Raw genomic sequence first — 57,671 nt, forward strand, 5'->3', positions numbered from 1 at the left:
ACTCAACAAGCTCTAAAGGAGTTACACCATGACTTCAAGATTTAAAGACAAAACAATTATTATCACGGGTGCATCTGCTGGTGTAGGCGCCGCTTGTGCTCGAGCTTTTGCGGCTCAAAAAGCTAATCTGGCATTAGTGGCTAGAGGTCAACAAGGCCTGGACATAATTAAAGAGGAACTGTCGACTCAGACTAAAGTCCTCACTGTGGCTATGGATGTAGCCAATACCGAGCAATGTTTGGCCCTGTTTGCCAAGGTCGAGCTGGAATTTGGAACTGTTGACGTGCTGGTCAACAATGCTGGCATGCACAGCCGAGGCAACCTAGAGACTGTCTCTCCAGCAGACGTAGGGGCTATGGTTGATATCAATATTCGCGCTCCTTTGATGATGTCGTGTGCAGCTATTCCTTATCTGCGTAAAGCGGGTGGCGGTGGTATTGTGATGGTCGGCTCACTTGCAGGCATGGCTCCATTGCAAGGCGCTGCAACATACTCTGGCACAAAAGCGGGGTTACGCGCATTTGCCTATGCCCTAGCTGATGAGATGAGAGGCACAGGCATACATGTTGGAGTGGTCTCTCCCGGGCCAGTTGATACTGGCTTTATTATGGATGAGATTGATAACGTTGAAGACATCGTTTTCTCGCAGCCTATGAGCAGTGCTGGCGAAGTAGCAGGTGCGGTTTTGAGCATCGCAGCAGGTGAAAAATTAGAAATTCCCTTGCCAGCGGCCAGCGGCAAAATGGTTAATCTAGGTTACCTGTTTCCTTGGCTGCGTCGCTATCTTCGTCCAAAATTGTACGCTAAAGGCCGAAAAAATAAAAATAAGTATCGTAATCGACAAATTAAAGAGTGACTCTAATTCAGTTAATAATATTCATCTTTCAATGAATCTAAACAACAAGGTTGTGATGGGTTTTTGCTTAAATACCTTGGGTGAAATACCCTTGGGTGAAATACCCTTGGTTAAATAACCTGGGTTAAATACCAAAGCATAAACATGAGCTTTGCCCTTCGCAGGTCAACATATGAAGAATTATTGATCATCGATAAAAAATTAATACGCTCGAAGTTTTCATTGATTCTGGTGATGATATTTTAAATGAGAACAACAAAAATATGTTTAAAAAAAAGCAAGATGCAAAGCCCAAGGAGATAACATACGAACGAGTGAAAAGTTATTTTTTGTGGTTGATTGGCAAATATGGAGATTACGCATCAAAAACCTTAATGCAAAAGGCAAACATATTATTTAAAGAAGATACCTCCTTTAATGAGGAAGCGATTAACCATCTTATCGAACGTGGAATTGTTGATGATCTTCGGTATGCAAAACGCTTGACCCTGAGTTATTCTGAGAAGAATATTGGTCCCAACAAAATAAAGCAAAAACTTTACACCAAAGGCTTCACATCCCAAATAATCAATGAATGCTTAGGAGCATTAGATAACACTGAAGAAGACTATTTAGGTAAAGCACTCGCACTTAAATTTAAAAAATTCGGTGAAGACCCAATTGTAGATGAAAAGCTTAAACAAAAAGCATTGAGACATTTGATTGGGCAAGGATTCTCGTATTCCGTTGCCAATAAAGCGATTAGCCGCTCAGGCAATGAGGATTAACACAATTCAGTATTTTCCAGAAAAATTGCAAACCAATATTTAAAAGCTTGGGGCCAAGTTGTTTGATTAATAAGCATTTAAGAATTAGAGATATACACATGCTAATTCTAAATTACAAACATACCCATTTTAAATATTGTCAAATAGCTCTACATATTTGGCTTAATGACAATAGTGGCAAGTAGTTAGGCTATAAATAACAAATATGAAAGAGGGACTCTGTAAACACAGAGGAGTGGAGCGATTAAACAAAGATTTGAATAGGAAGAAACATTCGTTAGTCGTTATGACAGAATTCAAACCTGCGACCTATTCACTCCCAGCCAATAAAGGGTGCTACCAAGTTGTTGTAGTTTGACGTTGACTAGATTAAAGATAGGGGGTAATAAAATTTAATTGGTCGGTGAATTAGAGTTCAAAACTGCAACCCCTTCCAGCCTAGCCAATGAGGCTGCTACCAAGCTGTTGTAGTTTGAAGTTGACTAGATTAAAGATAGGAGGTCATAAATTTTAATTGGTCGGTGTGATAGGATTCGAACCTACGACCCCTTCACCCCCAGCGAAGTGCGCTACCAAGCTGCGCTACACACCGACCGAGCTGCGCATTTTACGGAATTTAATTTTGTTTGCAACGCTAAATCAAGCCAATTTGAGTTAGTTGCGCATTCCTTAGCCAAGATTTGCTTTTTAATCTGAAATTTAAGGCTTTATCCCTGCTTTGGCCGGAACAACTGAAATTTTTGTAGTTCACTCACAGAGAAATAATCACCTGGACCGCCACCTCGCATAACAGGTTGCATTGCCGCGGTATCGTAGACCCCGTCTTTTAGTGCCATTTGAGAAATATGAACACCTACTACCTCTCCAAGGACTAACCAACTTTGACAATTTTCACCGAAAGAAGATTGTAATTGGATCACTTGCGATGTTTTACATTCCATCACCACAGGGCTCAGTGCCACATGAGGCACATCGATGACTTTTGATTGACCTTTAGCAATGTTAGCCAGCTCAAATTCGTCAACGTCAGAGCCAACAGCTACGCTAGTTTGATTCATCATGTCAGCAAGGGAGCGGGTAACAAGGTTCCAACAAAATTCCCCCGAATCGGCAGCATTTTTCACACTGTCTTTGTAGCCAATACTAGAAAAACCAATAATGGGAGGATGGTAATTGAATGCGTTAAAAAAGCTATAGGGCGCTAAGTTCACTTGACCATTAGGACTCTTGCTGGATATCCAGCCAATTGGCCGCGGGGCAATAATTGAATTAAAGGGGTCATGCTCTAATTGATGACCGTCTTTGGGTTGATAAAAATGAGTATTATCTGGCACAAGTTATCCTTCTGACATATGAAAAGTGAGAGGTTTCTATTCGACACATTTTACGCTTAATTTAGTGTGAATTGCCCGCTCATAGATGTTATGGGCGATGTCAAATAAGCACAATATTGGTTAGGTTATCTAAGTCACTTATTCTAGGTGAATTAATAAGTAACTTAAGATTTATCATCTGCGCTAATACGGCTAGCGGTGGCACCTGATTGATCTTTATACTTTGCGTCAGCTCTGGAGTTGTATGGTTTTTCAGCAAAATCTGATAACAATTCAAAACTGATTGCACCGATTTTCATGCCAGGTTTGAGGGCTAATGGTAACTTACCGCTGTTAAAAAATTCTAATACAATATTACCTGACCAGCCGGGATCAATTCTATGAGCCGTAACGTGCACCATTAAGCCCAATCTAGCTAACGAAGAACGTCCGTCCAGCCAGCCTACAATATTAGCCGGCAGGGTTATCGACTCTTGGGTCACAGCAAGCGCTAGCTCACCCGGGTGTAAAAAAAAGGCTTTGTCATCGGCAATGATAATTTCATCACTCATCACATTGTTCAATGCTTCTTGCACTTGGGCTTTTGGGCCGCTTAAGTCTATATAGGGTGCATGATGATCTTCAAACACGCGGAACTTATTGCCAAGCCTAATATCAACAGTGACACCGCTGATTTCTTCATAATCTGGCTGTGGGGATATTTTTATTTTGCCATCTAGCAGGTGTTGGTAGATGTCTTTGTCACACAATCGCATAGAAATGAGCTCATTTATTGCTGGTTTTATTTCGGCCGGTTGACCGTGTTTCTTTCATGCACTGAGCTTACGCTATTTGCACACTTTTTAAGTAACAATATTTTGCGGTTTGTCGGGCTAATTGTCGATAGGTCTCACATAATGGATGCTGTGGTTTTGAGATTTGTATGGGTTTACCGCTGTCAGCATGTTGGCGAATATCGATATTGAGAGGCAATTTTCCGAGTAAGGGTAAATTATACTTTTCTGAGAGTTTGTCACCTCCTAGTTCAGAAAATATCGCTTCTTTGTGCCCACATTGACTACATAGGTGATAACTCATGTTTTCCACTAATCCCAAAACAGGAATATTGACCTTATTAAACATAGCAATGCCTTTAACCGCATCGGCTAATGCTAAGTCTTGTGGAGTGGACACTACCAAAGCTCCGCTCAAAGGGACTTGTTGCGCCATGGTTAATTGAATATCACCCGTACCGGGTGGCATATCTACAATCAGATAATCAAGTTCAGGCCAAGCTGTTTCATTAATTAATTGATGCAATGCCTTACTTGCCATTGGCCCGCGCCATACAGTGGCATCTTCAGCGGGAACGAAATAACCGATAGAACTAGCAACTATTCCGTGGGCAGATACTGGATCAACTTTTTTATTGTCCTGACTACTGGGTTTAGCCGTTGGATTACCCAACATAATGGGAATTAGAGGGGCCATAAATATCCGCGTCTAACAAGCCCACTTTTGCACCTTCTGCCATAAGTGCAAAAGCCAAGTTAATACTGGTGGTTGACTTACCCACTCCCCCTTTACCAGATGCCACAGCTATAACATTTTTGATAAGAGGAATGTGAGCTACTTTGGTTGGGACCGATGTTATCTGAGTATCGATAGAAATGGGTAGTGCTGAGTCTTGTACTGACAAACCAATTTGTTTGATAAGTTCACCATGCAAACTTTTAGCCGCAAAGGGCATGGTTACTTTCACAGTACCTTTATGCACATGGACCCAACTTTTAACGGATGTAATAGGTAGGTCAAAAAAGCGGCTAATACATTCTGCTATTTTCAACTCATCTATATTTTTACTGCTTTTACTACCAAATAACATGTCTTGCCTTAACTTTTATAACTCAAACGGAATTTCGTAATGCAATGATGGCGTATTTTCGCTACTATTTGCGACAATTTTTTACAATTCAGTTAAACATAATTCACCATGCCAGAGAAAATTCGCAAAATCCTTGTTACCAGTGCCCTCCCCTATGCCAATGGCTCAATTCATTTAGGCCATCTTTTAGAGCATATTCAAACCGATATATGGACAAGATTTCAGCGAATGCGCGGCCATAGCTGTTATAGCGTGTGTGCAGACGACGCACATGGCACCCCTGTTATGCTAAGGGCACAACAGCTTGGCATTACACCAGAACAGATGGTGGCCCAAACTCGTGACGAACATCATCAAGATCTCATTGATTTTGGTGTCAACTATGACAACTACCATATTACTCACTCAGACGAAAACAAAGAACTATGCGAGTTGGTGTACAACCGTTTAGACGATGCAGGTTTTATCAGTAAACGCGTGATCAGTCAGTTGTACGACCCTGAAAAACAAATGTTCCTGCCTGATCGTTTTGTACAAGGTACCTGTCCAAAGTGTGACGCACAAGACCAAAATGGCGACAGCTGTGATGTATGCAGCGCCACTTATGACCCGACTGAATTAAAAAATCCTCGCTCAGTAGTATCTGGTGCAGAGCCTGTATTGCGTGACTCTGAGCATTACTTTTTCGACTTGCCGCAGTTCCAAGACATGTTACAAGACTGGTTACAAAGCGGCGCTGTGCAACCAGAGATTGCTAACAAACTTAAAGAATGGTTTGAAGAAGGCATGCAGCAATGGGATATCAGCCGTGATGCCCCTTATTTTGGCTTTGAAATCCCTAATGCCCCAGGCAAATTCTTTTACGTGTGGGTAGACGCCCCTGTTGGCTATATGGCCAGCTTTAAAAACCTATGCGATAAGACCAACGGCTTAAACTTTGACGATTACTGGAACAAAGACTCGCACGCCGAACTCTACCATTTTATTGGTAAAGACATTACCTATTTTCACTGTTTATTCTGGCCAGCCATGCTTGAAGGCGCTGGATTCAGAAAACCCACGGCGGTGAATGTCCATGGCTTTGTGACGGTTAATGGTGCCAAAATGTCTAAATCAAAAGGTACCTTCATTAAAGGTCGCACTTATTTAGATCACCTTAACCCTGAATATTTACGTTATTACTTTGCCTCAAAGCTAAGCGATGCGGTATCAGATATTGATCTTAATTTCGAAGATTTCGCTCAAAAAGTCAATTCAGATTTAGTGGGTAAAGTAGTGAACATCGCGAGTCGCTGTGCTAGCTTTATCACCAAGCGTTTTGACGGCAAGTTATCCAGTAATGTGCTTGAACCAGCACTCGTCGCAGAATTTCATCAAGCAGCAGCGAGCATCGCCCAGGCATTTGAGAAACGTCAATATCACAAAGCGGTACGTGAAATCATGGCATTGGCAGATAAAGCCAATCAGTTTATTGATACCAACGCCCCTTGGGTAACCATTAAAGACGAAACCAAACAACAGTTTACTCATGATGTTTGTTCGTTGGGTATTAACTTGTTCCGTATTTTAGTGGTGTATTTAAAACCTGTGGTACCTAGTTTAGCAGCACAATCCGAGTCATTTTTAAATGATCAGCTGACGTGGGAAAGTTCACAAAGCGTATTAACCGATCATCCTATCAACAAGTTTAAAGCCTTAATGCAGAGGGTTGATATGGATAAAGTAAGCGCCATGATTGAAGACTCAAAAGAAAACTTAGAAGCCCTTAACCTACAAAACAACAATCAACAACAAGCGCAACTTGCTCCAAAAAGTCCATTGACATCAGATCCCATTGCAGACACGATCAGCTTTGAAGAATTTGCCAAAATTGATTTACGTATCGCACGTATTGTCAAGGCAGAACATGTAGAAAAAGCAGATAAGTTATTGCGTTTAGAGTTGGACTTAGGTGGCGAATCTCGTCAAGTGTTTGCAGGGATTAAATCTGCCTACAGGCCAGAAGACTTAGAAGGCAAGTTGACGGTCATGGTCGCTAATTTGGCACCACGTAAAATGCGTTTTGGCATGTCCGAAGGCATGGTACTCGCAGCGGGTCCAGGTGGTGAAGACATTTGGATATTGGAGCCACACGAGGGCGCGCAACCCGGCATGAAGGTGAAGTAAAATAACACAAGAAAACCGCATCATTTTAATGTAAGAGCGCACGCTATGATGCGAGATAAAACCAATTAAAAATTAAAGCAATCAGCTCTTCTGATTTCTAAAAGAATGTATCTACGTTTTCTCCTAATGTGAAACCAGAAACTGATACACATTAATGTAAAAGGCAAACCATAGAGAATGTCTTTCTATTTTGTCTTGCCATAAGGTCCTAGATTTGTATGTGTTCCTTGACTTATTTATCTGATTAAAGTCTTGCGCATAAGTCTAAGGGTGAAACCGAAATGAATACCGTATTTTCTCATCGGAAGTTTTTGTTGTCCCAAATCCCTGGATAAAAATAGCGTCTGCATCCATAAAGGATGCAGACGCTTACATTATATAAACATACTCTAGATTATTAGGCTAGAAATACCCTTTTACGCCAAGGCTGAGGTTCCTGCCAGGTCTAGGCGCTAAGTCTTTCAGATAGGAAGTATGCACACGCGCTTCTGTATCGGTTAGATTATTGCCTTTAAAGTAGACAGCTAGGTTATAGGTTGGTATGTCGTAAGAGACGCTCAAATCAAGCATGGTGTAACCATCGGTAGACGTTTCATATTCCGCAGTATGCTGTTGCGAATGATATCGCGTCACATCCAAGTGCGCGCTAAACTGCTCGTTTTGATAGCTCAGCTTAGTACCAAAACGCATTGGAGACGTTTTTGGCAGGTTACCACCGTCTTTGAGTCTGGCTCGGACAAAATCAGCAAATATTTCGGTTTTAAATTCGCTATTCACTTGCCATGCGACTTGCGCTTCAAAGCCATTTAACACCACATCTTGTTGATTAAACAAAAACAGGGGTAATTCACTTCCTTCCTCATGTGAATCTTCCTCATCCGAATGTTCCTCTTCAGAATGCTCACCATGGTCATGGGCTTCAACATGCACCACTAAACCACTGTCTTGCTGATACAAGTAGTTATCGATACTGTTATAGAAAACGTTGAAAATGAAGCCAACATCACCTTCTGTTTTACGGAAAGTCAGATCAATATTATTCGAGGTTTCAAGTTCGATTGTCATATCCGACAACTCGATGTGGGTTTCGTCATCCTCTTCATGCAGTTCAAACAAAGCACCTACTTCGTAAGTACCGGTACCGATGTGCGTTCCAAACGAAAACAGCTCTGCCGCAGAGGGCGCGCGCTCAGACCGGGAGACAGAAATACCAACATTGTACTCGGGAGCAAAACTCCAGACTGCACCAGCGGATAATGATATAGGCGTATAATTTTCATTAAACGCAAACGATCCACCGCCATGTTCATCATGGTCGCCTTCATGTTCGTCATGATCGCCTTCGTGTTCGTCATCGTGTTCGTCATCGTGTTCGTCATCGTGTTCATCATGATCGTCTTCATGCTCTCCTTCAGCGTGCAACTCAATACTGGATAACAGCACATCATTGGCTTTCAAGGTTACCCGCTCAATACGTCCGCCTAATTGCAATAAAACGTCACCAAAGTGTCTCTCTTCCATTAAAGCCAACGCCAGCATGCTTGTTTCTGATGGAGGGGTGAAAGCTTCTTCGCCTTCGGCTGATGATTCACTATTTTTGTAATGCAGGCTTAATCCGCCGCGCCATTCTTTAAAAGGTTGATGAAGGGCGTCTATTCGAAATTCTTGTGTTTGGTTTTCGAATACAGTCCCCACTTGTCCTTCTTCAATTTCGGCGTGTTCGTAGTCAGTTAAACCGGCACGTAATTTAATTTGATTAATAAAGCTATTTTGCAGATCGAATTCACTTGAAATCTGAATCCGTGTTTGTTTAAGATCGGCAAAAACATTCTCCTCTGAATGCTCTTCGTCATGGTCATCATCGTCATGCTCGTCTTCTTCGTGTCCTTCTTCACCATGTGAATGACCAGGAATACCGTATTGCCGATCAAGTTTTTCAACTGACAAACCAACAAACCCATTCTCGAATAAGTAACTGCTTCCAAAAGTGAAGCCGTATGATTCCTCGGCACTGTTTTCGACGGTATAGTCACCGTTATGATCATCGTGGTCGTCATGTTCGTCATGTTCGTCATGTTCGTCATGTTCGTCTTCATGAGATTCGGCTTCGACAGGTATTTCATAGTCATCTGAGTCACGTACAAAACCATCTGCATAAAATGCAAAGTTATCGGTGCCTGTAGTCACATTGAATGATGCTAATTTTTGATCATCGACTGTGCTGGTTTCAACTAACCATTCGCCTCGTGTTTCGCTGTCGGTTGGTACACGGTTATCCACCACATTAACCACACCGCCAATGGCACCACTGCCATAAAATAATGTGGCAGGGCCGCGTAAAACCTCAATCTGTGTGGCAGTGGATGCTTCGCTAGCGACAGCATGGTCGGGACCAATACGTGATGCGTCGCTCACATCCAAACCATTTTGAGTAATCAACACTCTTGGTCCACTTAGCCCGCGAATAATTGGGGTACTGGCTACTTTTGCATGAAAGCTAGAGTGCACGCCCACCAGACTATTCAAGGTTTCACCAATAGTCGCACTTTGTTCACGTCGCAATGCTTCTCCAGACAATACACTTACCGGTAAAGCCGATTCCATCGAAGATAAATGCAGTGGCGTAGAAACAATGTCTACCACTTCAATAGGAGAACTCTTTAACATGAATGAGATATTTTTCGTGCCAGCACTGGGGACATCAATATCTTGATGTAAGTGGGCAAAACCGGCTGCGGTAATATGCAGTTCATTAATACCCGTACTCAATCCTTCAAATACAAAACGGCCATTTGTATCAACAATGGCCTCTATGCTGGAGCCTTCTAACTTTACTTTGGCGCCTGCAATAGGCTTTCCAAAACTATTTTTGACTACTCCTTCTATAGATTGCGCAAACGCACTGGCCGGCAGAAGCACAGCAACTATGACGGCTATTTGTGAGACCTTAAACATTTTCTTTCCTCATATTGTTATGATATAACATTTTAAAACATATCAATGTTATGTTATATTATATCAATAAGGTAAACAACCTTAGGATGAGAAAGGATTGAAAATGACAAAACTGCAATTACTCAGTGATAAATTGGCGATAGGTTTATCTATGGTATGTGCTGTCCATTGCTTGGTATTGCCAATGCTGCTTATCTTAGTACCACCTTTTTCTGGATTATTTGCTTTAGATGACGAAATGTTTCATCAGTGGATGTTATACGCAGTTCTGCCTATCAGCATTGCGGCATTAATGATGGGTCACTTTCACCACCGCAGTTATGAGGTTTTTCTAGTGGGCTCAATCGGGCTTTCGTTGATTATTCTATCGGCCACTTTAAGTCATGATGTATTAGGCGAGACAGGCGAAGTTGTTTTATCAATACTGGGCTCTATGATTATCGCTTATGGGCACTTTCGAAACTATCAATTAAGCAGCGCTAGACATGAAACGCAGTAAAATGTTAGCAAATAAAATATTAATCAATGCTGACCTAAACACAATAAATTATCGTTTAAAAGGAGTGATAACGTGACAACAACACTAACGAGTGTCGGTGTTTTTTTAAGCATCGTTGCGGTATCTAGTCTATCTCTAGCTCATGCTCAACAAGCAAATTTGGGTGCACATGTTCATGGTATATCTGAGCTAAACATTATCATTGAGGGAAACAAACTCGAAATACAATTACGATCGCCGGCAATGAATATCCTTGGCTTTGAGCATAAAGCGGATACTGTGCAACAAATTATTAAGGTGAAGCAATCAGAATTGAAGTTGCATGATCACGAGGCACTTTTTTCATTTTATTCAGGAGGTTGCAGCCTTAATAAAGCTCAGATAGACCTGTCATATTTAATCAAAAATAATGCAACTGAAAAAAACACCTACACACCCGACAACCACAATCATCACAAACATGATATTGCTCAACATCAAGATCGCGAGGCTGAGCATGGCGACCACAGTGAAATCGTCGCGCATTATTATTACGACTGTGAACACATGGATGAGTTGTCGTCCCTCTCCCTTGGTTTTTTTGATGTATTTCCTACTGTACAGCAGATTAATGGTATTTGGATTACAACATCTGGGCAAAGTGCTTTACCCCTTACCCGCCAAAATAAAACGATAGTTTTTTAGGTAACGTCATGGATAAATTAGATGTAGCCATTAGCCAAGCAGAGCAACAATGTAGAGTTCATGGCACACGTTTGACCGATAAGCGAAAGCAAGTTTTGACTGGCCTTTTGAAGTATGGCAAAGCACTTTCTGCCTATGAACTGGTAGATTTATGTAAAAAAGAATTTGGCGAAACGATACCTGCAATGACTGTCTACCGAATATTAGACTTTCTTGAGGAAGAAAATCTGGCGCACAAGTTAAAAATAGCTAACAAGTATGTGGCCTGTTCGCACATACCTTGTGACCACAATCATCAACCGCAATTTCTAATTTGTACTCAATGTCTAAAAGTCGAAGAGATCAGCATTGACTATACCATTATTCAGGCACTTGAAAAAAATGTAAAACAAGCTGGATTTCAAGTGGTTAATTCAAAACTTGAGATGGACGGTGTGTGTAATGAATGCAAAGTGGTAGCAATCAGACCTGCCAATATAGGGTGCAAGCTAGACGTATAAACATCCAAAGATGACCAACTTCAATATGACCAACAGCCACAACACATAAACAAAGGAACAATAATGCTTACCAGAGGTACCCATTTATGAACTCAATGAAATTTTTTTCCGATAAGCTGGCTATAGGCTTGTCATTAACTTGTGCTATCCATTGTATAGCATTGCCATTTTTATTGATTGGATTACCGAGCTTTGCTGCGTTAAATTTAGATAATGAGGCGTTTCATGTATGGATGGTTGTTGCCGTTATCCCTACCAGTATCTATGCGCTTTTTATGGGCTGCAAGCAGCACAAAAGATATGAATTGCTTAAATACGGAGTGATTGGGTTAACTTTATTGATACTAGCGGTAACACAAGGGGAAGAGATAATTGGTGAACTATGGGAGAAGCTACTCACAGTATCTGGAGCCATGTTTGTTGCATACGGACATTACCGTAATTTTCAGTTGTGCCAAAATCAACAAGACTGCCAGTGTGATAGTAAAGCGCATGATGAGTCTCCTGTCTAGCGCCAAAGGTTCACTCAAATAACAACGTATTTGAGTGAATGAAAAGTGCCTGCAAACACAGTCGATCGTATTTGCAGGCCTTTGAGCTTACATTGTGTTAATCATAGAAAGTAACCCAGGTTGCAAGGAAACAAGTTCATGAAAAACCTTTTAAGAATGGTGCTAGTCGTTTTGACTTGTTCGGCTTGTTCGGCAAAAAACAATACCCATCTAGGGGCAACATCACTCCCGTCGGTTAAATCGATTACTGTTGACGGTATGACCTTAGCTACTTGGAATATTGAGCACCTTAGCTTTCCTGCCGAACTGGGTTGTAAACCTCGCAGCCAAGCCCAAATAAATGCAATGAAAGCCTACGTAGACAGATTAGATGTTGATATCTTTGCTTTACAGGAGGTCGCTTCAAAACAAGCAATACAACAAATTTTTGCCGCTGATAAATGGCAAATTATTGTGTCTGAAAGAGCGCCCAGCAGGACGTACACCTGCCGTGGCAGTGATAACCTGTCCACTCAACAAAAAGTGGCTTTTGCAGTTCGCCAGCATATACCTGTCTCAGCTAGCAAAAACTACGCTGATTTGGCGATAGACAGAGAAGGGTTACGTTATGGTTTATCTGTGACCTTACCCACACCTAAGGGCGAGACAGAAATCCTTAATCTGCATCTTAAGAGCGGCTGCTTTGTGGATAACTATAGCCGTGCAAATTCAGAAGCCTGTCAAGTATTTGCCAAACAGGCACTGATTTTGGACGAATGGGTTGAAGCAAAAGAACGCGACCAACAGCCTTACATAATTCTTGGCGACTTTAACCATCGCTTAAGTGCACCTTACAATCAGCTTACCCGAGAGCTACTTGTTAATACCAATGGCAGTGCTTCTAAGCTGTTTAACACCACGGCTGATTTGATAGGTTGTCATCCTTACTATCCGGCGCCTATCGACCATATCTTGGCGGGTGGCTTCCAGTCATCTTCTCTTACACTTCAATCACAAACGCACAAATTCGACAATATGGAAGTTGACGGCATGTTAAGTGATCATTGTGCGGTCACTCTGTCGATTAGTTCACAGCCTTTGCCTCTTTCGCCAGCAGTGAAATGGTTAACCACCAGTAAAGAATATCAATTCCTTACTCGGGAGATTTATCAACAAGCTACCCGCACACTAGAACAACTATCTCCACAAAAAGGTAACTGGGTGGTGGTAATGGATGTAGACGAAACCATTCTGGATAATAGCCCTTATCAGGTGTCGCTGGATAAAACGGGTGCTAGCTATATCTCCAAGACCTGGGAATATTGGGTAAAACAAGCCTCGGCGGGTTTGGTTCCGGGCGCTACTACCTTCATTCAAGCGGTATTGGATAAAGGTGGCAAGTTAGCACTTATCACCAACCGAGAAAAAAATACTGAGTTATACACTTGGCAGAATTTACGTACCTTGGGTTTACCACTTACCCAAGTCAATACCTGCTTGTTAGGCAGAGCCGAAGCAGATGTGCGTGCTATTGACGACGAAACTATGATCAATGACAAAGACTTGCGCCGTCAACAAATTGAGATGGGTAATGCACCTTGTTACAGTCACCAACCACAGTCACCAAGAACACAAGAATGGTCGCAAACACAGCAAATATTGATGCACGTGGGCGATAATATTGAGGACTTTCCAGGTATGACTCAAAAAAATGCCGATATCGCAATTTTGTTGTTGCAGCAACCACGTACATTCATTTTATTGCCTAACCCCACATATGGGTCGTGGTAACTACGCATCTGGACTAGGAGAAGGTGATGATTAATAGACGACAATTTAATCAAGGTTTAGTGGCCATGGCGTTTGGAGGCTTAGCATCACATCTGCAGGCCTCACAGTCTCGCTTACAAACTACTGCTATGGATCAAAATGGCGCATACGGCAAACTGATATCTGATCCTAATGCGTTATTAGACTTACCCTCTGGTTTTAGTTATGAGGTTATCTCGCGTCTGGGAGACAACATGCAGGATGACCTGAATGTGCCTGATCGTGCTGATGGTATGGGTTGTTTTTATCTTGATGATAAACGAGTGGTTTTAATCAGAAATCACGAAATCACGACCAATAAACTGATCAAAAAACATCATGGTGACAAGCAAGCTATGATGCTTGAGTTAGCCTATGACAACCTTGAGAATACTTATCCGTTGCCCGGCGGGACCAGCTCCATTGTTTACAATCTGCAATCGAAACGTGTTGAACAGCAGTTTATGTCGCTAATTGGCACGATCCGTAACTGTTCTGGTGGTGTTACACCCTGGGAAACATGGATGACCTGCGAAGAATCGGTGGATAAAGCAGACAAGATGATCAGTAAAGATCATGGTTATGTGTTTGAAGTACCTGCCAATGCCACCAAGATGGTCAATGCCATCCCTATTAAAGCGATGGGCAGATTTAACCATGAAGCAGCTTGTGTTGATCCCCGAACGGGCATTGTTTATATGACCGAAGACAGAAACGATAGCCTGATTTATCGTTATATTCCAAACCAAAAAGCTAACTTACAGTCTGGTGGTCGTTTGCAAGCATTAGTGATAACACAACAACCTAAATTCGATACACGCAACTGGCATTCAAAATCTATGCCCTTAAACCAAGAAATGGCCGTTGAATGGATTGAGTTGGAACACCCTGAAAGCCCAAATGATGACCTGCGTTTGCGAGGTTTTAATTTAGGAGCAGCGCTGTTTGCAAGAGGCGAAGGTATGCATTGGGGTGATAACGAATTATATTTTTGTTGCACTAATGACGGTGCAAAAAAATTGGGGCAAATTATGCGCTACGTGCCTTCTTTAGCCGAAGGTAGTCCAGGTGAAAACAAACGTCCTGGCAAACTGAGTTTGTTTGTTGAAAGTGAACATCCACAAACTATGAATTTTGCAGATAATGTTACCGTAGCACCTAACGGTCACTTAATTGTGAGTGAAGACCAATATACTGATCACAAAGAAAATCATATTAAAGGGGTGACGCCAGATGGAAAAACCTATGACTTCGCGCGCGTAAGATTGCAAACCGAACCTGCCGGAGCCTGTTTTTCGCCTGATGGACGTACCTTGTTTGTTAACTTATATTCCCCGACGACTACTGTTGCCATAACAGGCCCATGGGAAAGGTTTATTAGTTGACCTAAGATCGAGTCAGATTAGTGCATGCGGAAGTTATCTGGTTGTTCATAAAACTTTTCTACCGTCAATAAATCTAGGCTGTATGCTGAGGTACCCAATGGGTCCTCATACAAGTCTTGTCTAAGAACGCCTGAAATCGTGTATGGCATTTGAAAATCGGTTGCTGGCATGCCATTAGGGATAGTCACATAAATCAGTTGATTAGGCGGTGGCGGAGGGTAATGAATACATGCCCCAAAATAAGGCACCAAAAAAAAACTGGTCATGGTTCTATTTCCCTGTACATCAATAGGCACTACAAACCCTGAAATTGATATCGCTTTGTTTAGAAAATTTTTAACTATATTAGTTGACTTCAACGTCGCTTGATAGTTTTGATCAGTCGTCGCTTGCAGAGACAATACCACCTGTTCGGTTAAGTCAGTCGGCAAATTTTGCTGATAACGACTTAACATTTGTTTGTCTTTTGTGGGTAACAGCTCGCTCCATTCAATGGTCATGGGCGGTACAGCAGTAAAACCATGGGAAGTGGCAGCGTCATTTGCATCATAAAGTCGAGGTTCATCAATAACAATATGCTCGATATAAAACAAAAGCGTTCTCCAGTGCTGCCCTGCCCACACACCACATAGCAAAAATATAATTAGAATAATAACGGGCTTAATCATGGATCTCAGAACAATAACAATATGATATAATATAACAATACCAAAGAATCTTGTAAGCATATATCAATTAATTGGAACCCCATGGAAAAACTGACCTCACAAACACTGCCCATTCCCACTAACATTATTACGGGCTTTTTGGGTGCAGGAAAAACCACGCTTATCCAACATTTATTAACACTCAAACCTGCCAACGAAAGATGGGCCATTTTAGTCAATGAGTTTGGTGAAATTGGCATTGATGGTGCATTTTTTAAAGGCCGTCCAGAAAATAATATTTACGTACGAGAAGTGCCCGGCGGTTGTATGTGTTGTACATCAGGTTTGCCCATGCAAATCGCGCTAAATCAATTAGTATCCTATGCCAAACCCCATCGACTGATCATCGAGCCGACTGGCTTAGGTCATCCAAAAGAAGTGTTGGCCAGTTTACAGCAAGCTCATTATCAAGATACATTCTCTATCAACAGCACACTGACGCTAGTTGATGCACGCTTGGTCACAAAAGAACGTTATAGCCAACATCAAATTTTTAGGGAACAGTTGGAAATTGCGGATCATATTGTCGCGACTAAAGCGGACCTTTATGAGGGGCATGATCAGGGAAATCTAACCGAATATCTTACTCAATTAGATTTAGCCACAACACCACTGACAGTTTTGGATAACAACAAAATTGCGTTATCCATACTGTCTTCTAAAACAAAGTTTAAGCTGCCTGAGACTAACCATGTTGAGCACGGCGTCAGTGCCAAATTACTAGATATAGAAGAAGAGTTGTCAAACCATGGCAAAGTAAAAGTCAGTAATGATAAGGATAACTTTTATTCCTGTGGCTGGGCATTTCGCCCTGACAAAGTGTTTGATTTTGGGCAAGTAATGAATGAACTAACGACCTTGAATGTATATCGATTAAAGGCCGTGATAATAACCGAAAAAGGTATTTTTACCTTTAATAAGTTCGATGAAGTGCTCAGTTGTAATGAGCTGGATGAAAGTATGGACTCACGACTTGAGGTGATCACCACAGAACAGACAGCACTTAACCAAATCGTAGATATCTTGGAAAATACACTTTTTGCAGAGAAGTAATGGTGCACTTCACCATGGGGGTTTATTCAAAATACGCTATGGGGTATCAACCTGATAGTTAATTAAATTGAGTGCACACTAATATGGCGTTCTTCGTCAACTGAGTTTGCTTCACTCAATGCAGTAATGCGCACTTTAATATGCTGTTCGCCAGTTTCTTGCGAAGCGAAGTGTAACTTGTAAACACCACTGGGTTTCGTCAACACAACTTCTGAACCGTCTAATAAATTGATATTTTTATCGCTACTAAACTGAAGCTTGACATTTATAAATGAGTTGGGGACTTGATATGAGATTGCCAATACTGAGGGCGAACCATTAGGCACAGATAAAAATCGGTCGTGAGTGATACTCAGTATTGCACTGGTATGTTGGTTGCTATCCATATCATCACGATGAAGCATAGAATAACGCGGGCCAAAGGAGCTAAATCCATAGCCACCAGAACCATGTAAATCACAAGCGAATGCGGGTAATAACATGGCCGGAATGCACACACTAGCTATGATAAAAAAGTGTTGTTTAATCGTCATTTAACTTCTCTAATTACGGTTCTTGATATGGAATAACTTGATGCAGTATCATTGCATAGACCGACACGCCAGTTTCGGTTTCGATGGTTTTAAGTGCCAATTGGCCTTCGAACCAAAACGGATCGTATAAATTTTCTAGCTCAATTCCTTCATTTACAACAACATGAATAATTTGGTTAGGTGGCGGGGGTGGCATATGCAAACATGCACCAAAATAAGGGACAACAAAAAATTCCGTCACTATTCTTTCACCCGCGCTTTCAAGCGGTACGATAAAACCGGGAATACGAATAGACTTTCCATCATACTCATTTACCACGTTAGTAGACACGAGTGCTTTTTGGAAACGTTTACCTTTGGCATCTAATTGCGTGTTTTTTTGCAACAAATCCACCGAATCTTGATCCGACCCATCTGCGATATCCTTAAGAAAATCAGGTGGATTAAGCAGCGCGTCCAAATCGTCTTCAGGGATTAAGGCTACCCATTCAATTGTTTGGAAGTTCTCGTCATTTTCTGGCAAAGTGGCATGAACTAATGATACAAACAAAAAAACCAATAAAAAGCTCAGCAGAGCTTTGCCAATGTACGATTGCATAATCAAAGTAAATCACTCAATATTAATTAAACTTTTATAATGTTATAACATATCTATTACGAGTTGGCGAAAAAATGAAAACTAGATGCAGTTAAACGAAAATTCGACGAATGTGACAGGTAAAGCCGCATCTCAACCATTGGCGATTGAAGTTCAAAATCTGCAACATGGTTATGGTAAAGGCAGGATCGATTTGAAAATTAAGAACTGGCAATTACAACATGGCAGTCATGTGTTTTTACATGGTGAATCGGGTTCGGGTAAAACCACTTTCTTGAATTTGATTGCAGGTATTTTGACACCACAAGCAGGGGAAGTGAGACTATTGGGTCAAACTTTTTCTGGCCTGTCTGCCCGTAAACGAGATCAATTTAGAGCCTGTCATATAGGTGTAGTTTTTCAACAGTTTAATTTGATCCCTTATTTAACCGTGTTACAAAACATCATGGTAGCAGGGTATTTTGCAAAAAAGTCCAACGATATTGAACATCGAGCTACGCAATTGCTCACTGAGTTAAAGCTACCCACGAGTATTTTACAGCAGCAGGCCAGTCAACTCAGTGTTGGGCAGCAACAAAGAGTTGCGATAGCCCGGGCTCTAATTAATCAACCTGAACTATTACTTGTGGATGAACCAACGTCTGCACTCGACGCAGCAGCGAGAGATACCTTTATGCGTATCCTGCTAGACATTTGCCATAACAAGCTCACCACCCTTCTTTTTGTTAGCCATGATATGAGCTTAAAGCATTATTTTTCGTCCAGTATTGATATTCACTCACTAAATCAGTCACAGGGGTCAACTGTATGTTGATGTCTTTGGCAGTAAGTAGCCTTAAAAATAGACGTAAATCTATTTTACTGACTTTTTTCAGTCTTCTGATCAGCATCAGTGTGTTGCTTGGTGTGGAGCACATAAGACAACAAGCAAAAGAGAGTTTTAGTCGCACTGTATCCGGTGTTGATTTAATAGTAGGGGCGCCTAGTGGGCAGCTTAATTTGTTGCTTTACTCCGTATTTAGAATGGGCAGTCCCACTAACAATATCAATTATAAAAGCTTTCAAGTTCTGCGAAACAATCAACAGGTAGAGTGGGCTATCCCAATATCATTAGGTGATTCACATCATGGTTTTAGAGTGATTGGCACTACCCAAGATTACTTTACTCACTTTAGATATGGCAAAAAACAACCGCTAGAATTTGTACAGGGACAGGCTTTTTCTAGTCTTTTTGAGGTAGTGATAGGCATTGACGTGGCGAAGGAACACAACTACCAAGTGGGTGACGAAATAGTGGTCGCTCATGGTGTGGGTTCCGTCAGCTTTAAGCATCATGATGAGACGCCTTTTGTAGTCAGTGGCATACTTAAACCTACAGGCACCCCCGTTGATAAATCATTACACATTACCTTAGAAGCGATTGAAGCGATTCATTTATCTCCGGCTAAACTCAGGCAACTCATCAACGATGAAGATGCCGTTGACTTGAGCCCAAACAATGTAACCGCGGTGATGTTAGGTTTAAAATCTAAGTTCGCTACTTTTACCTTGCAGCGAAATATTAACAGTTTTCCAGACGATCGGTTGATGGCTATCTTACCAGGAGTTGCCATGTCAGAACTATGGAGCATGATGGCAAATTTTGAAATCTTACTGCGCGTGATTAGCATTTTGGTGCTATTCGCCTCTTTGTTCGGCTTGTCTACTATGTTGCTGGCGTCCATGGATCAGAGAAAATCAGAAATCGCAGTATTACGAGTTTTGGGTGCAGGACCCAGCCTGATTTTTTCTTTGGTACTGATTGAAGCATTGATGTTGGTGAGTGTCGCTATCATTGCATCGGTGATGACCATTAGCCTAACATTAACCTTACTTGGTGATTGGTTGGCGTCTGAGTATGGCCTTTTTCTCAGTGCTAACTTGTTGTCTATGGAAGCATTGATGGCAATTGGGATCATACTTTTCGCGTCAATTATTACCTCGACCATACCTGCTTTTGAAGCTTATAGAAATGCCCTGCATTCGACTTTATCTGCTAGATAATTAAAATAACGCTGAGCATAGTTAAAATTAACAGGCAAAATAGTTACGTGGTAGTTTTAGAAATTTACAGAGAACGACATCGAAGTTATTACTGTAATTATTGGGACAATTTGCGACGCTCTGAATTGTTTACAATTGCGCCAAAAGCAAACATCATCACCGGGTTGAAATAACAAAAAATATAGCGACTCCACGTTTTTTTTAACATGCTCATCAACAGGCAATCTTCGGATTTAAGGGGTGACTAAATCAACCAATCTGTTAAGTCAGTGCTGAGTAAACTGATTGTAAATAAGGGTGAAAACGTTACATTACTCATCATTACTTCTTTGGAGTTTCAACTTGCATCAGCCCGTTTCTGACGCTGGCCCCCACAGTAGAAAATTTAGTTTTGGCTTTCCATTTAAGTGTGATCATCGACAATTGAATTTCTCTTTTTCTGGCAATTATCACGTACATAGAGGTCAATAAAGGTAAGTATTGGTAACACCATTGACTCCACTTTGAGGATGCTTTAAGTTTTCGTTGTAAAAACAATTCGTTAAATAATAAGTGTTTGACATCAACTATTTCAAACCCTAATAGTTGCAACCAGTCTTTTACCCTAGCGCAGCTAAAAAAACGCGCCTCGTGCAATATGTTGTCTTGATTGAAGGGCAAGTGTTTAAATAACCCACATAGGCTAAGAGGGTTAAAGCCCGTAATAACAAGATAGCCATTAGGCATAATTGCCCTATCCACTTCTCTTAATATCTGATGGGGATCTTTGGAAAAATCTAATTCATGGGCTAACAAAAATGCGTCGACACTGTTTTCACTCAAAGGTAAATCATCAGGGGTTGCGACTAAGCTAGTATAAGCCTGTGAATTGGATGTAATATTAATTTGATGTTTTATTGGGCACGAAGCGAGTTCAATTTGACTGCTTAAATGTCCTAAACGCACTAAGTGATAACCAAAGAACTTGCGACTGACTTCGGCGATTTCTTTTTCAATTAGACACTTAAGCTCTGCACCTAAGGGCAAATCTTGCCAAAGCTGAGGTTTGCTTGGGTGGTTTTTGATTAACGCTGGTCTCATTGATTTATGTTACTCTAAAATTAAGAAACTGTTAATACTATTGTTTATGGAAGGAGACACAATATGTCTGTAAGCGTTTTCCCTATCAAGGCATTTAATGATAATTATATATGGTGTCTTCACAACAAAACCCAGTGTTCTGTTGTTGATCCAGGCGATGCAGCACCTGTCTTAGCCTATTGCCAAGATAATCAACTCACCCTTTCAGCTATTATTATCACTCATCATCATTGGGATCATACCGGTGGCATTGACGCGCTATTAGCAGCCTTTCCAAATATTCCAGTCTACGGTCCTCAAAATAAAAATATTAAACAAATTACAGTTCGTTTATCACAAGGTGATGATATCGAGCTGGCTCTACTGGGCGTGAAATTCTCTATTTTAGAAGTGCCTGGCCATACTTTAGATCATATTGCATATTATGGTGATATCGGTCTGTTTTGTGGGGATACTTTGTTCTCGGCTGGTTGTGGTCGATTATTTGAGGGAACGCCACAGCAAATGTTTGCATCTTTAAGCAAGTTAACAGCGCTTCCTGCTGATACTGCTGTCTACTGTACTCACGAATATACTATGGCAAACATTGCATTTGCTGAGGCCGTGGAGCCCAATAATCAAGCATTGATTGATTACAAACGCTGGGTGAACCAACAACGAGCAGAAAATACTCCAACTCTGCCATCAAATATTCAGCGTGAGCTGGATGTGAATCCGTTTTTACGTTGTCATAGCGCAGAGTTGGTAGCAAATGTAAGCCAAAATATGGGCGCAATGTTAGCATCTGAACAGGAAATTTTTGCTTCATTAAGAAGTTGGAAAGATAATTTTTAATGGGTAAAATAGGTTTTAAGGCAACGTTTATATGTCACCCCTGTTAATAAGATAAAAACGAATTAAAATAGAAATTAATAAAAAAGGAAACACATTGCGTTTACACACTCTCCTACCCTTGGCACTAATTAGCATTTTGTCTGCTTGTAATGCCACAACACAAAGTGATGATCAAGCTAGTCAACTTGAACAAGAGCACCAAATTGCTGTGCAAATTTTAGTCTCCTGTGAACAATCTAAAAAGCAAGCAGAAGACCATTTTGATTGTGAGTCTGCCGAATCAGGCACTATACCTATTACGCATCCCGTTGAGACAGTCGAAGTGACCGTTGAGATACCAGAGGAAATAGCTAAGGCTGGCGCTGAAATCGAAATTAAGGACGTATGGCAAAGGGTCCGCACTCAGTTTAAGTTTGAATTTGAAGATAACAAACGCATCGCAGCACAGCGAAACTGGTACCTTAAACACCCTGATTATATGAAGCGTGTTGCTTTGAGAGCCAAGCCTTTCTTGCACTTAATAGTCGAAAAAATGGAACAGCAAAATATGCCTTTAGAGCTGGTGCTGTTACCCATAGTGGAGAGTGCTTTTGACCCCTTCGCTTATTCTCATGGTCGTGCAGCTGGCATGTGGCAGTTTATTCCGTCCACAGGTAAACGTTTTGGTATGAAACAAACATGGTGGTACGACGGCCGCCGCGACGTAATGGCATCGACCCAAGGCGCCATCGATTATTTAAATTACTTAGTTAACATGTTTGATGGGAATTGGTTACATGCATTAGCCGCATACAACAGCGGTGAAGGGCGGGTGCGAAGATCAATTAGAAAAAACAAAAAAATGGGTAAAGAGACCGATTTTTGGAACTTAGATTTACCCAGAGAAACCCGTGCATATGTACCTAAACTCCTTGCCCTTGCCGATATTTTAAATAACAGTGAACAGTATGATTTTGACTGGCCTGAGATTAACAACATCCCGGTTACGCAAAAAGCCACCATTGGCTCACAAATCGATTTAGCCTTAGCAGCTGAAATGGCCGGGCTCACAGTGAAACAGTTGCACGCACTTAACCCCGGTTATAATCGCTGGGCCACGGATCCTAATGGACCACATACCTTGTTATTACCCATAGATAAGGTCGAAAAATTCTCTACTGAACTGGCAAAAACAGATAGTTCAGAGCGACTAAATTGGGTCAGGCATAAAGTCAAAAGTGGTGATAGCCTATTAAAGCTAGCAGACAAATATCACACCAATACCGATATCATCAGCAAAGTAAATGAGTTAAAAAGTAATATGATTATCGCTGGTAATTATCTGATCATTCCCGTTGCGCTAAAATCCTTAGATTCTTATTCATTGTCTCAAGAACAGCGCTTAGCCAAAACTCAGTCAATCAAAAGGGGTGTCTATAAACTGAATCATATGGTGAAAAGTGGCGATACATTTTGGGATATAAGCCGAGAATATAAAGTCAATTTGCGTCAACTGGCAAAGTGGAATGGCATGGCACCAAAAGATATGCTGCGCCCAGGTAAATCACTCGTCGTGTGGGTCGATAACGTGAGCAATGGACAACGTAAGGATGCAGTGATGCGCACACTGACTTACACAGTCCGCAATGGAGATTCCCTTGCCCGTATTGCTGGAAAATTCAACATCAAAATAAGTGATTTACAAAAATGGAATCAAGCAAAGCTTAAAAAATACTTACAGCCTGGGCAAAAATTGAAAATTTTTGTCGATGTAACACGCACTTAATATACAGGATGGCTGTTTAATTAATGCTTAACTTTAGTTACCCCAGACTTAAATCTAGTCATGAGGGACCTTGGATAATAGTCGACTTATTGATGCTTGCTTTACTCATCATCAACTTAATTTGGCTATTGTTTGACGGACTATTCGCTACCCAAGCATTTAAGTCCATCTTAACATCCATGTCGACAGACCTAGTCACAGGTTATACGCCAATTCATGAAAACTTTGTTCTTTATGACTTAGCCTTTGTGGCTATTTTTCTGACTGAGTTTTGTGTGCGTTGGGTAGCATCAGTAGTTCGTAAGACCTATGTTCGCTGGTACTTTTTCCCCTTTATTCATTGGTACGATTTAATCGGTTGCATTCCTTTGGGCGGCGCAAGAATATTCCGCTTTTTGCGCATTTTTTCTATTTTTTACCGACTCCAAAAATATCAAATTATTGATTTACGCAATACAGCAGTGTATCGATTTATCATTTTTTATTACGATGTGTTGGTTGAAGAGCTCAGTGATCGAATAGTGGTTAAGGTGTTATCTGATGCGCAAAAAGATATCGCTGCAGGTTCTCCTTTAATTGAAGATATCAGCCAACAAGTCCTTGCCAGTCGTTTACCCATTTTAACTCAGTGGTTATCGTCGGTCATGGTGCATATTGGCGAGTCAATTGAACATAATGATCATGGTGAATCTGTTCGCAGCCATGTTCAAAAAAGTGTTGGTAAAGCGGTACGGGGTAACTCACAAGTATCCACCTTAAAATTGGTACCTATATTGGGTAGCACTATAGAAAAAACCTTAGAGCAGTCGGTAACCGACATCGTCACACAATCGATTATTAACTTAATGAAAGACATCACCCCAGAAAAAATTGATGATTTTGTTGAACATGGGATTGGCCGTTTTTCTAGTGAAGATCATATGCTCGACCAAGAAGTGTTATTGATAGTAAACGAGTGTTTAGAGTTGGTTAAACACCATGTGTCGCAGCAGCGTTGGAAATATTCATTTGTCGGCAAATATCCTAAACAGGAAATATCCAGCAATTGAAAGCGCTTGAGCTGAAAATCTACCCTCCCATAGTGTTGTTATTCTGTCTTGGCCTGGCTTATGGGTTGACTCACTTCTTACCAATACTGGCCATACCATCCATATGGTTTGGCCTTCACTGGTATATTGGAGCCTCAGGCGTTTTGGTAGCTTTAGCAGGCATTTGGGAGTTTCGAAAAGCCAAGACCACTATTAGCCCCGCCACACCCGATAAAGCCAGTTATTTGGTGTCGGGCGGTATCTTCCGTGTCACTAGAAACCCCATGTATCTGGGTATGCAACTGATTATAATTGCTGTGATTTTTAAACTTGGTAATTACTATGGCTTTATCGCCGCAGCCTTTTTTAACTTTTACATCACACAATTTCAAATCAAACCTGAAGAACGCATTATCGAGAGAATTTTTGGTGAAGAGTATCTGCACTATAAAAAGAAGGTTAGACGCTGGTTATAGGCTGTCACTCACTAAACAATCTGCTAAGGTGATGAATATTGTCTGTTATAGCCTTTTCTTGATTTTCTGCATGTCTCTTGTTTTTTTATTACTATTTGGTTTCGTAGACTTTACAGCCTAATTTTTTCGCTCTACGATAACGTGAAGACATGAAATGGCAAAACCACACATCAAGTATGCCCCTAAGACCATAGGGGCATAGGGGCATGATTTTAATATTTAACCGCGTCTCCAAGTTGTGCCAGTGGCTGAGTCCTCAAGCACTACATTTAATGCGTTTAGCGCATCTCTTGCAGCATCAGCCGCAGCCCAATTTTTGCTAGCACGTGCATCGTTTCGTGCTTTGATTAATGATTCAATTTCAGAAACGTCACCTTGTTCCCCACTCGCAGAACCTTGCAAAAAATCATTGGGTGATTGCTGTAAAATACCTAAGATATCTGCCAGCTTTATCATCACACCAGCTAAATCAGCAGCTCGTTGTTCATCAGACTTATTGATTTCTTTGGCTAAGTCGAACAATACAGCGAAAGCCTCAGGCGTATTAAAGTCATCATCCATAGCGTGATTAAAGCGGAATTGATAATCACCCATGGCAATATTCACATTCATATTGGGCGTAACATCACGTAAAGCGGTATACAAACGTTCTAATGAAGCGCGAGCTTGCTGGATAAAACTATCTGAATAACTTAATTGGCTACGATACTGCGCAGACATTAAAAAATAACGCACGGTTTCGGCATCATATACTTCCAAGACATCACGTAAGGTAAAAAAGTTACCTAGTGACTTGGACATTTTTTCTTGGTTCACTTGCACCATACCGGTGTGCATCCAATAATTCACATAAGGTGTATCGAACGCACAGCAGGATTGGGCCACTTCGTTTTCATGGTGAGGAAAGATCAAATCAGAACCACCACCATGAATATCAAAATGCTTGCCTAAGTGTTTATGATTCATCGCAGAACACTCAATATGCCAACCTGGACGACCATTTCCCCAAGGTGACGACCAAAAAGGCTCACCTGGTTTTACTGACTTCCAAAGTACAAAGTCTAATGGGTCGCGTTTTTCGGCTGCCACTTCAACACGCGCTCCAGAGTTAAGCTGTTCTAAGTCTTGTCGTCCCAACTTTCCATAGTTGGCATATTGACTAACTTCAAACAACACATCACCACTAGGAGCTTGATAGGCATAATCTTTATCAATAAGGATCTGAATAACATTAATAATTTCAGGGATGTGGGTAGTCACCCGTGGTTCAACATCTGGCTCAAGCAAACCTATCGCCGCGAAATCTTCATGCATTCGCGCGATAGTATTCTCAGTAAACTCTTCAGCAGTCAAACCTTGCTCGTTTGCTCTTGAGATAATTTTATCGTCTACATCTGTAATGTTACGAACATAGTTCACTTCAAGCCCACGAGAGCGCATATAACGCACCATCAAATCAAAACTCAAATAAGTACGGGCGTGTCCAACATGGCATACGTCATATACTGTAATGCCGCATACATACAACCCCACCTTACCTGCTTGCAATGGTTTAAATTGCTCTTTCTGACGGGTTAAAGTGTTGTATATATATAACATTGAATCAAAATCCTCTGGGGTAAATATTAAGATAGTCTATTTAAAATACGCGATTCTATCACTGAGAAACTTGTGCTGCATCTGCCAATCGCTCTTAAAGCCTTAAAAAAACTTAAGTTTTAGGCTAGAATGGACTGGCTACTTTTATATTGCTAAATTAAGGATCTATTTCATGGTTAAAATCCATACGAATTATGGCGTTATCACCCTGACTTTGTTTGCAGACAAAGCCCCTATTACTGTTGCCAACTTTTTGGATTATGTGAAAGAAGGTTTTTACGACAACACCATTTTTCATCGGGTGATTGATGGTTTTATGATACAAGGCGGCGGATTTGAACCAGGTATGGATCAAAAAGAAAGTAAAGCAACGATCCAAAACGAAGCTAATAATGGATTAGTCAATAGCCTAGGCACAGTCGCTATGGCCCGCACTAACGAACCTCATTCAGCTACCGCACAGTTTTTTATCAATGTTGGCGACAACAGTTTTTTAAACTTCCGTAGTGAAAGCACAGATGGATGGGGCTATTGCGTATTTGCAGAGGTATCTGATGGCATGAACGTAGTTGAAAAAATTAGAGCGGTAGCGACCGGTAACTCTGGCTACCATCAAGATGTACCCGTGGAAGATGTTATTATTCAAAAGGCTGAAATAGTCGAATAATATGCTAAAGGCAAGAGAGTTGAATCTATACAAGTTATTTGACTCTCTTGACGCTTCATATAAATAACCAATATTCTGTCCCATTACATGATCCCTTTTACTTACTTTATTTCCGATCTACATTTATCTGCTGACAGAGACGACATTAACCAATGTTTATTTCAATTTTTATCTGAACAAGCACCTCAGGCTGATGCTTTATATGTGCTAGGCGATTTGTTTGAGGTATGGATTGGCGACGACGATCAAAACAGTTTTACTCTGAGCATCGCTAAGGCATTTAACACTTTGCGACAATCAGGGGTACCAATCTATTTTATTCATGGCAATCGAGACTTTTTAATCCGTCAGCGATTTGCTAAACAAGCAGGATTCAAAATATTACCAGAACAAGTGGTCATAGATTTATACGGTGAGCCAACGCTTATTATGCATGGTGATGAACTTTGCACCAAAGACACTGAATACCAAGCTTTTCGTAAAAAAGCACGCAGTTGGTGGTGGCCAAAAATCATGTTGAGCCTTCCATTATCAACACGCCGAAAGCTTGCTAGAAAAGGGCGTGCTACCAGCAAACAGAAGCAATCTAAACTTAGCGCTGAAATTATGGATGTCACATCAAAAGAAGTCATAGCCTGCATGCAAAAATTTGCAGTAAAAACATTGATCCATGGACATACCCATAGACCTGCCATACACCCATTAGAAATTAACAACCAGTCGGCTCAAAGAGTAGTATTAGGTGATTGGTATGATCAGGGCAGTATACTCAAAGTTAGCGCTGCAGCAATTGAGCTTCAACAGCAAAAATTCAACTGAAACCATTTCACAAAAATAGTCACAGATTGGCTATCAAACTGACCTGACATTATTGCAAATATGTCATCACAGTACTTTTCTATTCTTTTTTATTCTATTCTAACCAGCGTCTATACCATACTAGGTATGGATTGTTTATCTTAGCCACATTCACTGTTACTAGAATAGGAAAACCAATAATGAGAAATAGCTAGACCACTTCAATAGGCTTAATTCCTGTGACTTTTTCTCAAGCAATGAGTACGGGAGTATTACAAAGTCACGAAACTATTAACCCAAAGCATACAGATTAATATGATATTACAGATATTCAAAAAGTAAGTTTATAAAAAATATGGAATTTGAAACGTAAAAACAGGATAAGCTTGGAGAAATTTAATGGTTTAAAAAAATTAAGAAATTTTGATAGTAGGGATTAAAAAAAACTATCTAGCAAAGATCTTAACAAACTTCTTGTTAAGATCCGGCTCAAAATACGAGCCTAAATTGCTAGTTTAAAAGTGGTTCTTTTTATAAAGGAACTACTTTATTGGCGCATGGGCCTTTTTGACCTTCGCCAACTTCGAACTCAACAGCTTGGCCGTCAGTCAAAGTAGCGTAACCGCCACCAGCTTGAATTTCTGAATGGTGAACAAATAAATCTTTGCTTCCGTCTTCTGGAGCTATAAAACCGAAACCTTTATCTGCATTGAACCACTTTACTGTACCTTTACTCATTTTGAACTCTCTTCTTGTAGTGAAATAGTTTAATTCCTGTTGCGTTATCACCATTGCGCAGCAGGATATTGAATCCAGAGCATATTCTAACAGCTTAATTACAAAATGTCGGAATAATTTTATCTTTATTGATTAAATATCTGATTCTGCAAGAATTTAGGCATTGTGTATCTTATAAATCCGATAAAACGCAAATAAAAAAGATAATCAGTAGAACAGAATTTGAGGTGCTCGATGCATTATGGGGGCACTATCCTGCCTAAGCCACCGGTATTTCCCGGGGCTTAAACCAAAACAAACCACGTCATAAAAAAACCGTTAAGACCTTGAACAGTCGATTGGTTAAAAACATGACATCAACATTTTGCTCATTCATATATACTTTGCGCATTAGAATGTAATCAGCCAACAGAGAATAGATAAAGCCTGCACCTTTTTATTCTCTGTTCTTACCACAACTTATATGCTCGCAGCTAATTCAGCGCCTTGCCTGATGGCCCTTTTTGCGTCGAGTTCTGATGCAATGTCAGCGCCGCCGATAAGATGAGTTGTGATGCCTCTATTCTTTAACCCTTGTTGTAACTCTCTTAGGGGTTCTTGACCTGCACATAAAATCACATTATCCACTTCCAATATTTGTGGTTTGTTGTTCACTTGAATATGTAAACCTTGTTCGTCAATTTTGACATAATCAACACCTGCCATCATCTGCACCTGTTTCCTTTGTAATGCTGACCTGTGGATCCAACCTGTAGTCTTACCTAGCCCTTTACCGACTTTAGTCGTTTTTCGCTGCAGTAAAAATATATCTCTAGCAGGCTCCCCAATGGTTGCTTCAGTTAATCCACCAGCTTGCTTGTACTCTTTATCGACTCCCCAATTTTTTAGCCATTGTTCAGGCTCAGTCGTTAAAGAGTGTGCTTCTACCAAAAATTCAGCGACATCAAAACCAATACCCCCAGCACCTATAATCGCTACCTTTTTACCTACCGGTTTGTTATCTCTAAGCACATCCAGATAATTCATGACTTTGGAGTGTTGTATACCTTCAATATTAACATTTCTTGGTTTGATACCCGTGGCAAGCACCACCTGTTCAAAATGAGCATCAGCTAAAGACTCAACACTCTGCTGACTTTCGAGATGGAGATGCACACCTGTGACGTCTAATCTCTTTTTGAAGTAACGTATGGTTTCATAAAATTCTTCTTTGCCAGGAATACGTTTAGCATAGTTAAATTGGCCGCCAACCTCGGTACTTTTTTCGAACAAATGTACTTCATGACCACGCTCAGCCGCATAACAACTGAAGGCTAGACCAGCCGGCCCTGCACCCACTACCGCTATTTTTTTCTTGTGAGTGGTAAGGGGGAAATTTAATTCTGTTTCGTAACCGGCTCGCGGATTAACTAAACAACTGGCACGTTTGCGTTCAAAACCATGGTCCAAACACGCTTGGTTACAAGCGATACACGTATTGATTTCGTTGCTTCTACCTTGATGTGCTTTGCGTACAAAATTTTCATCTGCCAGAAAAGGCCTAGCCATAGAGACCATATCAGCTTGACCAGTGGCTAATATCTTTTCAGCAATTTCTGGAGTATTGATCCTATTCGTTGCAATTAAAGGCACCGTTAGCTCAGCTTTCATACGCTCAGTTACCCAAGTAAATGCGCCTCTTGGTACCATAGTGCCAATAGTGGGCACCCTCGTTTCATGCCAACCAATACCGGTATTAATCAGTGTAGCGCCAGACTGCTCAATCAGTTTCCCTAGAGCCACAACTTCATCCCAATTGCTGCCGCCCTCCACTAAGTCCAACATGGATAAACGAAAGATAATAATAAAATCGGTACCAACTTTTTGCCTTACGGCATTGACTATTTCAACCGCAATTCGCGAGCGATTTTCAAAACTACCACCCCATTCATCATCCCGCTGATTAGTTCGAGGACATATAAATTGATTAATAAAATACCCTTCCGAGCCCATGATTTCCACACCATCGTATCCCGCTTGTTTGGCCAAGGCAGCACAATTGGCATAATCGTTAATGGTGCTGACAATGCCTCTTTTTGAAATAGCTTTTGGTTTAAAAGGATTAATGGGCGATTTGATTGCCGAAGGCGCAACCACAAAAGGATGATAGCCATAACGCCCAGCATGTAATATCTGCAGGCAAATTTTACCTTGGTGTTGATGCACCGCTTCTGTAATAACCTGATGTTCTTTGGCATGCTTTTTATTACTCATACGGGCAGCGAAAGGCAATAACCACCCTTGTCGATTAGGACTCACACCACCAGTGACAATGAGTCCTACCCCGCCAGCGGCTCGTTCTGCATAAAACGCAGCTAGTTTCTCGAGGCCATTTTTTTTCTTCTTCTAAACCAAGATGCATTGATCCCATCAGCACACGATTAGGCAACTGGGTAAAACCCAGATCAAGACTTTCGAATAAATATGGATAGTGAGGGTGTATTTTCATATCTAAAATGGCTTAATTTTAATCATATTAGTTAGTCTATCTCAAAAAAATTGTTCATAGATGAGAAAGTTACAAAAAATTACATTTGAAAATGTTCAGCACAGCAGTTTTTAGATAGGATGCAGCATAAATTCTTTATTTGTGTGTTTATCTATTATGTCTTCAGGAAAAAGTTGGACGAAGTCGTTGTTTGTTGGTCTATGGACCACACTAAACTTTAGTCGAAAGTTATTTTTCAACGTCATTTTTATTATTGTATTTTTAGGTCTGATTTCGGTTTTTTTAAAGGATGATAATAAAGTCATAGTACCCGCCAATTCTGCTCTGGTATTAAAGTTAGTCGGTAACTTGGTTATAGAGAAGGAAGCGGTTGATCCATTCAACGAGTTTCTGGAAGAAGCCTTTGAGCAAGAGGATGATAATCCAGAAATATTGCTGCAAGATGTATTGCTGACTATAGAAAATGCAAAACAAGATCGTCGTATAAAAGCCTTAGTTTTAGACTTGCAAGGTCTAGGTACAGCTGGGTTGGATAAGCTAGAACAAATTGCGATGGCATTAGAAAACTTTAAAGAGAGCGAAAAACCCATCTATGCTATTGGCGATTACTACAGCCAAAACCAATATTATATTGCAAGTCGTGCTGATCACCTTTATCTCAACCCTATGGGTTTTATGATGTTTGAAGGTTATGGACGTTTTGGCATGTATTTCAAATCTGCTATTGAAAAACTTAAAGCAGAAACACACGTTTTCAAGGTGGGCACATATAAGTCAGCAGTTGAGCCATTTATTCGTGATGATATGTCTGACGCGGCAAAAGAAGCAAACAAAGCCTGGTTAACAGCGATGTGGACGCAATACAAAGAAAGTGTTGCACAAGCGCGCGGTTTAGATGTTAATGATTTTGATGAAAAATTAGATATATTCTTACAAAAATTTGAACAGGTAGGCGGAGACTTTGCAAAATATGCATTGGATTTTGGTTGGGTTGATGCACTCAAAACACGGGAGCAAGCTCTGCAAGAAATTGTGGCAGTAGTAGGTAAAAATAAAAGTGGCATGGGATTCAACGCCATCAGCTACAAAAGCTACCTGAAAATTATCAACCCGACACTACCAAACATGCCCAACAATATCGATACAGGTCGCCGTATAGTCGTAGCCAAAGGCACTATTTTAAACGGTACCAAAAAACCTGGCCAAATCGGCGGCGACAGTACGGCTGAGCTACTTCGCAAAGCTAGATACGACGATACCGTTAAGTCGGTAGTCGCTATTGTATGTGGACTCACCTGGTGGCAGTGCCTTTGCTTCAGAAATCATTCGTCAAGAAGTGGAAAACTTACAAGCTGTCGGCAAACCTGTGGTGGCTGTTATGAGTACCTATGCGGCTTCTGGCGGTTATTGGATTTCTGCCGGCGCAGACAAAATCACTTGCGGCACCTAGTACTATCACCGGTTCAATTGGTATATTCGGCATGTTCTTGATCCTTTGAAAACACCCTGGATTATTTAGGTGTCCATTCGGACGGCGTCGGTACCACCGAATTTGCTGGCATGGGCATCACTAAAACCCTGGACCCTAAAGTCGCCGCCATCATGCAAAGAGGCATCGAACACGGCTACGACCAATTCATCTCACTGGTGGCTGATAAGCGCGAGATGAGCAAAGACCAAGTCGACCAACATTGCCCAAGGACGTGTGTGGATTGGAGATACGGCCCTAGAGTTAGGCCTAGTAGATGAACTAGGTTACCTAGAGGACGGGGTGAAAGCGGCTGCTGAATTAGCTAGCCTGGAAACCTACGATACCCTTTACATCCAAAGAAGCTTGTCTAAAAGTGAGCTGTTCTGGAAAGAGTTGTTCCAAAGCGTCTGCTGTGTCTTTTGATGGCGCTTTCGAAGTGGAAAAATCCAGTACTATTCTGAAGCCTGTGTTAAAGAATTAACCGCGGACATTGAAGCTGTAGCTAAACTGAATCGACCCTAAAGGTGTGTATGCTTACTGCTTGGCTTGCGAATTCTAGTCATAGATATTTATTCATTGCTAAGAAACGTTGCGCAAGATTAATAAAATACTTTAATTTACTACAAATGAGATTTTGCTAGAAAGCTTAAAAAGGACGTTGGGTTTTCTAGTAAAAATTAAATAATCGAGGAATGTTAATGAAGCATTGGTCTAAACCCGTTATTCTCAGCGTTGCTCTATTGTTAAATAGCTGTACAACATTATTAGGTGTAACTGGAGCTAATGATGGAAGGATAGTAGAGGAAAAATGGGTAGAATATGATGTCACTCACCCAGGTTTGTCTATTACCATTATCGAAGCTTATTCATCAGACTTAATGCATATATCGACAGTCGGTAAAAGCTCACCTTCCCCATTAAGACATACTGTTATTTTTGGTACAAATTCGAATCCGCATAAACTGGAAATCATAGGTAAATACCAAAAAGACTTATACCTAGATGGACAACATTATGGTTCAATTTGGTCTGGAAGTATTACCATTAAAGAGGGTATATTAAGCATAGATAATAAGCTTGTATCGCCAAAGAAACCCTCAGCATAACGGTAGTAAGAAACTACAAATTAACTACTCATCTTCACTCAAAGCCACTAATAACTCCTTATCTAAACTTTGCGCTGACTCCTTAGCCTGAATAGCATATTTTTCTAACGCAAAATCTAACTTTGATTGAGGCAACCAAGTGGGTACTTCGACCGGGTAGCCTGCTTCATCACTGGCCTCAACAGCTGAATAATACAGTGTCCAGTTTCAACCATGTCTACCTTGTTTTGGATCACCCGCCACAATCCGAATATAAATATGCATGCTTGTTTTACCGGTCTACACAATTTGCGCTGTCAAGGTAACCATCTGGCCTACTAAAATCGGTCGAATAAATCGAATACCACCAATAGATACCGTCACGCAATAATGTGCACTCCATTGAGCGGCACAGGCATAACCGGGCCCCTGATCCATCCATTTCATCACAATACCACCATGTACTTTACCGCCAAAATTAACATCGGTAGGCTCGGCTAAAAAACGAAAGTCTAATGATCGGCGTTGCTGTAATGGGTCTTGCATTGAGAGTACTCAAAAGGATTGGCTTTAACTTGAATTATTGGTTAAAATGACTCCCATTGTCAGTTACTCACCCTAGATGCAGACCATTTTTTGTCATTGCATCCCCAACAATTAGTCATTCAAAAAGTTGAACAATGTATTAGTCCATGCCTCTGTTCATCACTTTGAGCAGAACTTCTGGATTGCCCAAAATAAGCTTTAACCAAAGGGGCAAAATTGCGGGTTGTGCTCGGCTACAAATTAACGAGTTACGTTTTAATCCTGTTCTGCTGTCTGACAATCTGGACGCATTCTATGGAGGTGGTTGTGCCCCATGAAGTTTGCCATTTATTGGCTATATACACTTTTTGGAAAAGTTCGCCCCCACGGCAAAGAGTGGCAGGGCCTAATGCTTGAATCTATTTGAGGTAAAAGGGCAAACCTATCATCAGATGGATGTCAGCTAAAGTACAAGGCAAATGCTTCAAGTATCGCTGTGAATGTGGGCCAATAGAATTAAGTATAAGAAGACACAATAAAGTGGTGTAGGGCGAGTACAAGCCTATATTTGCAGAAAATTGTAAAAGCCCCCTAAGAACCGAGCTATGCCTTTGACTTTTGGCTAGTCGCCACTTCCTGAGGAACCTGAGCTTGTTGTGGCTACTATTGTGCTTGACGCTGCAGCTTGTTGAGAAGCGACTTGGTTGGAAATTGCGGCTGCCGAGCTTTGACTTTCACTGGCAATGATACATGCACCAAAACCGTAACCACTTAAACCGTTTTCCCACATGATTTCACCAGTTCCGGCGTTTAAGCAAAACAAGTGCCCGCCAGAATAAGCAAAAACCTGATTTTCTTCATAATAGACATTCGTCACGCTACTAGATGACTTTAACTTAGTCGACCAAAGAATATCGCCTGTTGCTTTGTCTAAACAAACGGCTTTACCTTGTATTCCAATAAAAAGCCTTTGCATACACCTTACTCCCTGTTTATGCGTGTAGGGTTTAAAACCAACGTTTAGTAAACGCCTTGTCTAATTCTTCAAACGCTGTCCTCAATAGTCTCGCCAAGCTCTTTATACTTCTGGCTTGGCTGTTTCGCAGATGCCTAAGCGCACAACCCTGCATTTGCATTTTATGGTGAATGTCTAAATACCAACTTTTTAAGGCTGGTGGCAGGTTTTGATTTGAGCGATGTACCCTAACCACATCAATCCTTGCATAGGTAGAGGATAAAAAGAACGCACCTATGGCTAATGCTTGAGGCAACTCGTTCAACGCCTTGCAAATTAATTAATGCTGCAACGGTTAAAACGGCCAGGGCTGGCATCACTTTTATCGAAAACTTGGTCGCTGATATAACCCGGCACTCAGGAAACATGCCATACAACTGTCGATTGCATAGGCCACGTCTCCATATACTGCTGACCGTCTTTCACCATTGCTGTGATAGTTTGTGCCAACTCGGGTACTCCACCATAAAGCTCAGAGTCTATTCTAGCGGCTAAGTCACGCATTAGCTATCGCCCTAATGTTATATAAAATCAACTATCGATACCCAAAGATTTCTCATAACAATACTAATAATGTTTTGTTGTGGTTGATAAAAAGGATTTTTACTTATGGATCAATACGTTCTCGTTCTTAATTGTGGAAGCTCCTCTATTAAGTTTGCAATTATAGAAGCCAAAACAGGAACAGCTCCCTTACATGGATTGGCAGAAAACCTTTGCACTGCCTCTAGCAGGCTAGTTTTTAGTTACCAACACAAAGAGCATGATGTTAAATTACCAGTCAATACTGACCATCAACAAGCATTAGTGGTAATAGCTAAAAAGCTGAAACAGTTCAAACACTTAAGCCAAAAAATTGTGGCGGTAGGACATAGAGTTGTGCACGGCGGCGAAACGTTCACCCATTCAAGCTTAATTAACGATCAGGTCAAGCAAGCCATACAGCAAACTTCGCTTATGGCACCATTACATAATCCAGCAAACTTGGCTGGTATAAACAGCGCGCAAACTTCATATCCTCATTTACCTCATGTCGCAGTATTTGATACGGCCTTTTTTCAAACCATGCCTAAGCATGCTTACTTGTATGCCCTGCCCTATGAACTTTACCAACAACATAATATTAGGCGCTATGGTTTTCATGGCACAAGCCATTACTTTGTGGCACATGAGGCGGCAAATGCCCTTAAAAAAGAGTTATCAGCTTGTAACTTAATCACGGCACACCTTGGTAATGGATGCAGCATAGCAGCGGTCAGGAAAGGCAAAGCAATTGACACCAGCTTAGGTTTCACTCCTTTAGAGGGTTTAGTGATGGGAACACGCTGCGGTGATATTGACCCCAGTTTGCCTACTTACTTGATAGAGCAACTAGGCTATTCGGTATCTGAAGTAAGCGAGTTATTGAATAAGAAGTCTGGGTTACTGGGTATCTCAGAACTGAGCAATGATTGTAGAATTATTGAACAGCAAGCCAACGATGGTAACCAACAAGCTCAGCTGGCACTCGATATGTTTATTTATCGACTAGTCAAATATATTGGCGCGTATATAGCGGTTGTAGGGCCATTAGATGCTTTAGTTTTTACCGGTGGTATTGGAGAAAACTCTGCCTACGTCAGGGAAAACACCATTAATCAGCTAACACATCTGGGGTTACAGCTTGATCCAGATAAAAATCTACAAATGCGTTTTGGCCAATCTGGCCTTATTAGCCATACTCATTCAAAACCCATCTTTGCCATTGCCACCAATGAAGAATGGGTGATTGCTAAAGACACCATAAAGTACGCTCAATAAGGGATCACTATGCCACGTCGAATAATGTTGATACCGGTAAGTACAAATGTGGGTTTAACCAGCGTTAGCCTTGGGTTGGTGAGAGTGATGCAGCAGCAAGGCCTAAAAGTTAATTTTTTCAAACCTGTCGGCCAACCAAGACAAGGAAACAATGAGCCTGAAAAGTCGACTACCATTGCAACTAAGGTTGGATTATTAAAACCAGCTAAACCTTTTTCAGTCTCATATGTTGAAGAGATGATCAGTCAAGACAAAATTGATATTTTATTAGAAGACATCATTGCACTGTTCGAGGAACACGCTGATAAAGAAGATATCACTATTATAGAAGGTTTAGTTTCCACCCAAAACCATCCTTATGCTGTGCGTTTGAATAGGGAAATTTGCAATGCCTTAGATGCACAGATTGTGTTAGTCAGTGCCCCTAGAAGTTTGCTGTTGAATCAACTTAACGACAAGCTAGAAATTATGGCTAACAGTTATGGTGGTCACAAAAGTAAAAAAGTCATCGGTTGTATTTTTAATAAGGTCAATGCCCCCATTGATGACAAAGGACGTCTAAGCAGCGAATTAATCGAAAATCATGACACTAGTCAAACGACTGGTGTTGTCAATAAGTTATACAACTTACCTATCTTCTCAAAGTCTTTTGCTTTACTGGGCACAATACCTTGGAGCTTTGAGCTTATCGCTCCGCGTGTTCTAGATGTCTGTAAACACCTGAATGCACAGTTATTAAACGAGGGCGATTATCAACACAGACGGCTGCGCAGTGTGCATTTTTGTGCCCGCGAAATCCATAATATGGTATCCATCCTTAAACCCGGCGCGCTGTTAGTATTGTCCGGTGATAGAAGTGACGTATTGGTGTCATCATGCTTGGCCGCGCAAAATGGTACAAAAATAGGAGCATTGTTGTTGACTGGAGGTTATCAACCCGATCCGCGGATTTGGCAGCTTTGTTCTCAAGCGTTAGAAACCGGTTTACCCGTTTTACTGACCAATGAGAACACCTGGCAAACATCGCTCAATTTACATATGTTCAATCAAGAAGTACCCGCCGACGACGAACAACGTATCAACCGCGTAATGGATCACACCGCAGCATGTATTGATTCTGATTGGGTCGCGTCAATCTCAAAGGACTCAAATAGAGCCTTGAGACTCTCTCCTTCAGCATTTCGCTATAAATTAACCCAACTGGCACAACAAGCTAACAAAACCCTAGTGTTACCTGAGGGCGAAGAACCAAGAACAATCAAGGCCGCGGCCATTTGTGCCCAAAGAAATATCGCAAAGTGCATTTTGCTTGGCAACAAAACCGAGATATTAAGAGTCGCCCAACAACAAGGAGTGGTGTTAGCTGATTCGGTTAAAATCATACAGCCTGAAGACATACGCAGTCAGTATGTAAAACCGATGGTGAAATTACGTAAACATAAAGGACTAACGGCTGTAGTAGCCAAAGAACGTTTACTCGATAACGTGGTATTAGGCACTATGATGTTGCAACAAAATCATGTGGATGGATTAGTGTCAGGTACTGTGGATACAACCGCCAATACTATTCGCCCGGCGTTACAACTAATCAAAACTGCACCAGGGGCATCTTTAGTTTCCTCAATATTTTTTATGTTATTGCCAGAACAAGTATTAGTGTATGGCGATTGTGCTATCAACCCCGCCCCAAATGCTGAGCAACTTGCGGATATTGCTATTCAATCAGCTGACTCAGCAGCGGCTTTTGGTATCGAACCAAAAGTGGCTATGATCAGCTACAGCACAGGTAATTCAAGTACCGGCACAGACGTTGAAAAAGTCAAACTGGCCACTAAATTAGCGCAACAAAAGCGCCCTGACTTGTTAATTGATGGACCTTTGCAATATGATGCGGCGGTGATGGAAAGTGTTGCGAAGAACAAAGCCCCAAATAGCAAAGTAGCAGGTCATGCCACAGTGTTTATTTTCCCAGATTTGAATACCGGTAATACAACTTACAAAGCCGTGCAACGCAGCGCTAATTTGGTCAGTATTGGGCCAATGTTGCAAGGCATGGCGAAACCCGTTAACGATTTAAGCCGCGGTGCACTGGTAGATGATATTGTATTCACTATCGCGTTAACTGCAATCCAGGCAACACAGTGAAAAATGAGGTCATGAGTATAATTTAGTTACGCACTTGATATTGAAAGTACACGACTTGCCCACATATTAAGCAGCATAAGTAAATGAAAATTTTGGTCATCTTAGGTGGCTGTTAAAAAATATTTGGAGAGTTAAATGTCTGAAGTGAGACACGTTAAGCTACTAATTTTGGGCTCTGGTCCTGCTGGTTACTCAGCCGCGGTATATGCTGCGCGCGCGAATTTGAACCCTGTTTTAATCACCGGAATTCAGCAAGGTGGGCAATTAACCACCACAACTGAAGTGGAAAACTGGCCAGGCGATCCTGAAGGGTTAACAGGTCCTGATTTAATGGACCGTATGCAAAAGCATGCTGAAAAGTTTGATACTGAGATTATTTTTGATCACATTAACAAAACCGATTTATCCAAGCGACCTTTCACATTAACCGGAGATCAAGGTACTTATACCTGTGATTCATTAATTATCTGTACTGGTGCCTCTGCTAAATACCTTGGAATGGACTCAGAAACGGCTTTTATGGGCAAAGGGGTATCAGCCTGTGCAACCTGTGATGGATTTTTCTACCGTAATCAAAAAGTAGCGGTTGTGGGCGGGGGTAATACAGCTGTTGAAGAAGCGCTTTATCTGTCAAACATCGCCTCTGAAGTGCACGTAATTCATAGACGTGATACGTTTCGCAGTGAAAAAATACTGGCTGACCGTTTAATGGAAAAAGCTAAGAATGGTAATGTTACATTACATCTAGATCGTCAATTAGACGAAGTGTTAGGTGATGAAATGGGTGTGACTGGCATTCGTATCAAAGACACAGACTCTGATGCGACCCAAAACCTAGATCTGATGGGAGTGTTCATTGCAATTGGCCACCAACCCAATACCGGGATCTTTGAAGGTGAGTTAGAGATGAAAGACGGCTATATCACAGTGCTAAGCGGCACAGAGGGTAACGCCACTCAGACCAGTGTTGAAGGTGTATTTGCCGCAGGTGACGTGAGCGATCATATCTATCGCCAAGCCATCACCTCAGCAGGTACGGGCTGCATGGCGGCTTTGGATGCTGAAAAATTCTTAGACGCGCAAGAGTAACCGTTTAATAAAATAAGGCCTCAACTTGAGGCCTTATTTTATTTCCCCTTGGCATAACAGGCAACAACGATATTCCTATGCTAACGCTGACTAAGCTAAACCAACAACTTGTATTTCCACCAGCGGACATGGCTCATACCGACCCAAATGGTTTATTAGCATTTGGTGGGGACTTGAGTGCCAAACGTCTACTTTTAGCCTATTCATCTGGGATATTTCCGTGGTTTAGTCAAGCTGAACCTATTATGTGGTGGTCGCCAGACCCAAGAGGCATATTGCCCTTAGATAATTTTAAGTGCAGCAAAAGTCTCAAAAAGTTCGCTCGTAACTGCGACTATACAATCACCATTAATAACGTCTTTGACCAGGTCATAGACATTTGTGCAACCATTCCTAGAAACGACTCTGGCACTTGGATAACAGATGACATGGTTAATGCTTACAAAAACCTGCACAAGCTTGGTCATGCCCATTCTGTTGAAGTTTGGAGCGAAGATATTTTAGTGGGTGGCCTTTACGGTATCATTGTTGGGAAAGTATTCTGCGGAGAGTCTATGTTTCATAAAGTCACCAATGCCTCTAAAATAGCGATGTTATCTCTGGTCGAATTACTTAAATCCCAAGACGCAGAATTTATTGACTGCCAAATGCAAAATCCCCATCTAGCCAGTCTAGGTTGTATTGAAGTGACTAGGGCCAGATTTTTAACTATGTTGCAACAGCAAAGCCAACAATCATTTAAGAAAGACGTTTGGCAGCCGCAAACACTGAACCTGACAAAATGATTATAACGTTATGAACATGAAATTCGGCATAACTGCCCCTTTTGCCTGCAGTTATCTACCAGAGCAAGATGAAAGGCTGTTGATTTTTATGAGCGATAGTGTCCCCAATATCACTGAATACGACTTTTTAATTGGCGCTGGCTTCAGGCGCAGTGGAACACAAGTGTATCGACCGCATTGTGAAGCATGTAAAGCGTGTGAGTCGATTCGACTCCCAGTTGACATATTTACAGCATCCAAAAGTCAAAAGCGCATTATGAAGCGCAACCAAGACCTGACGATACATATTAGTGATAATGACAAGCCAGAATATTATCCGTTGTATGAGTCGTACGTCAATCAACGACATGCCGACGGCAGTATGTACCCTGCAACCAAAGAACAATATCAAGGCTTTATTTTAAGTCCTTGGAACAATGCTTTATTTATTGAGATTTACGCGACTAACGAACTTATTGGCGTTGCCGTCACCGACAACCTCGCGTCTTCTTTATCGGCTTTATACACTTTTTTTAAGCCCGATCAACAACAACGGTCGTTGGGAAATTTTGCTATTTTGCAGCAAATTGAGCTTGCCAAGTCGCTTAACAAACCTTTCTTATATTTAGGATATCAAATAGATACCTGTCAAAAAATGAGCTATAAACAGAATTTTTTACCCCATGAGCGGTTTTTTGATGATAAATGGCAACTAATTACAAAAAAAGCAGGGTAAAGCTTTACACTTGCCACCTTATTCGGCAAAATCTTCGCGGCATTTTTAGACACTTATTTTATTGATTAGAGGTAACAGAGTTAGATGGCGAAAGAAGATTGTATTGAAATGGAAGGCACTGTGTTGGATACCCTTCCGAATACTATGTTTCGTGTTGAATTGGAAAATGGTCATGTTGTTACTGCCCATATTTCAGGTAAAATGCGTAAAAACTATATTCGTATTTTAACTGGCGACAAGGTGACTGTTGAACTTACGCCCTATGACCTATCCAAGGGTCGTATTATTTATCGCGCAAGATAATAAATTATCATTTTTTTTGGGTTAATGAAGCAAATATTTTAACGCAATATTAGAGTTTAAAGTACAAAAAAACCGATATTAAACAATATCGGTTTTTTTATATTTTAGTCAATTAACTTTATAGAAATTAAGAGTTAAGTGTGGCTGGCTTTTCCTTACTGTCAGAGAAAAACTCGAAGCTTAATGCATCATTTTTCAGGCCAATTTTCACACTACCGCCCTGAATCAAACGTCCAAAAAGTAACTCATGTGCTAATTCTTTCTTAACATGTTGCTGAATAACTCTAGCCATCGGACGTGCGCCCATATTTTTATCATAACCTTTGTTAGCTAACCAATCACGCGCTTGGTTGCTTACTTCTAATGACACACCTTTGTTATCAAGTTGCACTTGCAATTCAACAATAAATTTATCCACTACTTGTAAAATGACATCTCGGTCAAGATGGTTAAACCAAACAGTTGCATCTAGTCTGTTTCTGAATTCAGGTGTGAAAATTTTCTTTATCTCAGACATGGCATCATGGCTACGATCCTGCTGTTTAAAACCAATAGAAGTACGAATAGTCTCCTGCACACCAGCATTTGTGGTCATGACTAACACCACGTTTCTAAAGTCTACTTTACGGCCGTTATTATCAGTTAACGTACCGTGGTCCATAACTTGTAATAAAATGTTGTAGATGTCGCTATGGGCCTTTTCTACTTCATCTAACAAGATGACCGAGTATGGGTTTTTAATGACCGCATCTGTTAATAATCCCCCTTGATCGAAACCCACGTATCCTGGAGGTGCCCCAATCAAACGACTCACTGCATGACGTTCCATATATTCAGACATATCAAAGCGTAATAACTCTACGCCCATGACCTTGGCTAACTGAGCGGTGACTTCAGTTTTACCCACACCAGTAGGTCCCGCAAACAGAAAGTTACCAATAGGTTTAGTTTCATTACCTAAACCAGAGCGAGACAAGCGAATAGCATCTGTTAAGGTGTCTATGGCCTGATCTTGCCCGAACACCACCATTTTTAAGTCACGGTCTAAATGTTTAAGTACTTGCTTATCAGAGGCTGACACAGACTTTTCTGGAATGCGTGCAATCTTAGAAATAATCAACTCAATATCACTCACACCGATGGTCTTTTTGCGCTTAGAGGCAGGCAACAAGCGCTGACTTGCACCCGCTTCATCGATGACATCGATTGCTTTATCAGGCAAGTGACGCTCATTAATGTACTTAGCCGATAACTCAGCAGCTGCTCGAATAGCTTTATGTGTAAAGCGAACACTATGGTGAGCCTCATAACGAGATTTTAAACCCATCAAAATTTTGGTGGTATCGTTGACTGTAGGCTCGATCACATCCACTTTTTGGAAACGACGGGCTAAAGCACGATCCTTTTCGAAAATACCTTGATACTCTTGATAAGTAGTTGACCCCATGCAGCGTAATTCGCCACTGCTGAGTTTTGGTTTTAGCAAGTTAGAGGCGTCCATCACACCGCCTGAAGCCGCACCTGCACCAATAATAGTATGAATTTCATCAATAAATAAAATCGCATCTGGGCAGGCTGCTAATTCTTTCAATATGCCTTTAAGACGCTTCTCGAAATCACCACGATATTTAGTTCCAGCTAATAAGGCTCCCATATCCAATGAATAAACGGTTGCCTCAGCAATCACCTCTGGCACCTCATTATTCACAATACGGTAAGCGAGGCCTTCAGCGATGGCAGTTTTACCGACACCCGCTTCACCTACCAATAACGGATTGTTTTTGCGACGGCGACATAATATTTGAATACTGCGCTCTAATTCACTATCACGACCAATAAGCGGATCGATTTTGCCGTCTTTAGCACTTTGGTTTAGATTGGTGGAATACTTATCCAGCATAGACTCAGCTTCTTCTTGCTCGCTGCTCTCTTCTTCACTTTCCCTGTGCGCAGGAGATTCATCATCAACTTTGGATACGCCATGTGAGATATAATTCACTACGTCTAAACGCGTCACATCAGATTTTTTCAATATATAAACGGCTTGAGACTCTTGCTCACTAAAAATGGCAACTAATACATTAGCGCCAGTGACTTCCTCTTTACCAGATGACTGAACATGAAAAACCGCACGTTGCAACACACGCTGAAATCCAAGCGTGGGCTGAGTTTCTCGCTCGTTACCCTGCTCGTCTAACAACAAAGGGGTGGTATCTTTAACAAAATCGGTGAGTTCTTGTTTAATTGACTCAATACTGGCACCACAGGCCTTTAACGCGTCTTTAGCTGCGTTATTATCAAGTAAGGCAAGCAGTAAGTGCTCAACCGTCATAAATTCATGACGATGCTCTCTGGCAAAAATGAACGCTTCATTTAGCGTTTGCTCTAAATCTTTATTTAACATAAGAATGCCCTCTGACTACTAGCCTATTTGAAGATGATACTTTTCTCAATCCAATCATCACGCTTGCTCCATGGTACACATGAGTGGATGTTGGTGTTCTTTTGCGTATCGAGCAACTTGCATCACCTTAGTTTCTGCAATCTCTGCAGTATATACGCCACAAACAGCCCTACCATGGTAGTGCACTGTAAGCATTATCTGTTGTGCTTTTTCACCATCCAAATTAAAAAAACGCATGAGTACATCAATTACAAAATCCATCGGTGTGTAATCATCATTATCCAGCAAAACCTTGTACATGGGTGGAGGCACTGCCTTTTTCTTTATTGCGTCAATGTCTTTCTGACGCTCAATATCAATGGTATTATCTTTACTCATATTTCAACTATTTACCTGCAACTAAGGTAATTCCCCTTGATGTGTGTCAATTTTTTAACATGAAACTTTGCTGATTTTCAAATTAACCTTGACAAAAACAGGTTAAAAAACCTACATTTTAATTCGACGGTTGTATTGAGTTGTTAACACGTTCTTCCCTATTCAATAGTGTGGGGGCAAAGTTGTATTAGTTCAAGGGATTAAAAGGAAGTAAGGATTATGGCAATCGGCAAAGTAAAATGGTTCAACAATGCAAAGGGTTTTGGCTTCATTGTGCCCGATGATGGTGGTGAGGATATCTTCGCACATTACTCAACAATACAAATGGAAGGCTATCGCTCTCTTAAGGCAGGACAAGAAGTAAAATATGACGTGCAGAAGGGCCCAAAAGGTTTGCTTGCACATAATATTGATTTTAATGGTGAGCCTGAAAGATAGATTATTATCTGAAAAATAAAAAAGCAGACGTTAATGTCTGCTTTTTTGTTTGTGCATTGGTTCGCTTAGATCACATGCTGTAATCTGGCTGCATTTATTAAATAGCGGTGAGTATATCGTTTAAAGTAGCACTTGGGCACATTGCTTGAGTCACTAAGGCATCATCTGGGTAGTAGTAACCACCGATGTCTGCGACCTTACCTTGAGTCACGTCAATTTCTGCTATAATTTTACTTTCATTAGCAGACAATGATTCAAATAAAGGTTTAAATTTCGCCGCCAACTCTTTATCCTCGGCCTGATTAACTAATGCTTCTGCCCAGTACATAGCTAAGTAGAAATGACTACCTCTATTATCCAATTGGCCTGCTTTGCGTAGAGGAGATTTACCTTCATTTAGCAGTTTTTCAGTTGCTTGATCTAAGGCAACTGCCAAAGCTTTTGCCTTAGTGTTGTCTGTCTTCATAGCTAAGTCTTCAAGAGACACCGCTAACGCTAAGAATTCACCCAGCGAATCCCAACGCAAATGGCCTTCTTCAACAAATTGCTGAACATGTTTAGGTGCAGAACCGCCCGCCCCGGTTTCGAACAACCCTCCACCAGCCATTAGAGGCACAATAGACAACATCTTAGCGCTGGTGCCCAACTCAAGAATTGGGAACAAGTCAGTAAGATAATCACGTAAAACGTTACCTGTGACAGAAATAGTATCTAGACCACGTATCGCTCTTTCCATTGTGAAACGGATCGCGCGAACAGGAGACATGATTGAAATATCTAAACCCTCAGTATTATGGTCTTTAAGATATTCAGTCACTTTTATAATCAATTGAGCATCATGTGCTCTTTCATCGTCCAACCAGAATACTGTTGGCATTCCCGACTGACGGGCTCGATTAACAGCCAGCTTGACCCAATCACGGATAGGTGCATCTTTTACTTGGCACATTCTCCAGATATCCCCCTCTTCTACGGCATGCTCGATTAATACTGTACCGTCTTGATCGACAATTTGTACTTTACCATCACCGGCCATCTCAAAAGTTTTATCATGTGAACCGTACTCTTCGGCTTTTTGTGCCATCAAACCCACATTAGGCACTGTACCCATAGTGGTGGGATCAAATGCTCCGTGAGTCTTACAGAAGTTTACTGTTTCTTGATAGATAGTGGCATAAGTACTTTCTGGAATTACAGCCTTAGTGTCATGCAACTTGCCATCAGGTCCCCACATTTTGCCAGAGCTTCTGATCATCGCTGGCATAGATGCATCAACAATAACATCACTGGGGACATGTAAATTAGAGATACCCTTATCTGAGTTAACCATCGCAATAAGAGGTCGGTCTGCATAACATGCATTGATATCACGCTGTATTTCTGTGCGCTGGGACTCAGGAAGTGTTGATATCTTGTCATAAACACTACCCAAACCATTATTTGGATTAACACCTAACTCGTCAAACAGTGCTTGGTGTTTATCAAATAAATCTTTATAGAAAACCTTAACGCAGTGACCAAAGACAATTGGGTGGGACACTTTCATCATTGTCGCTTTTACATGCAAAGAAAAAAGCACCCCGGTATTTTTGGCATCTTCAATTTGTTCTTCAAAGAATTCACATAAAGCCTTTTTGCTCATGCACATGCCGTCTATCACTTCGCCAGCTAACAAATCTACTTTTTGCTTAAGTACAGTGACGTTACCAGCCTTATCAGTGAATTCTATCTTCACATGACCGGCTTTAACTACAGTCATTGATTGTTCACCAGAGTAAAAATCACCACCCCGCATATGTGCGATGTGAGTTTGAGAAGCTTGACTCCAGGCACCCATTGAGTGGGGATTATTTTTAGCATAATTTTTAACAGCGACAGGTGCACGACGATCAGAATTACCTTCACGTAAGACAGGGTTTACAGCACTACCTAATACTTTACCGTAACGGGTTTTAATGTCTTTCTCTGCATCAGTTTGTGGATCTTCAGGCAACTCAGGTAGTGCAAAGCCTTTATCCTGTAACTCTTTTATGGCTTCTCTCAACTGCGGGATAGAGGCACTGACGTTAGGCAATTTTATAATATTGGTTGATGATTCTTGGGTCAAAGCCCCTAATCTAGCTAATGCATCTGGTACTTGTTGGTCCTCAGGGAGAAGATCGCCGAGTGCAGACAAGATACGTGCAGCTAATGAAATATCACTTAATTCAACTTCAATCCCTGCACTTGAAGTAAAGCTGCGAATAATGGGAAGCAATGAATAAGTAGCAAGTGCTGGCGCTTCGTCTGTTTTAGTGTAGATAATCTTTGACTTGGAAATCGTCATTATAAGCCTCATGTTAATGGCAAAGCACTGACAACCCATCATTTGCGCATTTGAAAAATTCGCAAAGTCACGACGTTGTGACACTATGGGTTGGTGTTTTATACCGAAATAAAAAAACGTCTAACCTTAGACTAGTATAAACAAACCATACCCAGACAAACAGTAAAAATATATGGGTTGAATGATTAAGTATAAATTTTACTTGCATAATTTATACTGTAAACAGCACTTTCGCCTAATAATGTCTATCAATTAGTCAATTTACAGTCTTACTTAGTGGTTAAATATGTCAAAACAGCCAAACTTACGAGCTAAAACAGTAACAACTAACCTTGCACCATCCCCTGAAGCCAAAACACGTGTTGTATTGTTTAATAAGCCTTTTAATGTGTTATCCCAATTTACTGATCAAGAAGGCAGAAAAACCCTAAAAGATTATATCCCCATACCAGAGGTATATGCTGCTGGTCGCTTAGACAAAGACAGCGAAGGGTTGTTGGTATTAACGAACGACGGAAAATTACAAAACAAACTGGCCTCGCCAAAGCTTAAAACAGCTAAAACTTATTGGGTTCAAGTTGAAGGGATTCCTCTGCCACAAGATATAGAGAAATTGTGTAAGGGTGTTAACCTTAAAGATGGTGTAACCCAATCTGCCAAGGTCAAATTAATCGACGAGCCAGATTTATGGGATCGAAATCCGCCTGTGCGATTTAGGCAGAATAAACCTACTAGTTGGTTATCCATCACGATTTCTGAGGGACGAAACCGACAGGTTAGGCGTATGACGGCACATATTGGCTTTCCTACTTTACGCTTAATTCGCTATAGCGTGGGGAATTGGAGTATTGAGGGGATTAAAAATGGGGAGTATGCAGAGGTTTGAGTGAGTTATTAGTTCACATATTATATGGGGCTTTTTATAGAATGATAGGCATGCGATTTGCTCACTGGCATCAATGCCTTTTTTCACACTTAATCCCTTCTGAATGACTTAATTTTTGTTGCTATAAGCAAAAATCAAGTCGTGCAGTTAGCTGACGTTGCGCGGGTTGTCAATAAGCGCCAGTGTAAACTTTAATTTTATAGAAGATAATGATACCCCCTTCAATCAGCGACTTTCTTATACGCAAATCCAATGATTAACCAGATGATTTTTAGTAAAAGAACTGCTAAACTTCGCGTCCATTTTTCAGCCTCTAGCTTATTTTCGAAATCTATGATGACAAGTTCCCAAAGCAGCGATGACACTCGAGACAACAGCCAGATAAAAGTCGTGGTTGGTATGTCTGGAGGGGTCGATTCATCTGTCTCAGCTTATCTTCTTAAACAGCAAGGCTACCAAGTGGAAGGCTTGTTTATGAAGAATTGGGAAGAGGACGATAATGATGAATATTGTGCTGCAGCAGAAGATTTAAAAGACGCTCAAGCAGTATCAGATAAGTTAGGTATAACGCTACACACCATTAACTTTGCGGCTGAGTATTGGGATAACGTGTTTGAGTACTTCTTAGCAGAGTACAAAGCAGGTCGTACCCCTAATCCAGATATCATGTGCAACAAAGAAATCAAATTTAAAGCATTTCTTGAATTTGCAGCAGAAGAATTAAGCGCAGATTATATTGCTACAGGCCATTATGTGCAGCGCTCAAACGAGACTGGCAATTGGAGAATGTTACGAGGCTTGGATGACAATAAAGATCAAAGCTATTTTTTATATACCCTAGGTGAGCAACATATTGCTCAGACGCTTTTCCCTATTGGTCATTTAGAAAAACCAAGGGTAAGAGAAATAGCCTTGGAGCAAGACTTAGTCACCCACGATAAAAAAGACAGCACCGGTATTTGTTTTATCGGTGAGCGCAAATTCAAAGACTTCTTGGCGCAATATTTACCTGCACAGCCGGGGGAGATTGAAACGGCTGAAGGTAAAATAATAGGCAAACACGAAGGTTTGATGTACCACACATTAGGCCAGCGAAAAGGTTTGTTGATTGGTGGTATGAAAGAATACGGCGAAGAGCCTTGGTATGTGGTAGACAAAGATATCGAACGTAATGTATTGATTGTAGGCCAAGGTGCCAATCACCCTCGCCTTTACTCGACTGGATTGTTAGCAAATCAATTGCATTGGGTTGACGGCAAAGGCCCTGAACAAGCCATTCAATGTTCGGTAAAAACTCGCTATCGTCAACAAGATATTTCTTGCCAAATAACGCCCAATACTGATGGAAGCCTATTGGTTGAATTTGATGAACCACAAAAAGCTGTTACTCCGGGTCAGTCTGCTGTTTTTTACCAAAACGGGATTTGTTTGGGTGGTGGCATAATTGAGAATTATATCCGTTAATGAGCTACTAATAATCATCGTAGATTTTATGAGAGTAACATCGCCTTAGCGGGGCTGTGTCAAGCGGCAGCGTTGGTAAAACAAATAGCCCGTAGTAATGAATTTGATAGTCAAGCTTTAGCGACATCTCTAAATAGTATTGCCATTACATCTTCCGATAATACCGAACAAATATTTGGTGATGTCAATCACTTGGCTTTGGGTTATCAAACCTTAATCTCTCAGCTTAGCAATCAATCAACAAACAAAGACGTAGAAGTCACACGCTATATTGCTAATTTGTTATCTATCGAACGCAGAATTAGCTCAAGTAAAAAGACTATGGCTGCGCTAGGTGAACGTATTTCAAATATTCAAAGGCAACAGCTTCATTTAGACATAACCGACAATCAAATGTTGCGTAACTTAGCCAGTATTTATACTGATGTGGTAAGCCCTGCTGCCAGAAAAATCCAAGTAGCTGGCGATCCAGAAATATTGAAACTCCCTGATAACCAGCATCGTGTCAGGGCTATATTATTAGCCGGTGTACGAGCGGCTGTTTTATGGCGACAATTGGGTGGCAAACGCCGACATATATTATTTAGTCGCCAACAAATTTTAGATAGCGCACAACAGACGTTAAACAACAATATCACACCAAATTAGGAGCATTTCATGAACTTATCTGCACTATCTACACTATCCACACTCACAGCTGTTTCCCCAGTAGACGGCCGTTACGGGAATAAAACAGCTGAGTTGAGACACATTTTTAGCGAATTTGGTTTGCTAAAATATCGGGTAATTGTTGAAGTGCGTTGGCTACAAAAATTAGCGGCAACCGATGACATTCAAGAAGTCCCGGCACTCAGTTCATTGGCCAATACATATTTAGATAATATGGTAAGTGATTTTTCTGAAGCAGATGCCCAGCGTATTAAAGATATCGAACGCACCACTAATCATGACGTGAAAGCCGTAGAATACTTTTTGAAAGAAAAAGTCGCTAATAACGCTGAGCTTCATGCCGTGAATGAGTTTATTCATTTTGCATGTACATCAGAAGACATTAACAATCTCTCTCATGCATTGATGTTAACTGAAGCCCGTAATGAAGTGATTTTGCCTTATTGCGATAAGTTAGTTTCAGAGCTAAAACGTTTAGCCATAGAATTAAAATCAGTGCCTATGATGGCTCGCACACATGGACAACCTGCGTCTCCCACTACTATGGGTAAAGAAATGGCCAATGTGATGATCCGTTTGCAACGCCAGCGTGATCAAATTGCACAAGTACAAATATTAGGTAAGATAAATGGTGCTGTAGGTAACTACAACGCACACCTTAGTGCATATCCTGATTTGGATTGGCACACCTTTGCAGAAGAGTTTGTGAATAGCTTAGGTATCACTTTGAATGCGTATACTACTCAAATTGAACCACATGACTATATCGCCGAATTATTTGATGCGATAGCTCGTTTCAATACTATCTTGTTAGATTTTGACCGCGATGCCTGGGGTTATATTGCTCTTGGTCACTTCAAACAAAAAACCATTGCCGGCGAAATTGGTTCCTCTACCATGCCTCACAAAGTCAACCCTATCGATTTTGAAAACTCAGAAGGTAATTTGGGTTTAGCCAACGCTATGTTTGGGCATCTCGCTAGTAAACTACCTGTTTCAAGATGGCAACGAGATTTAACTGACTCAACCGTACTCAGAAATTTAGGCGTGGGTGTAGGTTATTCGGTTATTGCTTACCAGTCCTCTTTAAAAGGGATCAGTAAACTTGAAGTCAATGAACAGAGTCTGCTGAATGAACTTGATAACAACTGGGAATTACTGGCAGAACCAGTACAAACTGTTATGCGTCGTTATGGGATTGAAAAGCCATATGAAAAACTCAAAGAGTTGACCCGTGGCAAAAAAATAAATCAGCAAATCATGGCTGACTTCATAGATACCTTAGCATTACCTGATAACGCAAAGACACAGCTCAAAACCCTCACGCCTGCTAATTACATTGGTCGAGCAATCGAGTTTGTTGAGCAATTAGAAAGATAAGAGAACGCCACTCCACTGTGCTTGCATTAGCTGCTTGCATTAGCCTAAATTCCTATCCAAAGATTATTGGGGTGAACTACACTTAGTTTTCACTCCGATTTTTAAAGGGATTTAAAAATGTTAAAGTCGGCCTTACAAAGCTGGGTTTGGTCGGGAATAAATAAAGCCTCTTCAGAAAATGTTAACCCGACCCGTATCACTAACATCATTGCTTTATTATGTATTTCTGTATCAAGTCTGCACCTACCCATTGTCCTATATTTTGTGTCACAAACAGGCTATCAAGAATTACTACTCATCATCATATCAGCATCATTATTGACCTTAGTACCTATTCTTAATCGTCTAAAAGCGTATTTAATGAGCAAGCTATTTTTGGTCATCGTTTTTGCTACATACATATTAATATCTTGTCTAATACGACAAGAAAACTTAAACATTCAGTATTTTTTCTTACTCGCAGTTGTTATCTGCCCATTTTTATTTAAAGAGGCGGAAAGTGGCTTAATGTTTTTGATTACCCTGTCATATTTTTTATTATTTGTTAGTTTCGAAATTTGGTTTTTCTATTCATCAGTCAACACTCTGAGCTTCCATCAACAAATAGTAAAAATTAGTTGCAGTATTTCATTTGCCCTGTCCTGTTTACTTTGCAGCTATCATATTCGAAGAAACATTAATCGTAATTTGCAAAAACTGTCCTCAGAGCGTGAACGTTCAGAGCAGTTACTGTTAAATATTTTACCCGCCAACATTGTCCAACGTCTAAAAACATCGCCAAACCTAATAGCTGATTACTATGAACAAGTGAGTATTCTATTCGCCGACATTCAAAATTTCACACCATTGTCTAAAAACCTCTCGCCACAACAGCTTGTTAATCTTTTAAATGAAGTGTTTTGTGCATTTGATCACATTACCCAGAAATACGGATTAGAAAAAATCAAAACCAGTGGTGACGGCTATATGGTGGCTGGAGGGGTACCTATTATTAGCTCTTCTCATGCCATTGAATGCTGTTACTGTGCTTTAGATATGCAAAATGCATTTAAAAGCATTTGTAAAAAACACCATTTACACAATGTTCTGCGAATAGGAATAGGTTGCGGTGAAGTGATTGCTGGTATCATTGGCAAAAGCAAATTCAGCTACGATCTTTGGGGGGAGGCTGTTAACTTAGCATCACGTATGGAGAGTCATGGATTGGGTAATAAAATTCAAGTCACCGAATCAACCTACGAAATCAGCAAAGACTGCTTTCAATTTGATAAACGAGGACTAATTGAAGTAAAAGGTCTTGGGTGGATAAATACCTATTGGTTAGTCAGCAGGAAACATAATTTGGAAACACATGTACTTACTAGATAATATTGATAAACAACAATTCATCAGACAGTATTGGCAAAAAAAACCGCTAGTGATCAAGCAAGGTTTCGATAACTTTATTGATCCTCTAGATGAAAATGACCTAGCAGGATTAAGCCAAGAGCCAACAGTTGACTCAAGAATAGTGAGTCTCACAGCTAACGCTTGGCAAGTGAGTCACGGCCCGTTTGAAGACGTGAATGCATACTGTTTAGGTGCGTGGAGTTTGTTAGTACAGTCGGTTGACCACTTTATTCCTGAAGCCGACGAACTCATGCGAGCGTTCGACTTTATTCCGCACTGGCGAATGGATGACCTGATGGTAAGCTTTTCAAATAAAGATGCCGGTGTAGGCCCCCACCTCGATCAATACGATGTATTTATTATTCAGGGCAAAGGTTCAAGGCGATGGCAAGTAGGTTTGCCTGGAGATTTTGACAAAATCAACCCGCATAAAGATTTAGCACAAATTTCTGGCTTTGAACCCGTTATTGATCAAGTTTTACAACCGGGGGACGTCATCTATATACCAGCCAATCATCCGCATAATGGAGTAGCATTAGAAGAATGCTTGAACTACTCAGTAGGATTCCGCGCACCTTCTCAACAAGAAATGCTGTCTTCACTCGCTGACTTTGCTATTGATAACAACTTATTTAACGAGCGTTACACAGATAAAGAGCTCGCACCTCGTGAGTTTAGCGGTGAAATAAAACAACAAGAAGTCGTAAGATTTAAGCAGATGCTAAAACAACTTCTAGAAACCGACCAGTTTTCTAATTGGACTGCTCAGTTTTTAAGTCAAGGTGGTGAAAAACATGAGTTTGAGGATCAGGACATACAAAATTTAAGTCATCAAGAGATTGATGACAAACTGAAAGCAGGCATACCATTTATTCGATGTCCGGGCATTAAAGCGGTTTTTCTTGAGCACCCGCTCTATAATATTGATAATTTTATGTTTTATATTCAAGGCGAAGCATTTTCAGTGCCATGCAAAGACAAAGAGTTGACTTTGAAATTTCTTCATCAACCTATTTTTATACTAGAAAACAATCAATTAGACCATTGCAGTGTGTTTTTTACTGAGCTAGTCACAACAATGGCTAATTTAGGGTATTGGTACCCTGAATGAACGAGGAGTGACCGTATGACGTTTTATACAAAAAGCGTCGATTGGGCCAACGAACGACACAGCCTCAAAAGAGTAGAGCTTACTCATTAGGACAAACTAACAGTGGACTTGACGTTTCCCCCTTAATTATGTCCTTGTGGATCTCCCATCAAATTCTAGAGCCAAATCACAATGACTCGGCTAATACCTGTAAAGGGTGTTTAGGCTTGAAATTCTCGAATCTTGCCACCTGACTTCGGCATGAATAACCAGTAGCGACTATTTCTTCTGGCTTATATCGACTGATAGCTTGTTGCCAACTTAATTGATAAATGCCTGTAGACTCTTTGATGTGACTGGCCTCGTGACCAAACGTCCCCGCCATACCACAACACCCTACAGATACAGCAGATAAGGTTAAACCCGTTTTTTGGAAAATCTGTTGCCATTGAGTTTCACTTGTAGGTAAAGCTGTTTTTTCGCTGCAGTGGCCAAACAGTGCATAGTTTTGGGTATTGCCTTGGGCAACTTTTGGCAGCTCAAGTTGCAACAACCATTCATGCACGAGCAGCACTTTAAAGTCACCACGAGCATCGCCTAAAATTTTGGTATACTCGTCGCGATAACATAGCACCATAGAGGGATCGACACCTATCAATGGTAAAGCCAAATCATCTAACTGATTCAAAAAATCTGCCGCAGTTTTAGCCGTTTTGGCAAACTCTTTTAAAAAACCTTTTACATGTTGGGGTTTACCGTTTGGCATAAAAGGTAACAAAACAGGTTCGTAGCCAAGTTTAGAAATCAGTGTCACTAAAGATTCCACCACTTGTGCGTCATAAAAACTGGTGAAGGGATCTTGCACAATGCACACTTTTTTCGCTAACTGTACAGGGCTTAATTGCTGCAGTGCCACTAAATCAAATTGCATTGCTGCATTACCGTTTAGTTTTTGATCCAAGGTTGGCTGCGATAAAATAGGCGTATCGATATATCCGATAGTCTTACGAATAGCGGTATTCACCCAGCCTTGGCGTAAGAAAAAATTGATAAACCTAGGCGCTTTAGCCATCAATGGCGCCATCTTTTCGATATTGCCAACCAAGTGGTCTTTGGCTGGGCGCATATAACGTTGATAATACATACTTAAAAAGCGCGATCTAAATCCGGGCACATCAACACTAACCGGGCATTGGCTAGAACATGCTTTACAGGCTAAACATCCTTCCATCACTTCTAGCACTTCGTGAGAAAAGTCATTATCAACTCTCTTGTCAGTGCTATTTCTGAAGCGTTCAAACCAACTAGGGGGATCTTCGTTGTGTTCTAATGCATTGACATCAATGTTTTGATTTGACAACAACCTTAGCCATTCACGCACCATGCCGGCCCTACCTTTGGGACTGTGACGTCTATCACTGGTAATTTTAAAAGAGGGGCACATAGGTGAAGTCGTATCATAATTAAAACATAAACCATTACCGTTACAGCTCATGACAGGTTCAAAGGATGTCCTGACTTCGATAGGAATTTGCCTATCAAACTCACCACGCTTTTGATCCCCGACTGTCACCAAAGATTCTGTTGACTCTAATGGTGTGCAAATTTTTCCAGGGTTCATTTTATTGTGGGGATCGAAAACTGTTTTTATCTTTCTCAGTTCAGCAAATAGTTCTTTACCAAAAAACTGTGGCCCATACTCACTTCGGTAACCTTTACCATGTTCGCCCCACATCAAACCACCATATTTAGCGACTAATGCCACCACTTGATCTGAAATATCCGGCACCATCGCTTCTTGTTCAGGATCGCACATATCCAATGCAGGACGCACGTGTAATACTCCCGCATCCACATGGCCAAACATGCCATATTTCAAACCATACCCGTCTAATAAAGCACGAAACTCCATAATAAAATCAGCTAAATTTTCAGGTGGTACAGCCGTATCTTCAACAAAAGCAATAGGCTTTCTAGCCCCTTTAGTTTTGCCTAATAAGCCCACTGACTTTTTACGCATGGCATAAATTTTCAAGATATCAGCTTTGTCGTAGGTAATTTGATAACCAATGACACCTAAATTTTCAGCTGAGTCTAGGTTACGACTTAAGGTGGCTATTTTTTGTTCGATATCAGCTTGGTCATTACTGTTGTACTCAACCATATTTAGACCAAGTACCGTTCTCCCCTCTACCTCAGTGATCAAGCTTTCGACTGAATGCCAAATCATGTCTTGCTTAGCCAAGTTAAGCACATTACTGTCAACCGTTTCTACCGAGGTGGCATTAGCGGCGACCATACTAGGTGCATGCCTTAAAGCAGATTCAAAAGAATTGTACTTAACATTCACTAAGGCTTTAAACCTGGCGATGGGTGTGATGTTTACTGTCGCTTCTGCCACAAAGACAAGGGAGCCTTCTGAGCCTGTAATGACGCGGCTAATATCTAATGTTGTTAAACCTTCATCCAATGTGTGTTCTAGATCATAGCCAGTTAAAAAACGATTGAGACGAGGAAACTTTTCTAAGATTTGTTGGCGTTTACCTAAACACGTGTCGAGTAACTGCTGAGTTATCTTGGCTATCGGTGTGTATTTT

At 40.9% G+C, this 57,671-nt stretch carries 47 protein-coding genes, 1 tRNA gene and 6 pseudogenes (2 of these 54 cut by a window edge); 34 read left to right on the top strand and 20 right to left on the bottom strand.

Features of this window, described 5'->3' with window-relative positions; translation table 11 throughout:
• The 3 genes from Q0Y52_RS11205 to Q0Y52_RS11215 all read left to right on the top strand — a co-directional run.
• Window positions 1–32, top strand: partial view of a pyridoxamine 5'-phosphate oxidase family protein gene (locus Q0Y52_RS11205; RefSeq protein ID WP_297821589.1) — the final stretch only. Its footprint begins 433 nt before the window's first position; 32 of the gene's 465 nt are visible here — the last part of the coding sequence; its start codon lies beyond the left edge, outside the window; its stop codon occupies window positions 30–32.
• Complete coding sequence (locus Q0Y52_RS11210) at window positions 29–856, top strand: SDR family NAD(P)-dependent oxidoreductase (RefSeq protein ID WP_297821591.1); 828 nt, start codon at window positions 29–31, stop codon at window positions 854–856. The genes Q0Y52_RS11205 and Q0Y52_RS11210 overlap by 4 nt, the downstream gene beginning before the upstream one ends.
• 263 nt (window positions 857–1,119) lie before the next feature.
• Window positions 1,120–1,623, top strand: coding sequence for a regulatory protein RecX (locus Q0Y52_RS11215; RefSeq protein ID WP_297821593.1), 504 nt, complete (start codon window positions 1,120–1,122; stop codon window positions 1,621–1,623).
• A 515-nt stretch (window positions 1,624–2,138) separates the two neighbouring features.
• Here the strand turns inward: Q0Y52_RS11215 and Q0Y52_RS11220 are convergent.
• The 4 genes and pseudogenes from Q0Y52_RS11220 to apbC all read right to left on the bottom strand — a co-directional run bounded on the left by Q0Y52_RS11220 (window position 2,139) and on the right by apbC (window position 4,821).
• Window positions 2,139–2,215, bottom strand: a tRNA-Pro gene (locus Q0Y52_RS11220).
• 115 nt (window positions 2,216–2,330) lie between these two features.
• Complete coding sequence (locus tag Q0Y52_RS11225; protein ID WP_297821594.1) at window positions 2,331–2,957, bottom strand: flavin reductase family protein; 627 nt, start codon at window positions 2,955–2,957, stop codon at window positions 2,331–2,333.
• Window positions 2,958–3,121: 164 nt separating this feature from the next.
• Window positions 3,122–3,712 carry a dCTP deaminase gene (gene dcd / locus Q0Y52_RS11230; protein ID WP_293759175.1) on the bottom strand — a complete coding sequence of 197 codons (591 nt, stop codon included), beginning with the start codon at window positions 3,710–3,712 and terminating at the stop codon, window positions 3,122–3,124.
• Between the two features lie 67 nt (window positions 3,713–3,779).
• Window positions 3,780–4,821 (bottom strand): annotated as a pseudogene (gene apbC, locus Q0Y52_RS11235) (iron-sulfur cluster carrier protein ApbC).
• Between the two features lie 108 nt (window positions 4,822–4,929).
• Between apbC and metG the strand changes: the two are divergent.
• Entirely contained in the window at window positions 4,930–6,987 is a 2,058-nt protein-coding gene (gene metG, locus Q0Y52_RS11240) for a methionine--tRNA ligase (protein WP_297821596.1), read from the top strand.
• Between the two features lie 402 nt (window positions 6,988–7,389).
• On the opposite strand, the gene Q0Y52_RS11245 is transcribed toward metG, so the two are convergent.
• A complete protein-coding gene (locus Q0Y52_RS11245; RefSeq protein WP_297821598.1) occupies window positions 7,390–9,942 on the bottom strand; it encodes a TonB-dependent receptor in 2,553 nt (850 codons plus the stop codon).
• 103 nt (window positions 9,943–10,045) lie between these two features.
• Between Q0Y52_RS11245 and Q0Y52_RS11250 the strand changes: the two genes are divergently transcribed.
• The 6 genes from Q0Y52_RS11250 to Q0Y52_RS11275 all read left to right on the top strand — a co-directional run bounded on the left by Q0Y52_RS11250 (window position 10,046) and on the right by Q0Y52_RS11275 (window position 15,310).
• Window positions 10,046–10,441 carry a MerC domain-containing protein gene (locus tag Q0Y52_RS11250; protein ID WP_297821600.1) on the top strand — a complete coding sequence of 132 codons (396 nt, stop codon included), beginning with the start codon at window positions 10,046–10,048 and terminating at the stop codon, window positions 10,439–10,441.
• A 72-nt stretch (window positions 10,442–10,513) separates the two neighbouring features.
• Window positions 10,514–11,125, top strand: coding sequence for a DUF2796 domain-containing protein (locus Q0Y52_RS11255; RefSeq protein ID WP_297821602.1), 612 nt, complete (start codon window positions 10,514–10,516; stop codon window positions 11,123–11,125).
• Between the two features lie 8 nt (window positions 11,126–11,133).
• Entirely contained in the window at window positions 11,134–11,625 is a 492-nt protein-coding gene (locus Q0Y52_RS11260) for a Fur family transcriptional regulator (RefSeq protein ID WP_297821604.1), read from the top strand.
• Between the two features lie 95 nt (window positions 11,626–11,720).
• A complete protein-coding gene (locus tag Q0Y52_RS11265; protein ID WP_366939286.1) occupies window positions 11,721–12,137 on the top strand; it encodes a MerC domain-containing protein in 417 nt (138 codons plus the stop codon).
• A 138-nt stretch (window positions 12,138–12,275) separates the two neighbouring features.
• On the top strand, window positions 12,276–13,907 hold the full coding sequence (locus tag Q0Y52_RS11270) for an HAD family acid phosphatase (RefSeq protein ID WP_297821608.1): 1,632 nt from the start codon (window positions 12,276–12,278) through the stop codon (window positions 13,905–13,907).
• A 26-nt stretch (window positions 13,908–13,933) separates the two neighbouring features.
• Entirely contained in the window at window positions 13,934–15,310 is a 1,377-nt protein-coding gene (locus Q0Y52_RS11275; protein ID WP_297821609.1) for an alkaline phosphatase PhoX, read from the top strand.
• 17 nt (window positions 15,311–15,327) lie between these two features.
• On the opposite strand, the gene Q0Y52_RS11280 is transcribed toward Q0Y52_RS11275, so the two are convergent.
• Complete coding sequence (locus tag Q0Y52_RS11280; protein WP_297821611.1) at window positions 15,328–15,903, bottom strand: DUF3299 domain-containing protein; 576 nt, start codon at window positions 15,901–15,903, stop codon at window positions 15,328–15,330.
• A gap of 156 nt (window positions 15,904–16,059) precedes the next feature.
• On the opposite strand from Q0Y52_RS11280, the gene Q0Y52_RS11285 reads away from it, so the two are divergent.
• Window positions 16,060–17,070: a GTP-binding protein gene (locus tag Q0Y52_RS11285; protein WP_297821613.1), complete on the top strand. Its 1,011-nt coding sequence runs from the start codon at window positions 16,060–16,062 to the stop codon at window positions 17,068–17,070.
• A 62-nt stretch (window positions 17,071–17,132) separates the two neighbouring features.
• Here Q0Y52_RS11285 and Q0Y52_RS11290 read toward each other — a convergent pair whose 3' ends face one another.
• Window positions 17,133–17,603 carry a hypothetical protein gene (locus Q0Y52_RS11290; protein WP_297821615.1) on the bottom strand — a complete coding sequence of 157 codons (471 nt, stop codon included), beginning with the start codon at window positions 17,601–17,603 and terminating at the stop codon, window positions 17,133–17,135.
• 13 nt (window positions 17,604–17,616) lie between these two features.
• Complete coding sequence (locus tag Q0Y52_RS11295) at window positions 17,617–18,201, bottom strand: DUF3299 domain-containing protein (protein ID WP_297821617.1); 585 nt, start codon at window positions 18,199–18,201, stop codon at window positions 17,617–17,619.
• Between the two features lie 85 nt (window positions 18,202–18,286).
• On the opposite strand from Q0Y52_RS11295, the gene Q0Y52_RS11300 reads away from it, so the two are divergent.
• Both Q0Y52_RS11300 and Q0Y52_RS11305 read left to right on the top strand, forming a co-directional pair.
• Window positions 18,287–19,015 (top strand): ABC transporter ATP-binding protein, encoded by a 729-nt coding sequence (locus Q0Y52_RS11300; protein WP_297821619.1) that lies wholly within the window; start codon window positions 18,287–18,289, stop codon window positions 19,013–19,015.
• The gene (locus Q0Y52_RS11305; protein ID WP_297821622.1) at window positions 19,009–20,244 is read left to right on the top strand and encodes an FtsX-like permease family protein; all 1,236 of its coding nucleotides are present in this window, start codon (window positions 19,009–19,011) and stop codon (window positions 20,242–20,244) included. The genes Q0Y52_RS11300 and Q0Y52_RS11305 overlap by 7 nt, the downstream gene beginning before the upstream one ends.
• 321 nt (window positions 20,245–20,565) lie before the next feature.
• On the opposite strand, the gene Q0Y52_RS11310 is transcribed toward Q0Y52_RS11305, so the two are convergent.
• Window positions 20,566–21,324, bottom strand: a complete 759-nt coding sequence (locus Q0Y52_RS11310; RefSeq protein WP_297821624.1) for a methyltransferase domain-containing protein — start codon at window positions 21,322–21,324, stop codon at window positions 20,566–20,568.
• A 63-nt stretch (window positions 21,325–21,387) separates the two neighbouring features.
• Between Q0Y52_RS11310 and gloB the strand changes: the two genes are divergently transcribed.
• The 4 genes from gloB (at window position 21,388) to Q0Y52_RS11330 (ending at window position 25,427) form a co-directional block, all read left to right on the top strand.
• A complete protein-coding gene (gloB, locus tag Q0Y52_RS11315) occupies window positions 21,388–22,158 on the top strand; it encodes a hydroxyacylglutathione hydrolase (RefSeq protein WP_297821627.1) in 771 nt (256 codons plus the stop codon).
• Between the two features lie 94 nt (window positions 22,159–22,252).
• On the top strand, window positions 22,253–23,923 hold the full coding sequence (locus tag Q0Y52_RS11320; protein ID WP_297821629.1) for a LysM peptidoglycan-binding domain-containing protein: 1,671 nt from the start codon (window positions 22,253–22,255) through the stop codon (window positions 23,921–23,923).
• 23 nt (window positions 23,924–23,946) lie between these two features.
• Window positions 23,947–24,972, top strand: a complete 1,026-nt coding sequence (locus Q0Y52_RS11325) for an ion transporter (protein WP_297821631.1) — start codon at window positions 23,947–23,949, stop codon at window positions 24,970–24,972.
• 32 nt (window positions 24,973–25,004) lie between these two features.
• Window positions 25,005–25,427 (top strand): isoprenylcysteine carboxylmethyltransferase family protein, encoded by a 423-nt coding sequence (locus Q0Y52_RS11330; RefSeq protein ID WP_297821721.1) that lies wholly within the window; start codon window positions 25,005–25,007, stop codon window positions 25,425–25,427.
• 219 nt (window positions 25,428–25,646) lie between these two features.
• Here Q0Y52_RS11330 and cysS read toward each other — a convergent pair whose 3' ends face one another.
• The gene (gene cysS, locus Q0Y52_RS11335) at window positions 25,647–27,026 is read right to left on the bottom strand and encodes a cysteine--tRNA ligase (RefSeq protein WP_297821633.1); all 1,380 of its coding nucleotides are present in this window, start codon (window positions 27,024–27,026) and stop codon (window positions 25,647–25,649) included.
• 172 nt (window positions 27,027–27,198) lie between these two features.
• On the opposite strand from cysS, the gene Q0Y52_RS11340 reads away from it, so the two are divergent.
• Both Q0Y52_RS11340 and lpxH read left to right on the top strand, forming a co-directional pair.
• Window positions 27,199–27,693: a peptidylprolyl isomerase gene (locus Q0Y52_RS11340; RefSeq protein ID WP_297821635.1), complete on the top strand. Its 495-nt coding sequence runs from the start codon at window positions 27,199–27,201 to the stop codon at window positions 27,691–27,693.
• A gap of 90 nt (window positions 27,694–27,783) precedes the next feature.
• Window positions 27,784–28,512, top strand: coding sequence for a UDP-2,3-diacylglucosamine diphosphatase (gene lpxH / locus Q0Y52_RS11345; RefSeq protein WP_297821723.1), 729 nt, complete (start codon window positions 27,784–27,786; stop codon window positions 28,510–28,512).
• Window positions 28,513–29,022: 510 nt separating this feature from the next.
• Here lpxH and Q0Y52_RS11350 read toward each other — a convergent pair.
• Both Q0Y52_RS11350 and Q0Y52_RS11355 read right to left on the bottom strand, forming a co-directional pair.
• Window positions 29,023–29,229, bottom strand: coding sequence for a cold-shock protein (locus Q0Y52_RS11350; protein ID WP_007618104.1), 207 nt, complete (start codon window positions 29,227–29,229; stop codon window positions 29,023–29,025).
• Window positions 29,230–29,688: 459 nt separating this feature from the next.
• Window positions 29,689–31,717 (bottom strand): annotated as a pseudogene (locus Q0Y52_RS11355) (NADPH-dependent 2,4-dienoyl-CoA reductase).
• A 156-nt stretch (window positions 31,718–31,873) separates the two neighbouring features.
• Here Q0Y52_RS11355 and sppA point away from each other — a divergent pair.
• Window positions 31,874–33,747: pseudogene (sppA, locus tag Q0Y52_RS11360) on the top strand (signal peptide peptidase SppA).
• A 139-nt stretch (window positions 33,748–33,886) separates the two neighbouring features.
• Window positions 33,887–34,294 (top strand): hypothetical protein, encoded by a 408-nt coding sequence (locus Q0Y52_RS11365; protein WP_293746907.1) that lies wholly within the window; start codon window positions 33,887–33,889, stop codon window positions 34,292–34,294.
• 24 nt (window positions 34,295–34,318) lie between these two features.
• Here the strand turns inward: Q0Y52_RS11365 and Q0Y52_RS11370 are convergent.
• From Q0Y52_RS11370 to Q0Y52_RS11395, 4 genes and pseudogenes are all read right to left on the bottom strand, one after another.
• Window positions 34,319–34,819, bottom strand: a pseudogene (locus tag Q0Y52_RS11370) (acyl-CoA thioesterase).
• 601 nt (window positions 34,820–35,420) lie between these two features.
• Window positions 35,421–35,774, bottom strand: a complete 354-nt coding sequence (locus Q0Y52_RS11380; protein WP_293746902.1) for a PQQ-binding-like beta-propeller repeat protein — start codon at window positions 35,772–35,774, stop codon at window positions 35,421–35,423.
• 31 nt (window positions 35,775–35,805) lie between these two features.
• A pseudogene (locus Q0Y52_RS11385) lies at window positions 35,806–36,181 on the bottom strand (DUF412 family protein).
• Complete coding sequence (locus tag Q0Y52_RS11395) at window positions 36,171–36,317, bottom strand: hypothetical protein (RefSeq protein WP_297821643.1); 147 nt, start codon at window positions 36,315–36,317, stop codon at window positions 36,171–36,173. The pseudogene Q0Y52_RS11385 and the gene Q0Y52_RS11395 overlap by 11 nt, the downstream one beginning before the upstream one ends.
• A 105-nt stretch (window positions 36,318–36,422) precedes the next feature.
• On the opposite strand from Q0Y52_RS11395, the gene Q0Y52_RS11400 reads away from it, so the two are divergent.
• The 6 genes from Q0Y52_RS11400 to infA all read left to right on the top strand — a co-directional run bounded on the left by Q0Y52_RS11400 (window position 36,423) and on the right by infA (window position 42,650).
• Window positions 36,423–37,613, top strand: coding sequence for an acetate kinase (locus tag Q0Y52_RS11400; RefSeq protein WP_297821645.1), 1,191 nt, complete (start codon window positions 36,423–36,425; stop codon window positions 37,611–37,613).
• A gap of 9 nt (window positions 37,614–37,622) precedes the next feature.
• Complete coding sequence (pta, locus tag Q0Y52_RS11405; protein ID WP_297821646.1) at window positions 37,623–39,758, top strand: phosphate acetyltransferase; 2,136 nt, start codon at window positions 37,623–37,625, stop codon at window positions 39,756–39,758.
• Between the two features lie 135 nt (window positions 39,759–39,893).
• On the top strand, window positions 39,894–40,847 hold the full coding sequence (trxB, locus tag Q0Y52_RS11410) for a thioredoxin-disulfide reductase (RefSeq protein ID WP_297821649.1): 954 nt from the start codon (window positions 39,894–39,896) through the stop codon (window positions 40,845–40,847).
• Between the two features lie 77 nt (window positions 40,848–40,924).
• On the top strand, window positions 40,925–41,632 hold the full coding sequence (aat, locus tag Q0Y52_RS11415) for a leucyl/phenylalanyl-tRNA--protein transferase (RefSeq protein WP_297821651.1): 708 nt from the start codon (window positions 40,925–40,927) through the stop codon (window positions 41,630–41,632).
• A gap of 16 nt (window positions 41,633–41,648) precedes the next feature.
• Window positions 41,649–42,347, top strand: coding sequence for an arginyltransferase (locus Q0Y52_RS11420; protein ID WP_297821725.1), 699 nt, complete (start codon window positions 41,649–41,651; stop codon window positions 42,345–42,347).
• An 84-nt stretch (window positions 42,348–42,431) separates the two neighbouring features.
• On the top strand, window positions 42,432–42,650 hold the full coding sequence (gene infA / locus Q0Y52_RS11425) for a translation initiation factor IF-1 (RefSeq protein WP_007618153.1): 219 nt from the start codon (window positions 42,432–42,434) through the stop codon (window positions 42,648–42,650).
• Window positions 42,651–42,777: 127 nt separating this feature from the next.
• On the opposite strand, the gene clpA is transcribed toward infA, so the two are convergent.
• Entirely contained in the window at window positions 42,778–45,054 is a 2,277-nt protein-coding gene (gene clpA, locus Q0Y52_RS11430) for an ATP-dependent Clp protease ATP-binding subunit ClpA (protein WP_297821654.1), read from the bottom strand.
• A gap of 57 nt (window positions 45,055–45,111) precedes the next feature.
• Window positions 45,112–45,432, bottom strand: a complete 321-nt coding sequence (gene clpS, locus Q0Y52_RS11435; RefSeq protein WP_297821656.1) for an ATP-dependent Clp protease adapter ClpS — start codon at window positions 45,430–45,432, stop codon at window positions 45,112–45,114.
• Between the two features lie 219 nt (window positions 45,433–45,651).
• Here clpS and cspD point away from each other — a divergent pair, with 219 nt between their 5' ends.
• Window positions 45,652–45,870 carry a cold shock domain-containing protein CspD gene (gene cspD, locus Q0Y52_RS11440; RefSeq protein WP_297821658.1) on the top strand — a complete coding sequence of 73 codons (219 nt, stop codon included), beginning with the start codon at window positions 45,652–45,654 and terminating at the stop codon, window positions 45,868–45,870.
• Between the two features lie 97 nt (window positions 45,871–45,967).
• On the opposite strand, the gene Q0Y52_RS11445 is transcribed toward cspD, so the two are convergent.
• Window positions 45,968–48,196, bottom strand: a complete 2,229-nt coding sequence (locus Q0Y52_RS11445; RefSeq protein WP_297821660.1) for an NADP-dependent isocitrate dehydrogenase — start codon at window positions 48,194–48,196, stop codon at window positions 45,968–45,970.
• 286 nt (window positions 48,197–48,482) lie between these two features.
• Here Q0Y52_RS11445 and Q0Y52_RS11450 point away from each other — a divergent pair, with 286 nt between their 5' ends.
• The 6 genes and pseudogenes from Q0Y52_RS11450 (at window position 48,483) to Q0Y52_RS11475 (ending at window position 55,095) form a co-directional block, all read left to right on the top strand.
• Window positions 48,483–49,082, top strand: coding sequence for a pseudouridine synthase (locus Q0Y52_RS11450; RefSeq protein ID WP_297821662.1), 600 nt, complete (start codon window positions 48,483–48,485; stop codon window positions 49,080–49,082).
• Window positions 49,083–49,415: 333 nt separating this feature from the next.
• Entirely contained in the window at window positions 49,416–50,546 is a 1,131-nt protein-coding gene (gene mnmA, locus Q0Y52_RS11455; RefSeq protein WP_297821664.1) for a tRNA 2-thiouridine(34) synthase MnmA, read from the top strand.
• A gap of 30 nt (window positions 50,547–50,576) precedes the next feature.
• Window positions 50,577–51,194 (top strand): annotated as a pseudogene (gene hflD / locus Q0Y52_RS11460) (high frequency lysogenization protein HflD); the annotation flags it as partial.
• A 9-nt stretch (window positions 51,195–51,203) separates the two neighbouring features.
• The gene (gene purB, locus Q0Y52_RS11465; RefSeq protein WP_297821666.1) at window positions 51,204–52,595 is read left to right on the top strand and encodes an adenylosuccinate lyase; all 1,392 of its coding nucleotides are present in this window, start codon (window positions 51,204–51,206) and stop codon (window positions 52,593–52,595) included.
• A 117-nt stretch (window positions 52,596–52,712) separates the two neighbouring features.
• Window positions 52,713–53,963 carry an adenylate/guanylate cyclase domain-containing protein gene (locus Q0Y52_RS11470; protein WP_297821668.1) on the top strand — a complete coding sequence of 417 codons (1,251 nt, stop codon included), beginning with the start codon at window positions 52,713–52,715 and terminating at the stop codon, window positions 53,961–53,963.
• Window positions 53,947–55,095 carry a cupin domain-containing protein gene (locus tag Q0Y52_RS11475; RefSeq protein WP_297821670.1) on the top strand — a complete coding sequence of 383 codons (1,149 nt, stop codon included), beginning with the start codon at window positions 53,947–53,949 and terminating at the stop codon, window positions 55,093–55,095. The genes Q0Y52_RS11470 and Q0Y52_RS11475 overlap by 17 nt, the downstream gene beginning before the upstream one ends.
• 166 nt (window positions 55,096–55,261) lie before the next feature.
• Here the strand turns inward: Q0Y52_RS11475 and Q0Y52_RS11480 are convergent, their stop codons facing one another.
• On the bottom strand, window positions 55,262–57,671 hold the 3' portion of the coding sequence (locus Q0Y52_RS11480) for an FAD-binding and (Fe-S)-binding domain-containing protein (RefSeq protein WP_297821672.1). The gene runs 608 nt beyond the window's last position; the window shows 2,410 of its 3,018 coding nt (coding positions 609–3,018); the start codon falls outside the window, past its right edge; its stop codon occupies window positions 55,262–55,264.

Origin of the sequence: uncultured Paraglaciecola sp. (genome assembly GCF_943787955.1) — a bacterium.
In the GTDB taxonomy this organism is placed as follows: Bacteria; Pseudomonadota; Gammaproteobacteria; order Enterobacterales; family Alteromonadaceae; genus Paraglaciecola.

Excerpts from the sequence above, each read along its gene's own strand:
- Q0Y52_RS11215 (WP_297821593.1), top strand. The coding sequence starts at position 1,120 with ATGTTTAAAAAAAAGCAAGATGCAAAGCCCAAGGAGATAACATACGAA.
- Q0Y52_RS11310 (WP_297821624.1), bottom strand. The coding sequence starts at position 21,324 with ATGAGACCAGCGTTAATCAAAAACCACCCAAGCAAACCTCAGCTTTGG.
- Q0Y52_RS11350 (WP_007618104.1), bottom strand. The coding sequence starts at position 29,229 with ATGAGTAAAGGTACAGTAAAGTGGTTCAATGCAGATAAAGGTTTCGGT.
- Q0Y52_RS11400 (WP_297821645.1), top strand. The coding sequence starts at position 36,423 with ATGGATCAATACGTTCTCGTTCTTAATTGTGGAAGCTCCTCTATTAAG.
- infA (WP_007618153.1), top strand. The coding sequence starts at position 42,432 with ATGGCGAAAGAAGATTGTATTGAAATGGAAGGCACTGTGTTGGATACC.
- Q0Y52_RS11380 (WP_293746902.1), bottom strand. The coding sequence starts at position 35,774 with ATGCAAAGGCTTTTTATTGGAATACAAGGTAAAGCCGTTTGTTTAGAC.
- pta (WP_297821646.1), top strand. The coding sequence starts at position 37,623 with ATGCCACGTCGAATAATGTTGATACCGGTAAGTACAAATGTGGGTTTA.
- Q0Y52_RS11290 (WP_297821615.1), bottom strand. The coding sequence starts at position 17,603 with ATGACGATTAAACAACACTTTTTTATCATAGCTAGTGTGTGCATTCCG.
- Q0Y52_RS11245 (WP_297821598.1), bottom strand. The coding sequence starts at position 9,942 with ATGTTTAAGGTCTCACAAATAGCCGTCATAGTTGCTGTGCTTCTGCCG.
- Q0Y52_RS11305 (WP_297821622.1), top strand. The coding sequence starts at position 19,009 with ATGTTGATGTCTTTGGCAGTAAGTAGCCTTAAAAATAGACGTAAATCT.
- cspD (WP_297821658.1), top strand. The coding sequence starts at position 45,652 with ATGGCAATCGGCAAAGTAAAATGGTTCAACAATGCAAAGGGTTTTGGC.
- clpS (WP_297821656.1), bottom strand. The coding sequence starts at position 45,432 with ATGAGTAAAGATAATACCATTGATATTGAGCGTCAGAAAGACATTGAC.
- Q0Y52_RS11300 (WP_297821619.1), top strand. The coding sequence starts at position 18,287 with ATGCAGTTAAACGAAAATTCGACGAATGTGACAGGTAAAGCCGCATCT.
- purB (WP_297821666.1), top strand. The coding sequence starts at position 51,204 with ATGAACTTATCTGCACTATCTACACTATCCACACTCACAGCTGTTTCC.
- Q0Y52_RS11325 (WP_297821631.1), top strand. The coding sequence starts at position 23,947 with ATGCTTAACTTTAGTTACCCCAGACTTAAATCTAGTCATGAGGGACCT.
- metG (WP_297821596.1), top strand. The coding sequence starts at position 4,930 with ATGCCAGAGAAAATTCGCAAAATCCTTGTTACCAGTGCCCTCCCCTAT.
- clpA (WP_297821654.1), bottom strand. The coding sequence starts at position 45,054 with ATGTTAAATAAAGATTTAGAGCAAACGCTAAATGAAGCGTTCATTTTT.
- Q0Y52_RS11260 (WP_297821604.1), top strand. The coding sequence starts at position 11,134 with ATGGATAAATTAGATGTAGCCATTAGCCAAGCAGAGCAACAATGTAGA.
- Q0Y52_RS11445 (WP_297821660.1), bottom strand. The coding sequence starts at position 48,196 with ATGACGATTTCCAAGTCAAAGATTATCTACACTAAAACAGACGAAGCG.
- Q0Y52_RS11275 (WP_297821609.1), top strand. The coding sequence starts at position 13,934 with ATGATTAATAGACGACAATTTAATCAAGGTTTAGTGGCCATGGCGTTT.
- Q0Y52_RS11285 (WP_297821613.1), top strand. The coding sequence starts at position 16,060 with ATGGAAAAACTGACCTCACAAACACTGCCCATTCCCACTAACATTATT.
- mnmA (WP_297821664.1), top strand. The coding sequence starts at position 49,416 with ATGATGACAAGTTCCCAAAGCAGCGATGACACTCGAGACAACAGCCAG.
- Q0Y52_RS11395 (WP_297821643.1), bottom strand. The coding sequence starts at position 36,317 with ATGCGTGACTTAGCCGCTAGAATAGACTCTGAGCTTTATGGTGGAGTA.
- Q0Y52_RS11450 (WP_297821662.1), top strand. The coding sequence starts at position 48,483 with ATGTCAAAACAGCCAAACTTACGAGCTAAAACAGTAACAACTAACCTT.
- Q0Y52_RS11265 (WP_366939286.1), top strand. The coding sequence starts at position 11,721 with ATGAAATTTTTTTCCGATAAGCTGGCTATAGGCTTGTCATTAACTTGT.
- Q0Y52_RS11475 (WP_297821670.1), top strand. The coding sequence starts at position 53,947 with ATGTACTTACTAGATAATATTGATAAACAACAATTCATCAGACAGTAT.
- trxB (WP_297821649.1), top strand. The coding sequence starts at position 39,894 with ATGTCTGAAGTGAGACACGTTAAGCTACTAATTTTGGGCTCTGGTCCT.
- Q0Y52_RS11365 (WP_293746907.1), top strand. The coding sequence starts at position 33,887 with ATGAAGCATTGGTCTAAACCCGTTATTCTCAGCGTTGCTCTATTGTTA.
- dcd (WP_293759175.1), bottom strand. The coding sequence starts at position 3,712 with ATGCGATTGTGTGACAAAGACATCTACCAACACCTGCTAGATGGCAAA.
- Q0Y52_RS11270 (WP_297821608.1), top strand. The coding sequence starts at position 12,276 with ATGAAAAACCTTTTAAGAATGGTGCTAGTCGTTTTGACTTGTTCGGCT.
- Q0Y52_RS11340 (WP_297821635.1), top strand. The coding sequence starts at position 27,199 with ATGGTTAAAATCCATACGAATTATGGCGTTATCACCCTGACTTTGTTT.
- Q0Y52_RS11420 (WP_297821725.1), top strand. The coding sequence starts at position 41,649 with ATGAAATTCGGCATAACTGCCCCTTTTGCCTGCAGTTATCTACCAGAG.
- gloB (WP_297821627.1), top strand. The coding sequence starts at position 21,388 with ATGTCTGTAAGCGTTTTCCCTATCAAGGCATTTAATGATAATTATATA.
- Q0Y52_RS11295 (WP_297821617.1), bottom strand. The coding sequence starts at position 18,201 with ATGCAATCGTACATTGGCAAAGCTCTGCTGAGCTTTTTATTGGTTTTT.
- Q0Y52_RS11470 (WP_297821668.1), top strand. The coding sequence starts at position 52,713 with ATGTTAAAGTCGGCCTTACAAAGCTGGGTTTGGTCGGGAATAAATAAA.
- aat (WP_297821651.1), top strand. The coding sequence starts at position 40,925 with ATGCTAACGCTGACTAAGCTAAACCAACAACTTGTATTTCCACCAGCG.
- Q0Y52_RS11250 (WP_297821600.1), top strand. The coding sequence starts at position 10,046 with ATGACAAAACTGCAATTACTCAGTGATAAATTGGCGATAGGTTTATCT.
- cysS (WP_297821633.1), bottom strand. The coding sequence starts at position 27,026 with ATGTTATATATATACAACACTTTAACCCGTCAGAAAGAGCAATTTAAA.
- Q0Y52_RS11210 (WP_297821591.1), top strand. The coding sequence starts at position 29 with ATGACTTCAAGATTTAAAGACAAAACAATTATTATCACGGGTGCATCT.